Here is a 57,671-nt window from a genome sequence, read left to right as displayed (position 1 = left end):
CAATGGCAATATATCCAGTGTGAAAACGGATATCAGATAGCATGCTGAAAACAGATTACCATAAATTATATTTCTGTATACTCAGGTGAAAAAATTTAACTTGAATGATTATTACTAACCATCAACACAGGCCAGTTCATACGCTTTTTTTGCGGCCGCCTGCTCAGCGCTGCGGCGGCTAAAGCCTTCACCCGCAGTACGAATATTGAATTTGGGTATTACACATTCGACTTTAAATTTTTGCTGATGGGCTTTTCCGATGGTTGTGACAACTATATATTCTGGTAAATCCAGTTTCTGACTTTGCAATAATTCCTGCAACATCGTTTTTGGATCTTTCCCATGGGTGGAATGATCGATGGTGTCAAGTATAGGTGTATATAGCTTGGTAATAACTGCTTCTGCTTGGACAAAATTACTGTCCACGTAAATTGCACCAAAAACAGCTTCAAGCGCATCAGCCAGAATGGATGGTCGGCGATTGCCGCCGCTTTTTAATTCGCCCTCACCCAATCGAATCAATTCATCCATTTTCAGATAAAGCGCCAAATCAGATAAAGCTGTTTGATTAACCATACTTGCACGCAGACGAGATAACCGGCCTTCGGGTACCTCAATGAATTTTCTAAAAATCAATCCGGCAATTGCACAATTCAAAACACTGTCGCCTAAAAATTCAAGGCGCTCGTTATGCTTTAGACTATGGCTGCGGTGGGTTAACGCTTCGCCTAATAATTCAGCCCGAACAAACTGATAGCCAAGCCTGCTGCAGAACGAGTCAAGTATTGCTTCTCTGTTATTTTGCATACTTTTTAAATGATCTTGTTTTACGCAATGTCAGTTACTTTGTGTATTAAAATCGATAAGCAGAGAAATATTTGCGGCTAAGGGTATTTTCGCTGAATAATCCACGCTTAAAACTACCTCATTTCGATTCCGATTTCGAGTAATGTTAATATCTTTTGCAGTGACGGAAGTAATGTTATCGATTTGCGCGCGTTTACTAAAAGCAAGCCGTAATTGACTATGATGTACATTTTGCAGACTTGAATCATTAGCAATCGCAACTAAATTTTGCTTAATGGCAGCGTTCTCAATATAAACAGGGGCAACCTTCATGCCTAGTAATGCAAAAAGTACCAGCACCACCGACCACATCAACAGACCAGAAAGACTCAGTCCCAACTGTTTATAACGATACCCGTACAAGTCCATATGATAACCTCTCAAAAAATAGTGTTCAGTTACTGTATGCGCATGCCAATTCGATCAAAATCGCCAAAATTCCACCAAATCATAAACGCTTTCCCCACAATATTTTCCTCCGGTACAAAGCCCCAGTATCGGCTGTCACTACTGCTATCCCTGTTATCACCCAAAGTAAAATAGTTGTCAGGCGGAACTGTGCAGGTAAATCCGGTACGACTATATTGGCAGTTTTCGCGGAATGGAAACACACGCACACTCGAATATTGTAATCCATTGATTTCCTGATTCATTAAAATGGAATGATTGGTTTCTCCAAGATATTCTGCATATTTTTCCGAATAAATATAACCCAATCCGGGTTCCACGTATTTGTAATCACCCTCATATTCTTGCCTGACTATTTTATCGTTAACAAATAATTGCTTATTATGATAAGTAATAACATCACCCGGCACACCGACCACTCGTTTAATATAGTCTACGGCAGGATCCTCCGGGTAGCGAAACACCAAAACATCACCGGCTTTAGGGTTGTTCATGTCGATTATTTTTTTATTGATCACCGGTAATCGTATGCCATAGGTATATTTGTTGACCAAGATAAAGTCTCCAACAACCAATGTTGGTATCATCGAACCAGAAGGTATTTTGAACGGTTCGATGATAAATGACCGCAAACAAAACACAATCAAAATAATCGGGAAAAAACTTTTAGGGTATTCAATCCACCAAGGTTCTTCCTTATCAGGATCACGTTTATGGCGCAAGATAAAATAATCGAGAACCCAGACGGCGCCGGTAATTACCAGCAGACTAAATAAGATCAAGGGAAAGTTCATGAAATTACCTTTCTGAATTTACTGAATAATTTGTAAGCACCATCACATTTTCTTCGGGGAATAAATAAAGACTTATATTTGATAGGCTGCTGTATTTTTATTTTGTATCAGCTTGTAATATTGCTAAAAAAGCTTCTTGTGGAATTTCAACATTACCGACACGTTTCATTCTTTTTTTACCAGCTTTTTGCTTTTCCAGTAGTTTACGTTTCCGGCTAATATCGCCACCATAACATTTTGCCAAAACATTCTTACGTAGAGCCTTAACGCTTTCTCTAGCGATGATATGTGCGCCTATTGCAGCCTGCACAGCAATGTCAAACATCTGTCGGGGAATCAATTGACGCATTTTTTGCGCCAATTCACGGCCACGATACTGGCTGCTGCTGCGATGCACAATTAATGATAAGGCATCAACCTTGTCGCCATTGATCAATATATCCAGTTTAACCAGATCGGAAGCACGAAATTCCTTAAATTCATAATCGAGCGAGGCATAGCCACGACTTGTCGATTTAAGTCGATCAAAAAAATCCATTACGACTTCATTTAATGGCATTTCGTAAGTAAGCATAACCTGCTTGCCCATATATTGCATATTTTTCTGGATACCACGCTTGTTCACACATAATGTCATCACGGCGCCGACATATTCTTCCGGCACCAGAATGGTCGTGGTAATTATCGGTTCTCGAATTTCAGCAACTTTAGACAAATCGGGAATTCGGGATGGATTATCAATTTCTATAATTGTTTCATCGCGCATGAGTATCTGATAAACAACTGTCGGTGCCGTTGTAATCAAATCCATGTCATACTCTCTTTCAAGACGCTCTTGCACAATATCCATATGCAACAAGCCAAGAAAGCCGCAACGAAACCCGAACCCCAGCGCTTGTGATGTTTCAGGCTCAAACTGCAAGGAAGAATCATTAAGTTTTAGCTTTTCCAGAGCCGAGCGTAGCGCATCGTATTGATTCGATTCTATTGGATATAAACCGGCAAAGACCTGTGGTTTGATTTCTTTAAAACCCTTTAATGGTTTTTCTGCAGGATTATTGGCGAGTGTAACAGTATCACCTACCTTTGCCACATCAAGTTCTTTAATACCTGAAATTACAAAACCCACTTCGCCCGCACTCAAAGAATTCCGGCTCAGTAATTTTGGTATGAATACACCTACCTGTTCGCAAAGTTGAGTTACTTTGCTAGCCATAAGCAGCATTTTATCGCCTGGTTTAAGCGTGCCATCCATAATGCGCACTAAAATCACGACACCCACATAATTATCGAACCAGGAGTCGATAATTAATGCTTTTAATGGTGCCTCTGGATCTCCGACAGGCGCAGGAATCCGGAAAACAAGTGCCTCTAACACATCTGCTATACCAACACCTGTTTTAGCGCTGACCTGAAGTGCATTCTGAGCATCAATCCCGATAACATCTTCAATATTTTCGATCACTCTTTCGGGATCTGCCGCTGGTAAATCTATTTTATTTAATACAGGTACAACTTCAACGCCTTGTTCTATGGCAGTATAGCAGTTTGCAACAGTTTGGGCTTCTACGCCTTGTGACGCATCAACGACCAGTAAGGCACCTTCGCATGCGGCCAGTGATCGAGAAACTTCATATGAAAAATCAACATGCCCTGGCGTATCAATTAAATTGAGCAAGTACGTTTCACCATCTTTTGCCTTATACTGCAACGCTACAGTCTGCGCCTTGATGGTAATACCTCTTTCACGTTCCAGATCCATAGAATCCAGAACCTGGTCTTCCATTTCTCGTTCCGTTAGGCCACCGCAAAATTGAATAATACGATCAGCCAGTGTAGATTTTCCATGATCGATATGCGCGATAATTGAGAAGTTACGAATATGCTGCATTAAGTTTTAATAAATGATGGTCTGAGCTGTTAAATTTAGACTATTAAAATTCTGGAAACCAGCGATGAATACGCTAAGTAACCAGAGTTATCTGAGTCAGAGGCAGCATTCTAACGAATTTTTGCGAGATAATCATCCAGAGCTGCTAAATCAAGATAATAATGGCAAATCTCTTTTTGATCAGAAAGCGACATCAGGACAGGCACTTTATCATTAAACCTAACCCTGAGATCTGGATCTGTATCAATATCAATAACTTGAAAATCAAACGTTATTTGTTCCTGTCGTTTTTGCAAGTCAACGATCATTTGATTACAAAGATGACACTCCTCACGACCAAAGACTACCAGCGCACATACTTCATCGGACTTTGTCATCACTTGTACTCTATCAATCGTTATCTTTTAATTTCATTGTAATAAAAGTTGTCAAATCATCCCGTTTGATCAGCAGAGCAATATTCCGACCTTCTTTTACTTGATCAAGTAATTGATTGAATTGTTTTGCACTTTTAACATCTTTACTGTTAAAGCCAAGTATGATATCACCTTTGCGGATACCGGATTGACCGGCAATCCCTGGTTCCACATGCTCGACCAGCAAACCATTTTCTATATCCATCTGCTTTTTCTGTTGACTCGTTAATTCACCCAACACAAGTCCAAGCCGATTCGACTCGCTGGTTTTTTTATTTTGTTTTTTTTGTGCGTTTTGATCGGATTCGTCCCTTGGAATTTCACCCACTGTTAATTGAATATTCTTCACTGAGCCATCCCGCCAGACCTTAACGGTAATCTTGGAGTCAGGTGCAGTATTACCGACTATACGCGGTAAGTCTGCAGAAGCTTCAACTTCTTGAGCATTAAAACTAAGAATAATATCGCGGGCTTTGATACCGGCCGTGTCAGCCGGCCCATCTTTTTCTACCGATACAACCAGTGCACCACGGGTATCAGACAAGCCGAATGAATCAGCCAATTCTTTAGTAACCTCCTGTATCATCACGCCAATTCTTCCACGACGAACAATGCCTGAGATTTTAAGTTGATTTGCAATATCGGTCGCAACATTGATCGGTATTGCAAACGACAAACCCATAAAGCCACCTGTACGGCTATAAATTTGCGAGTTAATCCCAACCACTTCTCCACTCATATTGAATAATGGTCCACCCGAATTACCTGGATTAATGGCAACGTCCGTTTGAATAAATGGGACATAATTTTCCTGTGCAAGCGATCTTCCTTTTGCGCTCACGATACCAGCCGTCACACTATTTTCAAATCCAAACGGAGAGCCAATCGCCACAACCCATTCACCTACTCGGAGTTCATCAGGATCTCCCTGATTGACTTTTGGCAGATCTTCAGCTTCAATTTTAATCAGCGCAATATCAGTTTTTTTATCAGTACCGATCACTTCACCGACAAATTCACGTTTATCATTCAACTTGACTGTTATTTCATCAGCGGCTTCAACAACATGCGCATTAGTCAAGATGTAACCATCGGAACTGATAATAAAACCAGAACCCATAGACCTGGGCTCAGATCTTCTGGGCGCAGAAAAAGGCTCCATATGTCGCCTGAAAAACTCATAAAATGGTGAGTCTTTAGGAATATTTGGCAATTCCGGGAAAAACTGCGCTACGGCATCTTGCTGTGATTGAATGGTACTGATGTTAACTACGGTAGCCCCATACTTATCCACAAGACCTGTAAAATCTGGAAGTTCTCTGACCTGCGCAGAAACATTTGATGAAAAAACAAATAACAGAACTAACATGAAATGACGCATTATTCTTATCCTCAGCATACCAATCCTAAACATCCTAAACAAACATATTTATATAAAAAAGCTTTGCTATACCCTCGAATCTTCTAGTCACGGTTTATTCTTGTGGGGTATATCCCGTCAATAAAAAAGCGCTTACAAGCGCAATTAAATGTATTTAATATCTCTCGTTCAATTCATCAATTGAGTTATTGGAGGCGTACGGCATCTCCAATCAATTTAATTGTATTTAGAGGTACTTCCCCAACCGTGGTTATTTTATTATTATCCAGTTCACGCACATATATATTGATAGCTCCACGGCTAGAATAAAAACCGGGAACGGGCGATGACGTATCCTTTATTACTGGTTCAATAAATACCGATACAGAGGCCAATTCATCAGATAAAACAATATGGTCGACCATCAAGCTTTTTCCAACCAGATTACGTTTCATTTCAGCAACTTTCTTAAATCCAGAGGGCAATTTATCCAAACGCCATGCCAGTTCACCTTCATCTAACAACACAGTTGACAAATTAATTGTTTTCCAATTCTTTGTGGCTTTGATGGATGAATCAGGATCTAATATACTGGCGTCAATTTCGCCATCAATCTCAATCTGTGCAAAGGCAAACTGTTCGATAATGTTCTCTTTATCCATTACCGCCGCTTTAAGCAGCAAGCCGCTATCAACATGTATCCAGAATTTGTACCCATAACGCAAATTATCTTTTGGTACAAGCATCAATATCTGACCATCATATCCTGCTACACGTTCTTGTTTTTTGATTTGAATATTATAGTTTTCTTTAATTCTTTCAGATGGTTGCGGCAACAAATCTGGGAAAAATTTCCTAAACCAGCGTTTTTCTGTATAAATTTTTTTACTATCCGGTAGATAACACTTCATTTCATCGTTATTACGAAAAACAATACGTGTCGAACCATCAAGAACCTCAATTTTTTCAAATTCCCCTTCATGATCCACTTTATGTGTTACCTGAGAGGATTCCATATAATTATCAGCATAGTATACAAACGTACCTGAATAATTATACTGTCGCGGCGCGGTTGCAACTTTTTGTAACCAATCAAACGCCTTGTCAGAAGATTGCGGCTGGCTCTCAGCAATGACTGTCTGAAACGCAGATACTAGCAATAATAGGAGAATTGGCAATATATGGTTTTTCATTTACCATATTTTTTATGGTTGTCATGAAAATCGGTTACTGGATATATGTAAACTGATTGCTCATGTACTGCTCTACCCGGCGCAAATTCATTATGAAAGAATAGATAGTTATTCATATTTTCAACAGGTATATGTGAATACGAAACAGCTCTTGATGGATGAGAAACCAACACGGGTGTCATTGGTTGATCTGTTTCGGTTTGGATTTTCGAGTGATCAACTACCATTATCGGTTGAGATTCCTGATATACATTATGCATCACAAGCCATGCCGAAACCATTGCGACCACTGATGCGGCAGTTGCAAATGCAAATACTTTAGTCTTATTACTTCCTGATGCTGATTTGATTGGACTAAATACCGTAGGTTCGGAATCGAGTTGAAGTCGAACGCGTTGTGTAAAATTTGTTGACAGCGTTGTTGATGATTGTCTTAAGATATCACCGATCAAGTGATAGGTATCCCAATCGTTTTGTAATTCATTTTTCCTGTTAAGCGTTTGTATTGTTTTTTTTGCATCCTGATTATTAAGTTCACCGTCCATTAATTCGGATACTTTATTTTTCACTTTACCACCTCTTATCTTTGCTGGTACCCAGTAGTGGGCGTAATTTCTCAGATATTGCCTCACGCGCCCGAAAAATGCGTGAACGTACAGTACCTATGGGACAATCCATGATAGTTGAAATCTCCTCATAACTTAGTCCTTCAATCTCTCGTAACATAATTGCAGTTCGTAATTCTTCGGGCAATTCCTCTAAAGTTTGATTTACTGTTTGAGCAATCTGTTTACTCATCAGTTCACTTTCAGGGGTATGCATTTCACGCAAAAAACCACCTTCTTCAAAATTTTCAGCGTCTTCGCTATCAATACCCTGTAATGTTGGTGCTTTCCTTCCTTGTGAAACCAAGTAATTTTTAGCAGTATTAATGCCGATTCGATACAACCAGGTGTAAAATGCACTGTCGCCCCGAAAAGAAGGTAATGCCCTGTAAGCTTTGATAAAAGCTTCTTGAGCCACATCTTCGACTTCAGCCGGATCACGCACAAATTGCGACAACAAACGGGTTAACTTGCGTTGATATTTGATAACCAATAAATCAAACGCATGCTTATCACCATTTTGTACACGTTCCACCAATTGTTGATCGACTTCCCGATCACCCATACTACTTGATCCTTAAGCATTTAAATTGAGAAAAACTACTAATCACTTTTATGGCTATGATTAATGCCTGCCAGATCAAGTATACCTATTCAGAGGGTTCACGGGAACCAATAAGCTACAATTATTAAAGACATCATATAAAACAAATAAGTTCATTTAAGTAAACAAGCAAACAAAGTCATTAATCGAGCACTTTTCATAAGAAACAGATTTACTGCAGCAATACCGAAATGCGGTACTCGAATCATTTTAGATCTATTAACTTAGAATTCTCTTTATTTAACATCCACTGTGCTGTATGAACCATTTGGAAAAATAAATCCTTCAATATCTTTTAATATTTGACTGTTCAGCAAACGAATGCAGTGAAATACACGGTTGCGGTTTCCATCCGGATTTACGATGATCGACAATCACATTGGTAAAAATACCTCCTCTCACAAAAAAACGTGCTGTCAGGCGAATATATCTCGGTTTTAATACGACAACAAGATCTTCCAGCACCTGATTGGTTACGGCTTCATGAAATGCAGCTTCATCACGGTATGACCAAATATACAGTTTCAGACTTTTCAGTTCGACGCATTTTTTATCTGGAATATAATCTAAAATTAAACTGGCAAAGTCTGGCTGCCCTGTTTTTGGACATACGCAGGTAAATTCCGGAATTTCCATATGAATTTGATAATCTCTTTTAACAAACGGATTTGGAAAAGTTTCTAGATGTTTGCTTGGTTTGGTCGACATTCAACAATTCTCTTCTTTTAATTATTTCAGTTACAATAAACAACGATTATATACAACCGATTCACGTTTTTTTCCATTATAACTGTTTACCCACACATCAAATTGCGCCTTGTCAAAATTAAACTTGCTGGTTTTAAATCGTTCGTCGAGCCTACTGTTATCCCAGTCACTCACAATTTAGTCGGCATAGTCGGGCCTAACGGATGTGGCAAGTCCAATATTATAGATGCCGTTCGCTGGGTATTGGGGGAATCCAAAGCTTCGACTCTACGTGGCGAATCTATGCAGGATGTGATATTTGGTGGATCTGAAAATCGCAAGGCAGTTGGACGCGCCAGCGTAGAGCTTTTTTTTGACAATAGCTTCAATAATGTTGCCGGGGCATGGTCCAGTTATACGGAAATAGCCATAAAACGCATCATTCAACGCGATGGCAATTCAAATTATTATATAAACAATATACATGTCAGAAGACGCGATATTACTGATCTTTTTCTGGGGACAGGTGTTGGCGGACGTGGTTATGCCATTATTGAACAAGGCATGATTTCACGTATTATCGAAGCCAAGCCTCAAGAATTAAAAACTTTTCTTGAAGAAGCAGCCGGTATTTCTAAATATCGAGAAAGAAGACACGAAACTGAATTGCGATTAACCGATACACGAAAAAATCTCAATCGTATTGAGGATATTTCTAGCGAATTACAAAATCAGATTGAACGCCTGAAAAGTCAAGCCAGAGTCGCCAGCGAATATGCTGCATTAAATACACAACTTCAAGAAACGCAGCAAGTACTATGGCTTCAGCATAGAGTGGAAGCCGAACAACAGCGTTCCGCTGTAGAAGAAGAAATTGAATCAGCAGAGCAAACGTTAGAAACAGAAGTCACGCAATTGCAACTAAACAAGAATCAACGGGAAAATACCCGTGTGTATGAGCAAAACTGCAGTGAAAATCAGCACGCGCTCCAAGGCAAATTATACGAAGTAAGCGCTGAAAAAGCACGTCTTGAGCAGGAGATCAGACAATTTCATAAAAACAGGGAACAACTTTTTCATCAAATACAGAATATTGAAAAACAGTTAACGCGCAATCAACAACAACTCAATACAGCTGTTGAAAACTTGCAGCACTGGCGCACTGAAAAAAAAAATGCGGAGACTGTGCATGAAGAAGGAGTTCAAAAAAACAAAGCGCACATTGCAAAACTACCTGAGTTAGAAGCAATTTTTAATCAATGTCAGAAAACATTTGATACCGCCCAGCAAAACCTCATATTTACTGAGCAAGCGGGCAACGTGGCCAAAACACATTTACAGCATACAAACAAAGCCATTATACAATTGGAATCACGTAACAATCGTTTGCAACAAGAATTCGATTCACTCGATGAACCAGACCACCAAGCACTTAAGGCAATTGAATCGAAATTAGAACAAACACACAATAAAATAACAGAAAACCAGAGCAAACTTTCACAAACAGAAACCGCGTTCTCAACAGAGAGTCGCCGTAAAGAAAAAGCAGCATCTCATATTCATGAATTGCAGACAAAATTATCTCACTTACAAGCTCGTTTTCATGCGCTTCAAAACCTGCAACAAAAAATTGAAAATAATGAAGCATTAAACAACTGGTTGCAAAAATATGAACTAAGATCTCTGCCACGCTTATGGCATCATATACAAATTGACAAAGACTGGGAGAACGCACTTGAATCTGTTTTACAAGCACGTTTAAACAGTTTTGGATTTCCACAGATTGAAATTATCAATAACTGGGAAAATGATTTGCCACCCGGAAAATTAACTATTTTTGAATATCAGAACCAGGATGACAACGCCGCAACAAATTATCTATTCATACCAGCCAGCCGCCATACACAATGGACAACGTTGACAACTTTCCTGACTTGTGCTGACAAAGGCATTACATCTGTAATCAATGATTGGCTCAAGAACATCTACGTCATGGACACCATTCAGGATGGATTACGACAAAGACATCAACTGAAGCCCGACGAGTTATTTGTGACGCGGGAAGGACACACCCTCAACCGTAACAGTATTAATTTTCACTCTCCTGATTCACAATTGCATGGCGTTTTGTCCCGGCAAAACGAACTCAATCAACTTCAAGGAGAGATAGCAGCAATCACAAATAAATTAAAAGCACAACAATTTGAATTCAAAGAAATTGTTGACAGTCACGAGACATTAAATGAAACAATTCAACTTCGCCGCAGCGAGCAACAACAACTCACGCAACAACAACATCATTTGCAATTAGAAAAAATTAAACTTTCTCAATTTAACGAACAGATTGGGCAACGCAGAGCCCTCATTAAAGATGAACTGGATGAGATTCGTCAGCAGCTTGCCCTGGAAAACCAGCAAAAAGATAATGCAGAAAAAGAAGCTCGAGAACATCTTAGTCAAATTGAACAAATCGAAAAATGTGCACTAGCTGCAAAAAAAGAGTTAGCCGCAGTAGGACAACAGCTTACAGAACAGCGTCACAAGATAGAAAAGTATAATAAAGAGATGCAAGAAGCGTTATTTGACGAGAAAATATGTCAAAATAAAATCAATGATATAGAAAATTCAATCAAATCACTCGAGGAAAACGGGACGCATTTATCTAAAATCAGGGATAACTTGTTATTAGAGAATGGTAGTCTGGATGACGCCACTTTGAATTCCCAGCTTGAGGCGTGTGTTACACGGTGCAAAGATCTGGAACAGAAAGTTGTAGAAAATCGTGGCGAACTAGAAAGAGCAAGACAACAAATTCAAGAAATTGAAAATAAATTGATGGCTTCTGAACACCGCCAAACATCGCTGCGTGAATCAATTAATCAACTTTATTTAAATAAGCAATCATTCAAACTATTGGAAGAACGATACAACGAACAACTGCTCGAGGCAGGCTCAAACGAATCAAGTTTAATGTTCTTAGTGAACAAAAAGAGTATCACTGCTTTACAGACCGAAATCAATCGCACCCAAAAAAAAGTAGCTGCTTTGGGTTCTGTGAATTTGGCTGCGTTAGAAGAACTTGAAGCACTTCAAGAGAGAGAAACAGTTTTAGCAACCCAAACCCAGGATTTAGGAGAAGCGATAATTATTTTGGAAAACGCCATTGAGAAAATTGATAAAGAAACGAAAAAGAGATTGGAGCAAACTTTTAATGCGGTTAATGATAATTTAAAAGAAATTTTTCCGATTATTTTTTCTGGTGGGAAAGCTCAGCTTGTTTTCAGTGATGGTAAGATACTGGAATCTGGTTTAATGCTCACAGCGCAACCACCCGGTAAAAAGAATAATTCAATACATTTATTATCTGGCGGCGAGAAAGCGCTGACTGCATTGGCACTAATTTTTTCATTATTTCGATTGAATCCAGCGCCTTTCTGTTTATTGGATGAAGTGGATGCTCCACTTGATGACAGCAACACTGGACGGTTTTGTGAATTAGTAAAAAAATTATCTCAGCACACACAATTTTTGTTTATTAGCCATAATAAAATTACAATGGAAATTGCTCAACAGCTGATAGGAATTACAATGCAGGATCAAGGTGTCTCCAGGGTGGTAGCGGTGAATATTGCAGGTACCGTTAATCCTGGCAATACAAAAGACACCGCATTTTTATAAAAAATAAACGACAGATAGTCGGCCTATCAGCGACAAATTAAAATTAATTTTTAAAACAATCATTGAGACAAGATAGTAAAGGAATAGTATGGATATATTGAATATGAGTGACTTGCAAGTCAGTTTGATCATTATCGGTATCGTTATTATTATCGGTGTTGCTATCTTTAACTGGATACAGCATTCACGCTACCGGAGTAAAATTGAGTCTGCTTTAGATCAAAAACTAGACGACGCTCTATTTGAAAAAAACAATAACTCCAAACCACATGAACCGCATGAAAGAATTGAGCCACAGCTGAACAAAGATTTTTTTGTAAAGCATGCCCCCAAAAAAGATAGCTTATCTGCAAGACCGCTTGATGTTTTAACAAAAGAAAATGTCGCTGACAACTATTCCGACAATCAAGAATATGTTATAGAACCAGGCATAGCAGAATCACAACCGGTTTTAGATGAATATAATAATCTAACAAATTATATAGTTATCGTTTCCGCTGATGCAGTCATTCCTAGCAATCAATTGAATACGCTGCTACAAAGAAAATTTGACTTTAACAAACCGCTGGTCTGGTTTGGTCAACGAGAAAAAGCGGGATCGTGGGAAGAGATTGCACACACTGAAAACACTGACTATATTAACTTGAAAGGATGCTTATTACTTGCAGATCGCTCCGGACCAATTAGTGAAATTGATTTATCAATATTTCGTGATACGGTACAGGATTTTGCCACACAAATAGGTGCGGAAGCAAAATGCCCGGATATCGTACCTGCACATGAACAGGCCATCCAGCTCGATAAATTTTGTGCTGATGTTGATGTCATGATAGGCATCAACATTATCAGTAAAGATGAAGGCGCTTTTATTGGCACAAAAATCAGAGCCCTTGCAGAAGCATCGGGCTTCAAACTTGAATCGGATGGTTTATTTAAATATAGAGATGAAAATAATCAGGTTTTGTTTACCTTGACCAACTACGAATCGGAAGCGTTCATACCCGAAAGCATGAAAGCACTTACAACGCATGGCGTTACTTTTTTATTAGATGTGCCACAAGTGTCTAATGGAGAAAAAGTTTTTGATCAGATGACACATCTGGCAAAAATTTTCTCAAATACACTCGGCGGTATTATGGTCGATGATAATCGTGTTCCGCTCAGTGAGAATGGACTTTCAAGAAGTAAACAGCAGCTCATCAATATCCAGAACTCAATGAAAGAAAATAATATCATTGCAGGTAGTTCAAATGCATTAAAATTATTTAATTAATTTACGTTTCTTACTAAACACCTGAAGCAGACAATTAAAAAATACAACTCAAATTGTATCTAAAAATATGGAGAAAATTTATGAGTCATGATGCTAAAAAATCCTTTTCCCCAATTGAAGTTCAATTAGAGGTAGGCAGGCAATATTACTGGTGTACCTGTGGCCGCAGTCAGTCACAGCCATTTTGTGATGGCACGCACAAAAATACGGAGTTCTCACCCAAGGCATTTTCGGTTGATGAAAACAGATCTGCCTGGTTATGCACCTGTAAAAAAACGAGTAATTCACCTTATTGTGATGGAACACATAATAAGTTATAAATTTAATTGATAAAAAACTCCGGATAACATTGCCAAAGAAAACTATTGTCAATCTCCAATTGGGCAATTATGGAATCAGAACTAGAATTTCTAGAAGAAGAAGTTCATCAGTTGGTACGTTTGTATCAGAATGCATGTATTGAAAATAAAAAATTGCGCCAACAGATTGCAGAAACAAACGCTAGAAATGAAAAGCTTACCGAAAAGATTCATATTGCCAGCAGTCGTTTAGAAATTCTTTTAAAGCACTTACCTGATGATGAATAGTGAAGAATTATTAAAAATTACTATTATGGGACGTGATTTCAACATAAGCTGCCCCGAACAAGAACGCGCAGAAATTTTACTTGCTGCAGAATTTCTGGAGAAAAGAATTCAGGAAATCAGAGAAGAAGGCAAAATAATGGATTCTGATCGCATCGTCATTGCCGCGGCACTCGGTATAGCACATGAATTACTTGTTTTACGTCAATCAAGTGGCTTTGACATTGAAGATTTTAAGCGTAGAATAGTACTCATACGAGAAAAACTAAATAATGTCCTTATAAAAAAATAAATAGTCAACCAATTGATATTTATTGCTTTATGCAACATTTACAAACCGTATTACTTTTTAAAAAAGTTTTAAAAATAGCTCCCTGCCGTGTACGTGTAAGACTGAAATTCTTTGAACCAATTATCAAATCAGGTTGTTGACTAAGTGATACTGTTGTGCACACCCTCCAAGGGTATGCCTGATGTATCCGGGAAACGACCACCTTGAGCCTTTAGGTTCAAGATGATGGTCCAGGCGGCATATGCGGGGGGCTCCTTTTTATCTACTAACAATAAACACACCTAATTATTCAAAACTGACCATCTTTCTCAAATTAAAATGGTTTTTCTCTTCGACATCGGTCGTGTTCTACTTGATTTTGATTTTGAACAATCACTAAAACAGCTCCTTCCTCCTGAAACACCCGGCGTAAATGAGCGTATCAAATGCATACTGGATAAAAAAGAAATACTTGAGGCAGGCTTGATAACCTCGGATGAATATACCAGTTGGGCTTTGGAAGTGCTGCAAAATAATGTCACCGCTACTCAATTTCATCATGCATGGCGGTCAATATTTACGGTCAACAAACCCATGTGGAAAAACGTTCATGAACTCGCCGAAATTGGTCACCGATTAATTTTGATTTCTAATATTAATTCAATTCATTATCCATGGATCATTACAGAGTTTCCCCAATTTTCTTATTTTGAAGAAGCCATACTATCTTTTAAAATTGGTTATCTAAAACCACAAACCGAGTTTTACCAACATGCAATTTCGCACTTTAATCTAGTGCCTGAAGAGACAATATATATCGATGATTTGCCACAAAACATTACTGCAGGCAGACAGTTTCAATTTCAGTGCTGGTGCTATGATCTTTATAAACATTCAGACTTTGAGCAGTGGTTAAATAAAACGTTAAGAGTAAATCGCTAATTCGCTCAGAAAACAATTTTTAATGGTTAAGATACTCTATTTACACGCTAAAAGTTGCTCTATGGCCGGTTGTTTGTGTTCAACCTGGCCAAACGAAACATCCTGTAACTGTCCTTCTCGATCAAAAAGAATAGCTGATGGCGTTCCTTGGAGTGAGAAACGTTCAAATGTTTCGGCTTTCATAATTTTTTGCTCTAAATAAACCCGTATTTGACTTTGAACAGTCTTTTTTTGATCTTCCTGTAGTGTATCGAATTGCGTTAATAGCTGCCGTGCATATGCCAGGACACGTTCATCTGTTACTGGGTCATTATCAGGCTCAATACGATCCATGCCTATAGCAAAGGGTAGCTTCCATGGGAGTCTGCTATTATCGACGAGTAATCCATGTTGATTCATCGCTTTAAACGTCTCACCCACCACTTCGCCTGTGTTTACTAGAAGCTGCAGGTTTTCTAACGTATTTTTATCGTAGTCTTCAAAAGCAGTTGCCAAACCAATGATCACAAGCCCTTTATCAGAATATTTTTTGTGAAGTTCGATTGCATCCGGTAAGGCATAAAGGAAACAACCAGGGCAATTTACTTGGAAGACTTCGATAAGCACAACTGAGCCCAGTAAATCATTCATTTTAATTGGCCCGGCCTGCACCCAAGAATCTACAGTTACATCAGAAATTAATAAATTATTCATTAATCTAAACGCTTTGATTTTTGTATTGAGAAAAAAATATAACTATATCTGTTATGATAAACGCCGGTAAAATAATGATTATCAATCGCCATCTACAAAGTGTCTAACTGCTACTCAAATGGATGACGCAGTACAATAGTGTCTTCCCGATCTGGGCCGGTTGAAATCATATCAATAGGCGTTTCGCAGACTTCTTCTATTCGTTTTAGATAAAATTGTGCTGCTTTGGGCAACTGTTTGAAATCTTTGATCCCGGCTGTACTAGTTGACCAGCCTGGAATTTCCTCGTAAATGGGTTCACATTGATTTAATTCATCAGCACCCACCGGCAATACATCAGAGCGAATACCTTGATTCGATTTATATCCTACCCCCACATTCAAGGTTTCTACGCCATCCAGCACATCAAGCTTAGTAATACACAATCCCGTTACACCATTAATCTGTATCGAGCGTCTCATCGCAACAGCGTCAAACCAACCACAGCGTCGAGGTCGTCCTGTTGTCGAACCAAATTCGTGTCCACGCTCGGCCAAATGATTTCCAATCTCATCCTCCAATTCTGTAGGAAAAGGACCTGATCCAACACGAGTTGTGTAAGCCTTTGTAATTCCTAAAACATACTGCAACATTTGCGGCCCTACACCACAGCCGGGAGCAGCCGCACCGGCGATACAATTACTGGAAGTTACAAAGGGATAAGTGCCGTGATCTATATCCAGCAGAGCACCCTGCGCACCCTCAAACAGCAAATTCTTACCGGATTTATATGCATTGAATAAAAGCTGCGATACATCAGCAATTAAGGGCTTTATACGTTCAGACTGGAGAATTGCTTCATCAAGCGTCTTCTGAAAATCTATGATAGGTACGTTAAAGTAATTTTTTAAAACAAAATTATGATAATCCAGCATTTCACCAAGTTTTGCAGCTAAGCGGTCTCTATGAAACAAATCCTGCAAACGGATCGCTCTACGCGCGGCTTTATCTTCATAGGCCGGACCGATACCGCGTCCTGTCGTTCCGATTTTACTTACGCCTTTAGCCGCTTCACGTGCGTGATCAAGTGCTGTATGGCACGGCAATATAAGTGGACAAGCTGTACTTATTCGTAACCTGCCATTTACATCGATTCCCATTTTCTCAAGCATTTCTATTTCTTTGATTAATGCTTCAAGTGAAACTACCACGCCATTTCCGATATAACAGGTTACATCATTACGTAGAATGCCTGATGGTATCAAATGTAGTATGGTTTTTTTCTCACCAATTACTAGCGTATGGCCCGCGTTATGGCCACCTTGAAAACGAATAACGCCCTGTGCGTGATCTGTCAGCCAGTCAACTACCTTCCCTTTGCCTTCATCCCCCCATTGTGTACCTATTACCACAACATTTTTAGTCATAGTACAGAATCTCTAAAAATACTATTAATAATCGATGAACTTAATTTTCTCAACAATCCACTCACCTTTACGTTTTATTATTTTCCTGTCACAGTTTAAAGTATTCTCAGGTTGTTCTGGTAATTCAGTAATGACAATTTGACCATCATTACGTAACTGCTCAATCTTTAATTCAAGCTCTCTATCTTTTTTCTTATATGGTGCGCGTATACCCATCGGATAAGGTGATCTTTCAACAAGCCTGGACAACTCCCTCAAGTCCATGCTGAATCCAGTAGCTGGTCTAGCTCTTCCAAATGCTTTACCTATTTCATCATAACGCCCGCCCAGTGCTATGGCATTGGAACAATCGTGTGCATAAGCTGCAAACACCATACCACTATGATAGTGATATCCACGTAAATCTGCTAAATCAAACGCGATTGTACTTACAGCCGGTTTTAGTTCTTTGCTCACCATGTCAAGTTGATTGAGCGCCGACAAAATGTCCATATGCGTGGGCAATCTTTTTCTTGCCTCATCCAGTATTTTTTGGTCACCATAAAGTTCAGGTAACAATAATAGAGATTCTCGTGTACTTTTTTTAAGGCCTGCACAAATTTCTTTCAGCGCAGCAATATCCTTTGCTTGCAAGATGGCAAACAATTCTGTTTCCATTTCGAGCGAAATTCTGGCAGTTTTTATAATCGCCCTAAACACAGCAACATGACCGAGATCCAGATGCACTTGATGCAAACCTGCCATTGCAAGACATTTCAGCATTAAATGCTGAATTTCTAAATCACTTTCTATACCTGAATGCCCATAAAGTTCCGCGCCGATCTGAAACGGTTCGCGAGTCTGTGTAAGGCTTGAAGGGACTGTGTGCAACACATTATTTGCATAGCACAGACGCGTGACGCCTTCACAATTTAATAGATGTGCATCAATACGCGCCACCTGCGGCGTCATATCAGCACGCAATCCCATCATTCGACCACTGAGCTGGTCAATGACCTTGAACATTTGTAAATTCATATCACTGCCGCTACCTGACAGCAATGATTCAACATATTCCAGTAACGGGGGTGAAACCTGCTGATAACCATGAACCATTAAAAGATCGATCATACGGCGTCGCATTGTCTCGATATGAAAGGCCTCAGCAGGCAATACATCTTCTATATATTCAGGCAGCAACCAATTACGCATGGCTATAAATCAAGAAGAAAAATAAAGCAGACAAGCAATCAACTCACAAGAATAAATAACGCCAAGCCAATCAACATAGATGTCAATCCTATAAAACGAAGCTGACTATCTTGAATCTCGGTCATTTTCTTAAAAGTCTCACGCCAAGTACGTGGTGATATGAATGGTAAAACACCTTCCAAAATCAGCATCAATGCAAATGCCATCAGAAAAGTCTCTAGCATGAAACGCTCCTCATCAAACCTTGCCTTGGGTATGTATGGACAAATTCGACATGTAGAAATAAAGGTCTTGCGCTACTTATGTAATCAGAATATTACGTTAGCGAAAGCCATATGCTATACAAGGTAGCCCATATGATATACAACGTTGGAATTACAAAATTTATATATCATCTGATATCACTGAAAGAAAAAAAATACTTCTTGACGGCTTAGAAATTACCCGTATCAATGTTTAAAGTAGTAATTTCAATGATACCAGAATAAATAATGTATTATCAATTAGTTGTATTTGTTGGGTCTTTAAGATACTTGAAAAAATCCGAATTTGGCTCTAAAACCAACATATCATTTTTATGTTTGAAAGAGCTCTTATAGGCATCCATACTGCGCCAAAATGAATAAAACTCCGGATCTTTTTCAAAAGCCTCTGCATAAATAGCAGCCGCTTCTTTATCGCCTTCACCCATCGTTTTCTGTGCATCGCGGTAGGCTTCAGCTAATAGAACTTCGCGTTGCCGGTCAGCATCAGCACGAATCTTTTCTGATTCAGCAGCACCGGTGGAACGCAATTCATTAGCTACCCGTTTACGCTCTGCTTCCATTCTACGATACACTGATTCGCTGACTTCTTGGGGCAAATCAACACGTTTCAAACGCACATCAATGACCTCGACACCAATAGTTCTCGCATCTATATCAGCCTTTTGACGCATTATTTCCATAATCATATCCCGTTCACCCGACACAACATCATGAACTGTACGATTACCAAATTCATCACGCATACTTGCATTAATTGTTTGCGCCAATCTTATTTGCGCCAGACTTTCATCTCCGCGCACACTGATAAAATACTGTTTGACATCTACAATACGCCACTTCACAAACAAATCCACAAGAACGTTCTTTTTCTCAGATGTAATAAAACGCTCAGGTTCTTCAGCATCCATTGTCAGAATGCGATCCTCAAAAAACCGCACATTCTGAGCAATCGGAATTTTAAAATATAGTCCAGGTTCGGTCTTAACATCAACCACCTCACCTAACTGAAACAAAATCGCCTGCTGTCGTTCATCTACAATATAAATTGCCGAAGTAGCCAATAAAAAGCCAATTACAACAATACCCATTAACACCGAAGTAAAATTTTTCATTTATCTCATCTCCCTTTCACGGCCACGGAATGCCTCACGTGAACGTATGCTGCTATCAGGTGTCATTTCCTGATTAGCTGATGACTGTGTATTCGCAACAGGTGGCATTGGTGCTGAACCAGTCGCACCCATTATCTTATCCAACGGCAAATACAAAAGGTTACCTCCGCTTTGTTGATCAACCATGATTTTACTGGTACTCGACAATACCTGTTGCATCATATCCAGATACAAACGTTCACGCGTTACTGTTGGCGCTTTGCTGTATTCTTCTACAAGCTGACTAAAACGACTGGCATCACCGATCGCACTTGCTATTACGCGCTCCTTATAACCCTCGGATTCTTCGATTAACCTTGCCGCATTACCCCTGGCTCTCGGAATCACATCGTTGGCATAAGCTTGACCTTCATTCTTTTGACGTTCTCTATCCTGCCCGGCTTTAACCGCATCGTCAAAGGCTGCCTGCACCTGTTCGGGTGGTTGCGCATTCTGCATGGTTACTCTGCTGATCGCTATACCGATCTTGTAACGATCCAAGATTTCCTGCATTAAAACCGTTGCAGCGGCGGCAACTTGTTCCCGGCCTTCGTAAAGAACAAAATCCATTTTACTTTTACCGATAATCTGCCTGATTGCCGTTTCAGCTGCTTGTAAAACCGAATCATCCGGGTCTCTGTTATTAAACAGAAATTGTTCTGGATTATTTAATATGTACTGTACGGCGAACTGAATATCAATGATATTCTCATCATCCGTCAACATCAGCGATTCTCTTAATACTTTACTTCTGACATTGTTACGATAACCTATTTCAATTGTACGTACCTGACTGACATTTACCAATTCAACTGTTTCGATCGGATAAGGCATGTGCCAGCGCAAGCCCGCTGGGGTTGTATCCACATACGCACCGAAGCGCAGCACAACACCACGATGACCCTCATTAACAATATAAAAACCACTGGCCACCCATACAACTAGCAGCAGACCGATGATTACTAAAATACTGCCGCGACTGTGTGGTTTTGGTTCCTTGCCACTTGAACCACCGCCACCCTTACCATCCTTCGAGCCAAATATATTGTTGATTTTCTTATTGACATTACGCAATACTTCATCCAGATCAGGTGGTCCAGAGTCACCTTTATTTTTTCCCCACTGAGGATCATTTAAACCCATAATTCTTCCTGTTTTATTTGTTCAAAATGTATTTATACCGTAACGCTACTACGCTTCACCTTAACGGGATCCACAGATCCCGTATTTTCCGACTCAGGTTCTTTGTTTACAACAGCCTCGGCCAAAGCCTGCTTTACAAACTCCAAACCCTCACCTGTTTTTGCACTTAAGCGAATTCGGGATATTCTACCATACTCATCCCGTACAAAACCCACACCACTTTCTGACAAATCACTCAGGTCAATTTTGTTTAATACCAAAATCTGAGGGATATTATCCGCCCCTATTTCAGTCAATAGTTTATTCACTGCTTCTATTTGTTCATCTTTGTTCGGACTACAAGCGTCGACTACATGAAGCAATATATCAGCTTCGATAGTTTCTTCGAGCGTAGCACGAAACGCAGCGACTAACGTATGCGGTAAATCACGAATAAATCCAACTGTATCAGAAACAACAACAGGTCCGCATGCAGGGATATATAATTTTCTCGTTGTTGTATCTAATGTCGCAAACAGCTGATCTGCCGCATAAGTCTGTGCACGGGTCAGTCGATTAAACAATGTTGATTTGCCGGCATTAGTATAACCCACAATCGAAACTGACAAAATTTGAGAACGGCGCCTTGCACGGCGTTGGATTTTATGTTGACGTTGTAAACCAGTCAGTTTTTCCTTGAGTAATCTAACCCGCTTTCTTAATAATCGACGGTCAGTTTCCAATTGCGTTTCACCTGGACCTCGCAAACCAATCCCGCCTTTTTGCCGCTCAAGGTGCGTCCATCCTCGAACCAAACGCGTGGCCAAATGCTCTAATTGTGCAAGTTCGACTTGTAACTTTCCTTCATGACTTTTAGCACGTTGCGCAAAAATATCTAGAATAAGACTGGTACGGTCAATTACCGGACAATTAAAATGCAGCATTAAGTTACGTTGTTGCGCAGGTGTAAGGTCATGATTAAAAATTACAACGTCAGCACCAGTATCATCGATTAATCGAACGATTTCTTCCGCTTTCCCACTACCTACAAATGTTCTCGGATCCGGGCGTTTACGCTTTCCTTCAGCAACTGCTACTACTTTAATCTGGTCACTTGCGGCAAGTTGCTGCAATTCTTGTAAGCGTTCAGACTGCATGCCTTCACCAAAGTCATTATTTACCAAAATAGCGGCATGCATGCTACGGACGTTGGATATACCTGACTTTTCAGGCATTAATTATCTCTTGGTTCAGAAACTTCTACTGGAATTGAAACTGCTCTCGCGGGAACGACTGTCGATATAGCATGTTTATATACCATTTGTGTCACCGAATTTTTCAACAGCACAACATACTGATCAAACGAGTCAATATGTCCTTGCAATTTAATACCATTTACTAAATAAATCGATACGGGAATATGCTCCTTTCGCAGTATATTTAGAAATGGATCTTGCAATAACTGCCCCTTGGTACCCATGCGTAGCTCCCTGTTCTAATTATTGGTTATAGGAATAATGACTTTACTCGATTTTCATTTACAAATCCAGTATCCATAGATATTTTCAGTATACATTCCTCTGATGTGTTATGCGTTTTTAAAATTTATCTACTAATATTCAACTAAAAATATTGAAGCAACAGAGATGCCTGAATTGTTACCACGGTTTTCAGTGTCGCCCAGACTGATTTTTGGGCCTGGGCGATACTAATAATCTACTGAAAAGCTCTTGCCTATTCAACTTATTTTCGTCACAGCGAAGTATCTCTTTTTAGAAAGGTTGCGGTCTTGGTGTATCGTTGTTCGAAGGTGGTAGAATCGGCAGTTTAATATCAGGTTGCTCCCCTGTCAGGGTTTTCATGAAGGCCACAATGCTATCAACTTCTTTTTTATTGAAATCACGATCGAGCTGTAATTTTCCCATTATTGTCACAGCTTCCTCCAATGTCCAGACAGCGCCATCATGGAAGTATGGATAGGTTAGTTCAATATTACGCAATGTTGGCACTTTGAATACATTTAAATCCGTATCTTTGCCAGTAACTGATTTACGACCTTCAATTTTGCTATCCGTTTTATAGGGATGATGAACGCCAAACTTTTGATAGAGCGCTCCACCTACTGCAGGGCCATTATGACAACCTGTACAACCACTACTTTTGAAAAGTTTATAGCCTTCCAATTCTTGTTTATTTAACGCGTTTTTATCACCTTCCAGCCATTTGTCAAAGCGTGATCCCGGTGTTACCAGTGTTTCTTCGAATGCTGCGATGGCCGTTGTTACCCGATCTATGTCTACCTTGTCCGAGCCAAACACTTTTTCAAATTTTGCGCGATATTGTGGCATTGAATTTAAAACACTGACAGCCAGTTCATGTGTTGATGCCATTTCTCCCGGATTTGCAATTGGACCACCCGCTTGTTCTTTCAGATCCTTAGCGCGACCATCCCAGAATTGTGCCAGATTCATGCTGGAATTCAATACAGTTGGCGCGTTAATCGGGCCTTGCTGCCAGGCATGTCCAATTGATGAAGGAATATTATCCGTGCCGCCCATACTGAGGTTATGGCATGAATTGCAGGATATCCAACCGGATTTTGACAAACGTGGATCAAAAAACAGCATTTTACCCAATTCAACCAAATCAGGATTTTTTGGTGTAACTGCCTGGATTGGCTGTATTGGTTCGTTGGTAGCTGACGCATTAAACGAGGTGACAAGCGCGCCAATTGATAGCAACGAAATCACCAATGTACGTAACTTCATCGACATTCTCCCTAAAAATACGGCTGATAATGGCGCAGCCGATTACGCCTGATGTAACACTCATAAATGGGAACTCAATAAAAAAAGGAGCAGTTTCGCCCCTATTCCTCTTTTTCTTTACTCAATTTATTTTAGCGTATGAATTTTCACATATTATTTTGTCGAACTAACTATATAGTTAAAGTATTCATCATGCGCATTCAATTATCGTCCTTTACAAATTCAATCTTACCATGAACCGACAACCCGCCTTTATCTATCAGAAGCATTTTCCGTATTAGCCTGCAATAGAGCAGATAGCTCAGTCAGTGCCTGTTTATACACTTTGCGTTTAAACTCAACAACTGAATCTAATTCCACCCAATACTGATTCCACCGCCATGCATCGAATTCAGGGTGCGTGCTTTTACGTAGAGACACATCACTGTCTCTACCAATCAGGCGTAGCAAATACCAGATTTGTTTTTGTCCTTTATAGTTTCCACGCCATTCACGTCTAATCCACTTTTCAGGCACCTCATACCGAAGCCAATCGCGCGTACGCCCGACAATCTTAACATGATCTGGAAGCAGACCGACTTCTTCGGCTAATTCTCGATACATGGCTTCCTCAGGGCTTTCCCCTGATTTAATGCCCCCTTGCGGAAATTGCCAGGAGTTCTGTCTGATGCGTTTGCCCCAGAAAACTTCATTCTTAGAATTTAGCAGGATTATACCGACATTAGGGCGATATCCATTACGGTCAATCATGTTAGCAATCCATTTGACCTATTTAAATAATATAGATTTTTTCATACTTTATCGCAGATTTAAAGTGTCTTAAAAAAAACGTAATTCCATATCGCACCTTAATACTCAGAGTACGTTAATTTTAATTTATATTAATGAGACTAAATCATACTTGTGCAAAGATTTCAAGGTAGAATTGCATCCCTTCTTTAATCATAAAGGAATCAGGCATGCGCGTCTCGCAATTTTTTATTTCGACACTCAAAGAAGCACCTGCCGAAGCGGAACTTATCAGCCACAAACTTATGTTGCGTGCAGGATTAATTAAGCGCCTGGGCAGTGGTTTATATACTTGGATGCCACTCGGTTTAAGGATTTTACGCAAAATAGAAAATATTGTTCGCGAAGAAATGGACAAAAGTGGTGCAATAGAACTGCTTATGCCCGCCATTCAACCTGCCGAATTATGGCAAGAAACAGGAAGATGGGATGTTTTTGGCCCACAAATGCTAAAAATTAAGGATCGACATGAACACGATTTTTGTTTTGGTCCAACGCATGAGGAAATTATTACAGATATTGTGCGCAGAGAATTAAGCAGCTACCGGCAACTGCCATTAAATTTTTATCAAATTCAAACCAAGTTTCGAGATGAGATTCGCCCTCGATTCGGCGTTATGCGCGCGCGTGAATTTCTGATGAAGGATGCTTATTCTTTTCATGCCGACGTAGAAAGTCTGGAAGAAACCTATCAGTTGATGTATCAAGCTTATGATCGAATATTTACGCGCTTGGGATTAATTTTTCGTGCAGTAGCCGCTGATACCGGCGCAATCGGTGGCAGTGGTTCACATGAATTTCACGTCCTTGCCGAATCAGGCGAAGACGCTATCGCATTTTGTCCTGATTCAGATTACGCAGCCAATATAGAACTGGCTACATCACTGCTGCCCGCAAAAACACCGCAAAAACCCGACGCTAAAATACAAAAGATACACACACCAGGTCAGAAGACTTGTGTAGATGTTGCTAATTTTCTTAATTTACCATTACAACAAACAATTAAAACACTCGCGGTAACCGCCAACAGTACGCTGTATTTATTGTTATTACGAGGCGATCATCAATTAAATGAACTTAAGGTTAGAAAAATTCCATTTCTGGCTGATTTTGAAATGGCCAGCGAGGAAACCATTTTAAATGAAACGGGCACTGTACCCGGTTATATCGGTCCGGTGGGATTAGCAACAAAGATTGTCGCCGACAAGGCAGTTATGGAAATGACTAATTTTGCGTGTGGTGCCAATGAAGAAGGTTTTCATTTCACGCAGGTTAATTTTGGGCACGATTTTAAAAAACCGGATCATGTTTTTGATATACGAAATGTACTTGCTGGCGAGCTTTCTCCAGATGGCAAAGGCAATCTGGAAATTCGTCGTGGTATTGAAGTAGGACATATTTTCAAGTTAGGCACCAAATACTCTGAACAGATGAAAGCAACCTACCTAAATAAACTTGGACAAAAACAAAACTGCGAAATGGGCTGTTATGGCATTGGTATTTCTCGTATTGTTGCCGCCGCAATAGAGCAAAATAATGATGATCAGGGTATTATTTTTCCAGAAGCCATAGCACCGTTTCAACTGGTTATCATTCCCATCGGACTGCACAAAAGCGAACAGGTAAAATCAGAAACCGAGAAACTTTATAACATGTTCACAGATGCTAACATTGAGGTGTTGCTGGATGATCGCGATGAACGACCTGGTGTCATGTTTGTCGATATGGAGTTGATTGGCATACCACATCGTATCGTTCTCGGCGAACGGGGATTAAAACAGTCATCGGTTGAATATAAAGGACGTGCCGATAAGAATGTGCAAACGATTGCTTTGGATAAAATCAACACATTTATCATGACAAAATTATGTATCAAGTAATTGCTATTTTATTAATTATATTATTCCCAATCACCGGGCACGCAAGCATTCAGCGCTATGAGCATCTCATTATCAGCACACAGATATTTACACAAACCGAAATCAACGATGAGGCGGTGACGTATCAGGATTATATCAAACTGACAACCGACAATGTCTGGCTTGCCACAATGAGTGAGCGGCTAAAACGTTTTAAGTCAGATCAGAATGAACGTGAATCTTTCTTACGTACAGTTTATTATGAAGCCACACGTGCCGGACTTAATCCACAACTTGTTCTCAGTGTAATTCAAGTTGAAAGTGGTTTTAGAAAATATGCAATTTCACATGCAGGTGCACGTGGCTATATGCAAATCATGCCTTTTTGGACCGATACTATAGGTGACGCAAACCACAATCTTTTCCACCTGCGTGTAAATCTGCGTTATGGCTGTATGATTTTAAGGCATTATCTTAACAAAGAAAATGGTGACTTGTTCCGTGCTTTGGGTCGCTATAATGGCAGTCTTGGGCAATCCACCTATCCGCAGCTGGTATTCAATTTGTGGCATAACACATGGCACTATCCTAGCGATACCCTATAAAGATCGCCCAGTATGGACGGCGTCAGAACTATCTTGCATTAATAAAAGATTCAATGCTTTCACGCGTAACAATTCCTAATTTGCGCGCAGCCGGCTTGCCGTCTGGATCAAAAAAATAGGTGCTGGGTAACATCGAAATCTCATCAAGCTGAGAAGCAATACGTCTGGTTCCCAGTACCGTTGGATACGAAATCGACATTTTTTCAACAAATGCCATAACGACTTCAGGATCAGAGAATTCCATGGCAACACCAATGACCATGATATCCTTGCGGTCCTCATAAAGCGCAATTAATTCTGGAATTTCCTCCAGACATGGGGGGCACCAGGTTGCCCAAAAATTAATAATTACCCAGCGTCCCTTATAATCAGCCAGCGTATGGATTTTGCCATCAGTATCCTGAAACTGAAAAGCTTTAACTTCTATCGCAAGCAACAATAACATCAGGCCCAATACAAGATAGAAGCGTTGTCTGAGTATAAACATTTTATTTCCCAGCAAAGATAAAATGAAAAAGTTACACTTGAGGATGGGCGCGCTCCAGCTTAGTATGCAACTTATTCAAAGCGCTCAAATAAGCTTTTGCAGAAGCTACGACAATATCCGTATCTGCTCCATGACCATTTACGATACGGTCAGATTTCTGTAAACGGACAGTTACTTCGCCTTGTGCATCGGTCCCACTGGTAATATTGTTTACTGAAAATAGCTGAAGTTGTGTACCACTTGTCAATAACTTTTCTATGGCACGAAATGTTGCATCAACCGGGCCACTGCCATCCGATTCGGCCTGCATTTCATTGCCATCATCTGATATCACTAATCGTGCATAGGGAATCTCACCTGTTTCACAATGAATCGTCAATGACAACAAGCGATAGCGTTCCTGTAATACAAGTACTTCGTCAGACACTAAAGCGTGTAGATCTTCATCAAATATTTCATGTTTCTTATCAGCCAGCTCTTTAAATCGCATGAACGTGTTATTGAGCATTTCTTCTGATTCCAATTCGATCCCAAGCTCTTTCAATCGACTTCGAAAAGCATTGCGACCCGAGTGCTTACCCAATAACAGTTTATTAGCCCCCCAGCCTACATCCTCAGCGCGCATAATCTCATAAGTTTCACGATGTTTTAATACACCATCCTGATGAATACCAGATTCGTGAGCAAAAGCATTAGCGCCCACTATCGCTTTATTAGGCTGCACCGGAAACCCCGTAATGCCCGAAACAAGTTTACTGGCGGGTACAATATGTTTAGTATCAATTTTAGTATCACAAGTAAAATAATCCTGGCGCGTACGAACTGCCATCACCACTTCTTCCAGAGATGCGTTACCGGCTCTTTCTCCAAGACCATTAATGGTGCATTCAATCTGTCGTGCACCATTAACGACCGCAGATAAGGAATTCGCTACAGCAAGTCCAAGATCATTATGGCAATGCACTGAAAACACTGCTTTGTCAGAATTCGGAATCCGTTCGCGTAATGTATGGATTAGTTTGCCAAATTGTTCTGGCATGGTGTATCCGACCGTGTCCGGAATATTCAATGTTTTAGCGCCCGCATCAATTACTTTCTCCAGAATTTTGCAAAGAAAATCAATTTCAGATCGCCCTGCATCCTCGGGTGAAAATTCGATATCATCTGTGTATTGACCTGCCCAGTTAATCGCTTTTACAGCTTGATCAATCACCTGCTGCGGTGACATACGCAGTTTATTTTTCATATGAATCGGCGAAGTTGCGATAAACGTATGTATGCGAGCAGGCCCAGTATTTTTAAGCGCTTCACCGGCGCGTCTAATGTCTGATTCTATTGCGCGTGCCAACCCGCAGACAACACTTTCCTTTACCGATTCAGCGACAGCCCTCACAGCTTCAAAATCGCCATTAGAAGCCGCAGGAAACCCCGCTTCAATGACATCCACACCCATACGTTCCAGCTGCCAGGCAATACGAACTTTTTCTTCTTTTGTCATGGACGCACCAGGGCTTTGCTCACCATCACGCAGTGTAGTATCAAAAATAATTAATTGTTCTTGCATTTATATGCTCCGATTCAGAGAGAAAATATGTATCTGATAAAAACTCAAGTGCTGAATTTTTATGAATTAGGAACTGATGAGGAGAGAAAATTTATCTATAGCGCGCAAGGCGCAGCAGTTCCAACAAGACCAGCGGAACTGCAAAATAGTATGAAGAGACAAAAAATATTTTAAACATGATTTTGCAATATAAATAGTTTTTTTATTTTATGCAATAAAATTCTCAGCAACCGGTTGACTCAATTTTTTTTCTATTTTTGACCAAACGCCATAGTTTTATGCAATAGCCTGAAAGCGCGTAACCTGTAAACAAGCAAAATAACACCACTGGTGGATGGCTCGGGATGAGTACAAAAAAGAATAATACTAATAATAAAATAGTTACAAATGGAACCCTTCTCATAAGATTGATTTCTTTTCCGCTATAAAATGGAATATTGCTGACCATTGTCAAGCCGGCAAACAATGTAACGATAAGAGCAAGCCATTTGATATCCGTGCCCGCTACTTGAAAATCTAACATGATCCATACCAGGCCTGCAATAAGTGCAGCTGCTGCCGGACTTGGTAATCCTTGAAAAAACCGCTTATCAATTACATTGATATTGGTATTAAAACGCGCCAGCCTTAAAGCTGCACAAGCACAATAAATAAACGCAGCAATCCACCCCCACTGGCCCAATTCTTTGAGCGCCCATTCATACATGATCAACGCAGGGGCCACACCGAATGAAACCATATCAGACATACTGTCGTATTCAGCACCAAATTCACTTTGCGTATGCGTGATTCGCGCAACACGGCCATCTAAACCATCCAGGACCATGGCAATAAAAATAGCCACAGCAGCATGTTCAAAGTTGCCATTCATAGCCTGCACTATCGCATAAAAACCTGCGAATAAAGCGGCGGTGGTAAACAGGTTAGGTAATAAATAAATACCGCGACGCCGCAGTCGGGACTGTACGACTGTTGATTCTGGTTGTGAGTCGGACATTATAATATTTTAGAAAGGTGGGTTCGAAACTGTATCACTACATATTTTTATATCAAAATCAAAACCGTAACAGTTAAAAAATATTAAAAAATACATTTCCGAATAGTTTCTAGGTTTGTTTTTTTAACTCAGCCAACACTGTTGTTGTTGCATGAACCTTGTCACCAATGCTTACATTAATTTTTGTATCCAGCGGCAGGTAAACATCGACGCGTGACCCAAACCGTATAAATCCGAATCGCTGACCGCGCATCAGATGATCTCCCGGCAATACATTACATATGATACGTTTGGCAATAAGCCCCGCTACCTGAACGCAGGTCACATCTGAGCCATCATTTGCTTTAATCCACAGTGCGTTACGCTCATTCTCTAACGAAGCTTTCGGCAGATCGGCATTAATAAATTTACCCGGAAAATACCATTTGTTTTGCACGTCACCGTCTATCGGGCTGCGATTGGAATGTACGTTGAAAACATTCATAAAAACACTGACTTTAACAGCATCCCTTTTTAAATATGGATCGTACACTTTTTCAACAGACACAATTCTGCCATCTGCCGGCGATAAAACCGCATTAGCAACAGATGGCACTTCACGTGGCGGATCACGAAAAAATTGCAAGACGAAGAAAGCCACTAACCAAAAAAAGATCGCCCACAAAAAACCGGCATAAATATTCACCAGCAAGGCAATTAAAAAAGCAGTCGCAATAAAAGGCCAACCTTCTCTAGCAATTAGAGGATGCGGGTAGTTTGACATAGATAGCGTATTGAAAAAATATGAATAAAAGTCCCAGGCAGTTCGATAATTAACTAGTTTTTTCCTTGATCAACCAGTTGGTTTTTCTTAATCCAAGGCATCATGCTGCGTAGTTGGGCGCCTACCTGTTCTATTGGATGCTCAGATGCTAGCCGGCGGCTTGATTTTAGCATCGATGCGCCGGATTGATTTTCAAGTATGAATTCACGGGCATATTCTCCCGTCTGAATTTGGCGCAGAATTTTACGCATCTCGACACGCGTCTCATCCGTAATAATACGTGGGCCTCTTGAGATATCACCATACTCAGCATTATTCGAAATTGAATAACGCATATTGGCAATGCCACCTTCATAAATCAGGTCTACTATAAGTTTAACTTCATGCAAACATTCAAAATAAGCCATCTCAGGTGCATAACCAGCTTCAACCAATGTTTCAAAACCGGCCTGTATCAAAGCTGTCAATCCACCACACAAAACAACCTGCTCACCAAACAAGTCCGTTTCAGTTTCTTCGCGGAAACTGGTTTCAATTACACCGCCTTTGGTTCCACCGTTTGCAGCTGCGTATGATAAAGCAACGTCACGCGCCTTCCCAGATTGATCTTGATGCACAGCTATGAGTGATGGTACACCGCCCCCTTGCAAATAAGTTGACCGCACCAAATGTCCAGGCCCTTTTGGTGCGATCATGATTACATCCAGATCCGCACGTGGCGCCACCTGTCCATAATGAATATTAAAGCCATGCGCAAAGGCAAGTGTCGCGCTTTGCTTCAATCCAGGTTCAATTTCATCGACATAGACAGATGCAATCTGTTCATCGGGTAGCAGTACCATAACCACATCTGCATCCTTGACAGAATCAGCAACTTCCTTAACGGTAAGCCCTGCTTTTTCAGCTTTGCCCCAGGACGCTCCATTTTTGCGCAGCCCAACAGTCACTTGCACACCTGACTCACTCAGATTATTAGCATGCGCGTGTCCCTGAGAACCATAACCTACAATAGTTACTTTTTTTCCTTTGATTAATGACAAATCTGCATCTTTATCATAATAAACTTTCATTATTTTCCTTTTATACTTAATTTAGATCAGCAATATAATTACTTCTCAAATTTAACATTTCTGATCTTCATACTCTAAGACCTGGATTTCCGGATAAGCGTCCATTATACCTTTAAAACCCAATCTCCGCGCCCAATGCCTGACGCACCCGTTCTGACCGTTTCAAGCACTGCGCTTTTTTCTATCGCATCCAGAAATGCATCCAGTTTTAAACTCGTTCCGGTCAATTCAATCGTATAAGACTTGTCCGTAACATCAATAATACAACCACGAAAAATCTCTACCAATCGTTTAATTTCCTCCCGATCAGGTCCAATTGCCCTTACTTTCACCAGCATAAGCTCGCGCTCTATATGGTTACCATCACTCAGGTCAATCACCTTAACAACTTCGATAAGCTTATTTAGATGCTTGGTTACTTGCTCAATCACGTCATCGGAACCAGTTGTCACCAATGTCATGCGTGACAATGTCGGGTCCTCCGTAGGTGCTACTGAGAGTGATTCAATATTGTATCCGCGCGCAGAAAATAAGCCTGCCACACGAGACAAAGCACCCGCTTCATTTTCCATTAATAGTGAAATAATATGTCGCATTTCTTTTACACCAGAATCATTTCTGAGAGCCCTTTACCACCCGGCACCATTGGAAAAACATTCTCAGTCTGGTCAGTAATAAAATCCAAAAATACCAACTGATCCTTGAGTTTAAATGCTTCTTTCAACGCACCTTCCACATCTTCAGGCCGTTCTATTTTTATCCCTACATGACCATAACTTTCAGCCAGTTTAATGAAATCAGGCAGTGCATCCATATAAGATTCCGCATAACGATTGCCATGAAAAAATTCCTGCCATTGTCTTACCATACCCATATACCGGTTATTCAAATTAATTATTTTTAAAGGCAGCTTATACTGCTTGCAAGTTGACAGTTCCTGAATGCACATCTGAATACTGGCTTCGCCAGTTATGCACGCCACTTTACTTTTTAGGTTGGCAAGCTGAACACCCATCGCCGCAGGCATCCCAAAACCCATCGTGCCTAATCCACCTGAATTAATCCACCGCCGTGGTTTGTCAAATTTATAAAATTGTGCAGCCCACATCTGATGTTGGCCCACATCCGAAGTAATAAAAGCGTCGCCTCTAGTTATTTCATACAGTTTTTCAACCACCATTTGTGGTTTTATTATGCTGCTTTGCCGGTCATATTTAAGACAATCCCGATCTCGCCATAATTCTATTTGCTTCCACCACTCACCCAATGTTGTCTGGTCCGGCGCCTCTTTAGTACTTTTCAATAGCTTAATTAATTCTTTCAAAACATCCGGTACATTCCCGACAATGGGTATATCGACTTTCACCCGCTTGGAAATCGATGATGGATCAATATCAATATGAATAATTTTTCTGCTTTCGTTTGAGAAATGTTTGGGATTACCAATAACACGGTCGTCAAAACGCGCGCCAACAGCAATCAGTACATCGCAATACTGCATCGCCATATTCGCTTCATATGTTCCGTGCATGCCTAGCATACCTATGAATTGTTTGTCCGTAGCAGGATAACCGCCCAGTCCCATGAGGGTATTGGTACAGGGATACTCTAACAATTTGACCAACTCAGTTAACTGTTTTGCGGCATCGCTAAGAATGACGCCACCACCGGTATAAAAAACCGGTCTTTTCGCACTCAAAATCAGCTCAACCGCTTTTTTGATCTGTTTCAAATTACCCTTGACAACTGGATTATATGAACGCATCGAAATTTTTTCGGGATATGCAAATACCATCTTTTGTTGCGTCACATCCTTGGGTATATCTACAAGAACCGGACCGGGCCTGCCTGTAGCAGCAATATAAAATGCTTTTTTAATGGTTGTTGCCAATTCACTGATGTCGCTGACAAGAAAATTATGTTTAACACAAGGCCGGGTAATACCCACTGTATCCACTTCCTGAAAAGCATCCAGTCCAATAGCGCTGGTAGGTACCTGTCCGCTGATCACGACTAAAGGTATGGAGTCCATATACGCCGTTGCAATGCCTGTCACAGCATTGGTTACACCAGGGCCTGATGTAACCAATGCTACACCAACTTTATTACTGGATCGTGCATAGCCATCAGCAGCATGTACTGCTGCCTGCTCATGTCTGACTAAAATATGTCTTACCTTATCCTGCTTGAATAATTCATCGTAAAGAAACAGTACTGCCCCGCCGGGATAGCCGAAAATACAATCAACCCCCTCTTCCTGTAAGCAGCGTATTGTTATTTCAGCTCCGGTTAATTCCACACTCATGCTTTTTGCATCCTAAAATCAAATTCGAATAATAATAAAAATTCTTACTTATATGTTGCGGTTAATTTCCTGTGCCGCCTACGGTGAGTCCGTCAATACGTAATGTAGGCTGCCCTACTCCGACCGGCACACTCTGACCATCCTTTCCGCATGTTCCTACTCCGGGATCGAGCGCCATATCATTACCAATCATGGATACGCGGGTTAAAACATCAGGTCCATTACCAATCAAAGTGGCGCCTTTTACTGGATAGGTAATCTTACCATTTTCAATGCGATAGGCTTCTGCAGCTGAAAAAACAAACTTGCCGCTGGTGATATCCACTTGACCGCCGCCAAAATTGGCTGCATACAACCCGTCTTTAACTGAAGCAATGATTTCTTCAGGCTCTTTGTCGCCATTATGCATATAAGTATTTGTCATGCGTGGCATGGGAATGTGCGCAAACGATTCACGACGCCCGTTACCGGTAACCGGCAAATTCATTAAGCGCGCATTCAGACTATCCTGCATATACGCCTTAAGTACGCCGTCTTCAATAAGTGTCGTACACTGTGTTGGGTTACCTTCATCGTCTATATTCAATGACCCGCGTCTGCATTTAATGGTCCCATCGTCTACAACTGTAACACCCGGTGCGGCTACGCGCTGGCCAACACGGCCAGAGAAGGCAGAGCTACCTTTGCGATTAAAATCACCTTCCAAACCATGCCCAATGGCTTCATGTAACAAAATACCGGGCCATCCATTTCCCAGGACTACCGTCATCGTGCCAGCGGGTGCAGGACGCGCCTCCAGATTAATTACGGCCTGATGTACTGCTTTAGAAGCATAGTCACGCAACATCTCATCAGTAAAATAAGTATAATCGAAGCGCCCTCCGCCACCGGCAACACCTTGTTCACGGCGTCCATTTTCTTCTGTAATTACTTGTAAAGATAATCGCACCAGCGGCCTGACATCGGCAGCGAGCACACCATCGCTTCTTGTCACCAGGATAACTTCATACTCTCCGGCCAACGATGCCATTACCTGAATAACACGCGAATCGAGTTTTCGTGCATATTTTTCCAGCTTTTCCAATAGGGCAACTTTTTCTGAGTCTCTCAAGCTGGCGATAGGGTCTTCCGGCAAATAAAGCAGGGAGTTTTTTTCAATTTCAGTGCTTTTATTGACCTTCACCGATTGCCCGCCACCCTGGCTTGCAATCGCACGAGTTGCTTTCGCAGCAGATTCTAGCGCCGGCATACTGATATCATCAGAATATGCAAAAGCCGTCTTATCGCCACTAATTGCCCGCACACCGACACCCTGGTCAATATTAAAGCTACCAGATTTAACGATACCTTCTTCCAGCATCCACCCTTCAGAGCGATTATATTGAAAATATAAATCCGCATAATCGATTTCATGCGTCAAAATTTGACCAAAGACCTGCTGCAGTCCAGTTGTGTCAATATTATAAGGTGACAATAAACAACTGTCTGCTATGGTATAAAAATCATGTGATGCAGTAGTGGTTTCAGTATTCATATTATTTCTAATTAGTTTAAAAGCGCAGTTGTTTCATTTATTGATATGTAACAGGCAAAAAACGTTATTGATCACAATACAGTTTACGGTGCTTAAGTGCCGGCAAGCTCGTTCGTATCCGGGCTTGATATTCTGGATCCAGCTTTGCCACAACTGCTCCGGAGCCACGCGGCAAACGTTTCACCACAACACCCCAGGGATCTACAATCATACTATCACCATTTGTTTCACGGCCATTGGCATGATATCCACCCTGCGCAGGCGCTATCACATAAGCCAGATTCTCTATGGCGCGGGCGCGTACGAGGACCTCCCAATGCGCTTTACCGGTAACGGCAGTAAATGCTGCGGGCGCAAGAATGATGTCGACATTTGTCATCTTGCGAAATAATTCCGGAAACCGTAAATCATAACAGATTGAAAGTCCGATTCGGCCAAAAGGTGTATTTACTGTCACCACTTCGTCACCAGGTGTTATCGTATTTTCCTCAGCATAATATTCATGACCCATGCTCAAACCAAACAGATGAATTTTGTCATAGCGCGCAACGAGCTTTCCATCGTCAGCATAAACCAGGCAGCTATTGTAAATTTTTTTTGGATCGGGCGACGCCAGCGGCACAGAACCACCAACCAGCCATATTCCCAAACGCCTGGCAGTATCACTGAGAAAAGTCTGAATCGGCCCATTGCCCGCTTGCTCCATCACCGACAATTTATCAGTATCTTTCATTCCCATGATACAAAAATATTCTGGCAACACAACAAGCTTTGCATTTTGTGAAACTGCGTCCTCAATATGGCGCGTTGCTTCTTCCAGATTTGCATCGACACCGGGCCCTGAGGCCATTTGTATGGCTGCGACATAAAAACCGTTTTCAGTCGCATTTTGATTGGGTTTTGTTGAATCAACCGACATCGCTAACAACTAACACAAAATTTTTCTTCATTCATAAAAATATCAACCAAAATCTCCTGCTTCAAAAATGCAAAAACTATTTGCAATATCAATTCAGCCCACCCAGTCACAATGCCAGATCGACACGATATACATTACCAAACTCGGATTCTAACATTTACTCTGAATTGATTCTATTTTCAATTACACTATGTCAATATTTATATTACAAAATCGTTGTATGAAATAGACTCTATGAAGCAGACCGCCAGCCACTGCTGTAATTGCACGCAACTATGACCATATTAAATCAGATTACCAACAACACATTTGAACAGGCAATATCATTCAGCCGGCATGTGCAGCGCATTTTGTTCAGCGATCCATCACAAAAGGAAATATTGTTAAAAAACTGGGGCCGGCCTTATCAAAAACCAGAAATGCTGGATTTTTTAAATGACAACATGCAGTCCGGCAATGATGAAGCCGAATTGAATTGTGTGTTGCGTAAACTGCGCAAACAAGTCATGCTCAGATTAACGGTTCGTGATATCAGTGGCTGCGCTGACCTGACCGAGGTCATGTCAACCATGTCCGATCTTGCAGAGGTCTGCGTTAATTTCTCGCTCGAACATCATGAAAAATGGCTGACTCAACCCGAGCGTTTCGGGATGCCAATAAGCAAAAAAAACGGCAACGCTCAGTACTTATGGGTAGTCGCCATGGGGAAACTGGGCGGGCGCGAATTAAATGTTTCTTCCGACATTGATTTGATCTTTGTTTACCCGGAGGATGGCCAAACCAATGGTAACAAACCCATATCCAACCATGAATTTTTTGCGCGCCTTGGTCGAAAATTAATTGCAAGCCTTAATGATTATACTGTTGACGGGTATGTTTTCCGGGTAGACATGCGTTTACGCCCTCATGGCGAAAACAGCCCGCTCGCAATCAGCTTTGAAATGCTGGATGAATATTTCAAAACACAAGGGCGCGAATGGGAGCGCCATGCCTGGATTAAAGGCCGCGTGATAGCCGGGCGTGCAGACAAAAAAAACAAGCTCAGGCTCATGGAACAAATTGTCAGCCCTTTTGTATTTCGCAAATATCTCGACTTTAATGCCTATGAATCCATGCGACGCTTGCATATGCAGCTGCGCAAGGAAGTGGAACGACGCGAAATGCATGACAATATCAAGCTCGGGCCTGGCGGGATACGTGAAATTGAGTTTATCACCCAAGTATTTCAATTGATCCGTGGCGGGCGCGATGTGGATCTGTGCATCCGCCCTACCCTGGATGTTTTGCAGTGTCTGCAAAAAAAACAACAACTGCCGCACAACACGGTTGCCGAATTAACAGATGCCTACCAGTTTTTACGCAGACTTGAACATCGCCTGCAGTATCTCGACGACCAGCAGACACAAACGCTGCCCAAAAACCCTGAAGATCAGCAACGCATCGCCACTGCCATGGATTTCGAGAATTATGAGGCCTTTATGCAGGAACTGGATGTGCATCGCATGCACGTGACGCATCACTTCGAGTTTATTCTGGCAGCGCCAAAGAAATCACCCGCACATGATATTCTGGCACACCTGCGGCAAACACAGACCGAAGACACCGCCAAAACGCAAGCCGCAACCACGCAACTAAGTACTCTGGGCTTTAATGAGCCGGTAAAAATATCCGAACGACTGCAACAATTCTACCAAAGCCATTTTTACCAACAACTGCCGGAATTCAGACAGCAAAAAATTAATATGCTGGTTCCGATTCTGGTGGAAGCGATTGTTCAATTTCCACCGGTTGAAACAACACTCGAACGGATGTTGAAGCTTCTGGAAATTATCAGTTCACCGAAATTCTCACCGGCATCATATCTGACGCTGCTGTTGGAACATCCGGACACATTGCCACGCGTGGCAAAACTGGTCAGCATCAGCCAGTGGGCCAGCGATTATTTGGGCCGTCACCCTATTCTGCTGGATGAGCTTTTACGGCATCATGAACCCAACCCATTACCAGACTGGGCTATGCTCAAAAACGAATTGGCTTATCAACTCAATCACGTCAACAAACCTAAAAGTGACGTAATTGGTTGGCAAATGGACCTTTTACGTCACTTTCAACATGCGCAGGTCTTTCAATTATTGGTCAACGACCTGGAAGGCGTGCTCAAACTGGAAACGTTAAGCGATCATTTAACCGCGCTGGCTGATCTGGTTTTGGAAACCGTGCTGGGCCTTGCCTGGTCCAGACTCAGAAAGCAGCATCGGGCGACACCGCGCACTGCCATTATCGGTTATGGCAAGCTGGGTGGAAAAGAATTAGGCTATGCCTCTGATCTGGATATTATTTTTTTGTATGACGACAATCATCCGGATGCATCGGAAATCTATGCCAAACTTGCCCAAAGTATCAATTTATGGCTTAACAGCCACACTTCAGCCGGACTGCTTTATGCAACCGATTTACGTCTGCGTCCCAATGGCCACAGTGGGTTGCTGGCGCATTCAATTGAAGCCTTTGCAGAATATCAACGTACCCAGGCCTGGGTGTGGGAACATCAGGCATTGACCCGCGCACGTTTTGTCGCAGGCGATCCAGGTGTTGCAGAAAAATTTGAATCCACAAGAAAAGAAATTCTCTGCCAACAACGAAATTTAAGTGAGCTTAAACAGGATATTATGTCGATGCGGGAAAAAATGCGCGATGCGCACCCCAATCCGACAACGCTGTTTGATATCAAGCAAGACCGCGGCGGTATTATCGATGTGGAGTTTATCGTGCAATACCTGGTTTTAGGCTACGCCCATAAACACCCCGGATTAACCGGTAACATCGGCAATATTGCCTTACTGAAACTGGCCGCAGAACTCGATTTGATCTCCGCACAGAACGCCGAAAAAGCGCGAATCGCCTATCGTGAATTCAGACGCATCCAGCACCGCCAGCGACTCAACAGCGACAGTGAGTTATCCGGCACAACTCCGGGAGATGGCGCGCTGCAAACACTTTCCAGCGCTGAGTCCGAGCGCTTAAGCGATGATCGCTTCGCGGTCATCGCACTATGGAAAGAAGTCTTTGGTGCTTGAAGCAAACCATCGCATATATAATAATATTACAAAAAAAGATATCAAACTCAGAATTGGCACAATTACTGCTTTATATTAAAGCACACACACGCTGTGTGAGATGACTAACTATTAGGAGATTATAAATGCAAAAAGTACAAAAAGGTTTTACGTTGATTGAATTGATGATTGTTGTCGCAATTATCGGTATTTTGGCTGCAGTAGCAATTCCAGCGTATCAAAACTATACGCTGAAGGCTCGCTTCACAGAAGTAGTTAATGCAACCGCCCCATACAAAACAGCAGTTGAGATATGCATTCAAACAGGCAATTGCGTTAATGCTGGTGCAATCCAAGTTGCCGCAACTGGCGCACGCCAAAATATAGAAGTACCGAATGATATGGGTGCCCAAGGAATAGTAACTTCTATCACAGTAGATAACGTAGGTGTAGTAACAGTTACTCCTGTTGCTGGGCAAGGCATACAAGCCGCTGACACCTACGTTATCACCCCAACACTTGTAGCTGCAACTGGAGGCGTCACTTGGGCAGTAACAGGTGGTTGTCTTGCTGCTGCTGGCGGTGCCGGTAGAATCTGCTAGACAAATTTTATTCCTAGCACTTTAAATAAAGCAACACTCCAATTATGGAGTGTTGCTTTATTTTATATAGTAACAATATAAATGGAATCTCAGAATTATGAATTGATCCAAAAGAATTTTAGTATCAATCTACCATTCGGAGAATAACAACCTTGGTCACACCAATATATTAGATTAAAATCCCCGCAATAATTAACTAATCCGGGTTAAAATATACAAATGGCCCATCTAAATAATCCAACCGAAATCATACGCCCGGAGTTACTTGCGCTTCATGCTTACCATGTTCCAGCGGCAACCGGCATGATCAAGCTGGATGCGATGGAAAATCCTTATGCGCTGCCGCAGTCATTACAAAACGAGATTGCACAACTGGCGGCAACAGCACCCATCAATCGCTATCCGGACCCCAACGCAGCTGATTTAAAAGCCTCGTTGCGCGAAGCGCTGGATATTCCGGATTCCATGGCTGTATTACTCGGCAATGGCTCGGATGAGATCATACAACTCATCGCCATGGCCGCGGCAAAGCCTGACGCCGTATTGTTGAGCGTTGAGCCTGCTTTTGTGATGTTCCGTATGATTGCGACATTCGCTGATATGAAATATGTCGGCGTGCCATTAAAAACAAACCTTTCGCTGGATATTGATGCCATGCTGAAAGCGATTGAACAGCATCGGCCGGCTGTTATTTTTCTCGCGTACCCCAATAATCCGACAGGAAATCTGTTTGACGAAGATGCCCTCTTGCAAATTATTGAGGCCACCCCGGGCATTGTTGTTATCGACGAAGCCTACCAGGCTTTTGCAGGCGTCAGCATGATGAACAGACTTGAGCAATATCCCAATCTGTTGCTGATGCGCACACTTTCCAAATCAGGATTGGCCGGTTTAAGATTGGGGCTGCTGATCGGTCGTTCCATGTGGCTGGATGAATTTGAAAAATTACGTCTGCCTTATAATGTAGGGGTTATGACGCAGCTGATAGCACAAGCCGTTTTACGCCACACCGATGTGCTATCAGTTCAGGCCGAGCGAATCAAAATAGAACGTACGAATATGCTCGCACAACTGGCCGCCATGGACAAATTGGCGGTTTATCCATCAGATGCCAACTTTATCCTGTTTCGGGTAAAAAATGCTACTGAAATATTCCAAACACTCAAACAAAAGGGTATTTTGATAAAAAATCTTGATGGCGCGCACACCTTATTGGATAATTGCCTGCGCGTAACCGTTGGCACGCCTGAAGAAAATGCGCAATTTCTGGCAACATTACACACCATTTTGCGTGAAAAAGTTTAAAATTCACCTGATTGATAATTTTATTTCCAGATACGCTTTTATTATCCTACTACAACCACAAATAGAATTTTTAGTTTATGCGCCAGGCACAAGTTACACGTAATACGCTGGAAACCCAGATCACGGTTAGCCTGAATCTCGATGGCACAGGAAAAGCCGTTCAAAAGACAGGTGTGCCATTTCTCGAGCATATGCTGGATCAGATTGCCCGCCATGGCATGCTGGATTTTGAAATAACTGCAAACGGCGATTTACATATTGACGCACACCATACCGTTGAAGATATCGGCATCACACTAGGCCAGGCATTTACAAAAGCGCTGGGCGATAAGAAAGGCATTCGCCGCTATGGCCATGCTTACGTCCCGCTTGATGAAGCATTGTCACGTGTTGTTGTTGACTTGTCCGGCCGCCCGGGTCTGACTTTAAACATTGACTTTGTACGCGCCCGTATCGGTGATTTTGACGTGGATTTGATCAATGAATTTTTCCAGGGTTTTGTCAATCACGCATTGGTTACCCTGCATATTGACAATCTGGCTGGAAAAAATGCACATCACCAGGCAGAAACTGTTTTCAAAGCATTTGGTCGCGCCTTGCGCATGGCACTTGAACATGATCCAGCCGCCGCTGGCACGATTCCCTCCACCAAAGGCACTCTATAACGCTACGTTAAAGTTGCATTTCTCCATAAACAAAAATGACTGATATTGCAATTGTTGATTACGGAATGGGAAATCTGCGTTCCGTTCATAAGGCACTGGAACATATCGCGCCTGATTCGACTGTAGTCGTTACCAGCGACCCGGCAGTCGTCAATAAAGCTTCGCGTGTTGTTGTACCGGGTCAAGGCGCGATGCCAAACTGCATGTCTGAACTGAAAGCATGCGGCCTGCAGGATGCCGTGATACGGGCGGCCCGCAGCAAACCCTTTCTGGGTATTTGCATCGGCCTGCAAATGCTATTTGAAGAAAGCGAGGAAGGTCATGTAAAAGGCTTGGATATCCTGCCTGGCAGAGTTATTCATTTTCCGGTTAAAACCATGACAACACCGGAAGGTCTCAAGCTGAAAGTGCCGCATATGGGATGGAATCAGGTTTGTCAGACTGTCAATCACCCGTTATGGAAAGACATTGCCAAAGACGCACGGTTTTATTTTGTGCATAGTTACTATGTTGACACACCCGATACCGCTTTAATTGCAGCACAGACCCACTACCCTTTTGCATTCACTTGTGCAGTTGCAAAAGATAACATTTTCGCGGTACAGTTCCATCCTGAAAAAAGTCATATAGCTGGATTAACGCTGTTGCGCAATTTTGCGACATGGTCGCCAGGCTCCTAAATTCAGCCCATATGTATATATGAAATCAGGCGTGAATAATAAATTTCATCTCTCTACAACTTAATCAAAATTAGGCTATGTTGATTATTCCTGCAATAGATCTTAAAGACGGACATTGTGTTCGCCTTAAACAAGGCGTTATGGAAGATGCCACGGTTTTTTCGGAAAATCCGGGCGAAATGGCGACGCACTGGCTGAACCAGGGTGCTCGACGGTTACATTTGGTTGATTTAAATGGCGCTTTTGCCGGAAAACCAAAAAACAAAACGGCTATTCGTGAAATTGTGCGCGCCATCGATGATCAGATTCCAATACAGTTAGGCGGCGGCATACGCGATCTGGATACCATCGAAAGCTATCTTGATGAAGGCGTCACCTACATTATCATAGGCACAGCAGCAATCAAAATACCCGGATTCCTGCATGATGCCTGTAATGCCTTCCCCGGTCATATATTAGTCGGACTCGATGCAAAAGAAGGCAAAGTTGCTGTCGACGGCTGGTCCAAGGTAACCGGTCATGATGTTATTGATCTGGCCGTAAAATTTGAAGATTATGGTGTTGAGGCGATTATTTATACGGATATAGGACGTGACGGCATGTTAAATGGCGTCAATATCAAAGCCACCGTTGATTTAGCCAGGGAACTGACAATACCGGTCATAGCCAGCGGCGGCATCACAAACCTGGACGATGTCAAAACACTCTGCGCGATTGAGTCTGAAGGCGTCATGGGCGCGATCACCGGGCGCGCAATTTACCAAGGAACGCTTGACTTTATGGCAGCACAGGCATTAGCGGACAAATTACTTCAAGGCGGCGATAATGCGTGATTCTTCATTGCAGTTCCGATTATTTTCAATCCTTTTTCCCTCATAATTCACTATAGACGTTTAATCGAATGGGCCTTGCCAAACGCATTATTCCCTGTCTGGATGTCACTAACGGGCGTGTAGTCAAAGGCGTCAATTTTGTCGAATTACGCGATGCTGGTGATCCTGTCGAAATTGCGCATCGATATGATGAACAAGGTGCTGACGAATTAACTTTTCTGGATATTACGGCCAGTTCTGATGACCGGGACCTGATACTGCACATTATAGAAGATGTCGCATCGCAGGTGTTCATTCCGCTTACTGTCGGTGGTGGAGTCCGCAAAGTTGATGATGTCCGGCGATTGCTCAATGCCGGTGCAGACAAAGTCAGTATCAACACATCGGCTGTTCTGAATCCTCAGCTGGTTGCCGATGCCTCAGGTCATTATGGCGCGCAGTGCATTGTGGTCGCAATTGACGCCAAACGGGTTGAAACTCGGAATAATACACCACGCTGGGAAGTTTTCACACATGGCGGCCGGACACCAACCGGGCTTGAGGTAATTGACTGGGCAAAAAAAATGCAAAAACTGGGTGCAGGCGAGATTCTGCTGACCAGTATGGACAGAGACGGCACGCGAAACGGTTTTGATATTGAACTGACACGCGCTGTTTCGGACGCTATAGACATTCCTGTCATTGCCAGCGGCGGTGTCGGCAACCTGGACCATATGGTAGATGGCATTTTGAAAGGCCACGCAGATGCCGTACTGGCGGCGAGCATTTTTCATTACGGTGAACATACTATCGAGCAGGCCAAACAACGTATGGCCGAACATGGCATTGAAGTGCGCTTATAATGAAAAAAGTTTCCTACAATTTCACACTTTTACTTTTTTAATGACTTATGGCATCAACTTGGCTGAGTGAAATCAACTGGTCTGATGATGGATTGATTCCCGTTATCGCACAGGAAGTAAAAAGCGGTAAAGTTTTAATGGTCGCCTGGATGAACCGTGAGGCACTGAAATTGACGGTAGAAAAAGGTGAAGCCATTTACTGGTCGCGTTCGCGAAAAAAATTGTGGCATAAAGGTGAAGAATCTGGCCACACACAAAAAGTGATGGACATCCGTCTCGACTGCGATGGTGATGTATTATTATTAAGTGTTGAACAATCAGGTGGGATCGCGTGCCATACTGGCAGGCATCACTGTTTTTTCAGAAAACTGGAGTCCGACCAGTGGGTAATTACATCACCCATTCTTAAAAACCCGGATACAATCTACAAAAAATGACACAATCAGACATTCTGCATCGTTTATCCGAAACCATAGAAGCACGCAAGCAAGCTGATACTGATAACTCATATGTTGCCAAGCTGTTGAAAGAAGGGCAAGACAAAATTCTCAAAAAAATTGCCGAAGAATCAGCAGAAACACTCATGGCGTCAAAAGATGGTGATGCGCAGCATGTCGTACGTGAAACGGCTGACCTCTGGTTTCACTGTCTGATATTGCTTGCGCACCATGGATTAAAGCCTGAAGATGTTTTGCAAGAATTAGAAAAACGCGAAGGCGTATCAGGTATTGTTGAAAAAGCTTCACGGACAACAGAAAAAACAGGATAATCAACTGATGGATAACTGCATTTTTTGCAAGATCTTGCGTGAAGAAATTCCTGCACAGAAAATATATGAAGATGATGATCTTATTGCCTTCAATGACATCAATCCTGCTGCGTCGGTGCATTTTCTGATCATCCCCAGAACGCATATAGCATCGCTCATGGAATGTGAGAAATCAGATCAGCAATTACTCGGAAAAATGCTATTATTAGCACCCACGCTCGCGAAAGAACAAGGTTGTACAGATGGCTTTCGCACTATTATCAATACAGGTCGAGTAGGTGGACAGGAAGTTTTTCATTTACACATACATATTATCGGCAGTAAAGATCGCTTGCCTGCCATGATTCATAAAGGTTAGCACTCCATCAACTTAGTAATGACAGGCGCAGCGTTCACGAGGGGGCTACTTCACAATGAAGGCGCGTGAAGATAATTACCGTGAGACACTTGGCAAGTGCTGCCACGCAGTGATGTCGCAACCTGTGATTACCCGACAGGCCAGTTTTCCAGCGCTACTGATTGATGGAGCACTGGGAGGTTGTCTAAAAGAGTATTTGTAGCGGGATGTAGTAATTTCAGGCAGATTTTTTGATTATTTGAGACGAATAGTTATTTTATTTAGCGAGAACAATTATAAAAATGACCGGAATCGCTTTTTTGCACTAGCGCGGCCTGTAGTCGGACAATCTTCAGGTATTGTTCCATTTCCAATTATATAGGGAGGCAATAATGGGAACATTCAGCATTTGGCATTGGTTAGTGGTATTAGTAATTGTTGTTCTGGTTTTCGGCACCAAAAAACTGCGTAACCTGGGTGGTGATCTGGGCAGTGCCATCAAGGGTTTTAAAGAAGGGATGAAGGATGCCAGTTCTGAAACTGAAAACGCTTCTTCTCAGCCCTCTGATAAAAGCAGTTTAACATTTGACGATGATATCAAGGACACTACCGAAAGTACCCACGCCTTTAAGGAAGCAGTCAAATCAAAAGAAACCACAACCGCGTCCAATGACACAAAAGAAGAAGGCGAAAAAAAATCAGATAGCAACAATCAAGCTACTGACAGTGTACCCAAGGACAATTCACAATCTAAAGCATAGTGATTCCAACTTGCACGATACATAGCATCCAATAAATATCACCGTTTGCTATTTAGCGCAATATGACAACGCTTTCACTGTTAAGACAGTAACATGTTCGATATCAGCTTCTTTGAAATAATGATCATCTCGATGATTGCACTGATAGTCATTGGGCCTGAGCGCCTGCCACAAGTAGCGCGAACGCTAGGCCATCTGATCGGCAGGTGTCGGCAATTTGTGTACAGCGTCAAAACGGATATCCACAATGAAATACGTATGGAAGAATTGAAAAACATGCACAACACCATGCATGAAACAGTTCAATCAATTGAAGATTCCGTGCGAAAAGAAATTGACGAAATCAAATCAGCGACGGACATCGATTCAACGCAAGAAACGACCGAGGCCAAACCTGAGGCGGCCACTAACAAAGCAAAAACTGATTCACTGGCAAAGCCAGTCACTCAGGATTCACGCCAATTACGGCATGACACACCTGATAAAGACAACGCATCATCTTCACATGAATAGCTTCAATTACATGACCGTTCTCCATTCCGGTCGAACCATGCAATCTTATTTATAGCATGAGTATCCTGCTGTCGAATCGCAATGACTATTGAAGGCTCGCTTTTATCGCATCTGATCGAACTGCGCACCCGGCTCATTCGCATGCTGGGCGGTCTGATGCTCGGCTTTATACCCTGCGCTTTCTATGCACGGGAACTCTACACGATTCTGGCACAGCCACTTCTTGAGAAACTGCCGCAAGGCGGACAAATGATTGCTACAGATGTGGCAACACCGTTCTTTGTCCCAATGAAGGTCGCCATGATGCTCGCCTTTGTCATTACATTACCGCATACACTTTATCAAATGTGGGCTTTTATTGCACCCGGTCTTTATTCACATGAAAAACGCCTGGCGCTGCCGCTGGTATTCGCCAGCAGCCTGCTATTCTTTTTCGGTATGCTGTTCGCTTATTTCGCCGCTCTGCCACTGGTATTCGAGTTTATTACTTTTTTTGCACCGGAGGGTGTTGCGGTAATGACCGATATCAACAAATACTTAACCTTTGTGTTATCCATGTTTATGGCTTTCGGCATTACCTTCGAAGTCCCGGTCATAGTAATGGTGCTCGTCAAAACAGGCATCATCACAATTGACAAGCTTAAAGAAATACGCCCTTATGTCATCGTCGGATCGTTTGTCATTGCAGCTATTATCACTCCACCTGATGTGATATCGCAGTTCATGCTGGCCGTACCGCTCTGTTTGCTATACGAAGTGGGTATTCTCATCGCCGCCGTTACCTTTAAGAAAGTCAGGAACGACGGTAAAAGTAACATTCCGCCGCAACCTGAAAACGACAACTCCAAAAAATAGCAATTTTCATCCTAATTATTGCCGTTATCCACCTATACACTGCGTGTAACGATCTCGACCATCTGAAACGAGCCGGGAGAAACTTTGCAACACACGCGGTGTTCAAACAGGAAATTACCGTTAATGCTTGCAAACAACAAGCATACTTAACCAAAGGACACGACAATGTTATCCAGATACGCAACATGGGCGATTCAAAACTTATTTATCTTTATTGCTATTTTTTATACAACCCAGGTAACAATGGCAGAGTCCGGCAGCCTGGGTGCATCAACACAGCACCAACCGATTGTACATTCTGCACAGCCGCCGATACCCACACCCGGGGTCAAACCGAACCCGGGCCTTCCAACCAGGGCCATGCACCGCACTGGCACAGCAATTATTGGCGCCCGGAACAGCGTCAGTATTAAAAGTACAGATGCCGGTATCATTCACTATCCTTCTGCTGCACCTGCAACACATGCGCCCAATGTATCTGGATCACCCTACGCCTCAAATTGCATCAATTGCGGCATTATCGATTTCATCAACAACATCAATCAGAATAACGTACTGAATGCAATGGCTAGTGGCATCGTGGCCGGCACTATCGCCAGAAAAATAGGCGAACATGGTGCACATCCGCATCCCCAGAATAACGCAGGCCGGGGACATTCGAGGCATAGTGGACAACAGCACTATCATGTCGGCATCATCATGCATGACGGCAGTCAGCAAGTCATTACCGTCCCTGACGCGTCCCAACTGCATCGCGGCGATAGAATTCAATTGATTGACGGCATGATAGTCCCAGAACACACTGTCGGCCGATAAAAACACAGCATAATCCACTTGATTTGTTGGCAGCGGCCACCATATGATAAGCACTGCTTTTAAATTCAATATTCACATCGGTTCACTGGTTTCATCTGCCAATAATGAGGGAATATCTTGATGAACACTGCGACGCCTAAACAAATCGAACTACCCATTGAAGGCATGACCTGTGCAGCCTGTGCAACACGCATCGAAAAAAATCTGAATAAGCTGCCTGGTGTCGAAGCTGCGGTTAATTTCGCCAGTGAAAAAGCACGCGTGCATTATGATGACGGACAGATAAAAACAGACAATCTTATCGAAGCTATCGAGAAATCAGGGTTCCACATTGCACCGCAATCGGTGCAGTTGCAACTGCATAAAATGACATGTGCAGCATGTGGCGGACATATTGAAAAAGCTTTAAACAATCTGCCTGGTGTAACCGCTCATGTCAATGTCGCTACCGAAACCGCCAAAGTTACTTTTATACCGGGATTGGCAGCCATCGACCAGTTGATCGCTGCAGTTGAAAATGCGGGCTATGGTGCCAATGAAATCAGCGAATCAAGTCATGCTGAAGAAAAGGCACGCCGTCAGGCCGCTTATCAGGCTGAATTGCGCTTGTTCTGGATATCGGCCATGCTCACTTTGCCACTGGTGCTGCAAATGGGTGCGATGTTCACTGGTCACGGTATGGCGGCAATGGACATAATACCCCGCTGGCTGCAATGGCTGCTGGCCACGCCGGTGCAATTCTGGATTGGCAAACGTTTTTATATCGGTGCCTGGCATGCATTGCGCGGCGGCGGGGCAAATATGGACGTATTGGTCGCATTAGGCACCAGCATGGCTTACATCTTTAGTGCAGTCGTCACGCTGTTTTCACTCGACCAGCATATTTATTTTGAAGCCAGCGCAGCGATTATCACCCTGGTATTACTCGGCAAACTCATGGAAGCACGCGCCAAAGGCAAAACATCCGAAGCCATAGAGGCGTTGATCAAACTGCAACCCAAAACAGCTCGTATTGAACGTGATGGCAAAGTTTGTGAAATACCCACCGATAGTCTGCAAGTCGACGATATTTTTATCGTACGTCCCGGTGAAAGTCTGCCTGTAGATGGCGTAGTGATTGAAGGCACATCAAACGTCAATGAATCGATGCTTACAGGAGAGAGTCTGCCCGTCAGCAAACAACCTGAATCAAAGGTATTTGCGGCAACCATGAATCAACAGGGCCTGCTCAAATGCCGTGCAACCAGTGTCGGTGCACATACGCAACTCGCGGCTATTATCCACCTGGTTGAAGAGGCGCAAGGCTCAAAAGCACCGATTCAACGCATGGCGGACACAATCTCCGGTATTTTTGTGCCGATTGTCGTTGTCATCAGCCTGTTTACGCTGGGCATTACCTGGTGGTGGACAGGTGTTTTCGTAACAGCACTTATCCACGCTGTAGCTGTGTTGGTCATCGCCTGCCCATGCGCACTGGGTCTAGCAACACCAACTGCCATTATGGTCGGAACCGGACGCGGAGCGCAGGTCGGCGTTCTGGTCAAAAATGCGGCTGCACTCGAGCATGCCGAAAAAATTCAAACGGTTATCGTGGATAAAACCGGTACGCTAACCGAAGGCAAACCGGCAGTCACTGACAGTGTACCTGTAGATACAATCAGTGAGCAGGATTTCATACAAATTGCCGCCTCATTGGAGCAAGGCTCCGAGCACCCACTTGCCAAAGCGGTGCTGGAACGCGCTGAAAAAATGAATATTACACTCAAACCGGTAACTGATTTTACGGCTATCACCGGCAGCGGCCTCAAGGCTTGTATTGAAGGCACCCAATATCTGCTTGGTTCACCCAAATTTTTAACCCAACAAAGTGCCATCCTGGACGAAGAAAAAGTTACTGCCCTTCAATCGGCGGGTAAAACAGTCGTCGCCATTGCTGCTATAACAAATGACAAACCGCGCACCCTGGGTTACCTGGCCATCGCCGATCGCTTGCGCGACACATCCAGCAAAGCTGTTAAACGACTGCAAAATATGGGTATTCACGTTGTCATGCTCACCGGTGATAATACCGTGACCGCCGAAGCGATTGCCAAACTTACAGGCATTAGCGAATTCCGCGCCGAGGTGCTGCCGCAAGACAAAGCTGTAGAGGTAAAAAAACTAAAAGAAAGCGGCCGTTTTACCGCCATGATCGGTGACGGTATCAATGACGCCCCTGCACTCGCGGCGGCAGATGTCAGCTTCGCCATTGGCGCCGGTTCCGATGTTGCCATTGAAGCAGCCGACATCACATTGATTCGCAACGATCTGATGAGTGTCGCTGATGCCATTTCGCTATCGCGCGCCACCCTCAGGAAAATCCGTCAAAACCTGTTCTTCGCTTTTGTTTATAATTCACTTGGTATTCCACTGGCGGCGATCGGCATGCTGAATCCGGTCATCGCTGGTGCCGCTATGGCAATGAGTTCGGTATCAGTCGTCAGCAACTCATTACTCCTAAAGCGCTGGCAGGCAAATCAATAAAGGAAGACTCAACATGCAAACAACCACAACTACACTCAAAATACAGGGTATGACATGCGGTGGCTGTGTCAATAGTGTCAAAACCGTCCTTAAAAATCAGACCGGCGTTGAGAAAGTTGAAGTATCTCTTGATGCAGCACAGGCCATCATTGTGCATGATCCAGCCAGTGCCAGCATCGATCATTTAAAAAAAATAATTGATGATGCAGGTTTTGAAGTCACCAATTGACGAGCTATCACGTCATTTTACCAAGCGTCCATCGCACAATTTCTGCTGCATTCATCGCACCCGGATGACGCGCAACTTCATGACCCTGCCGGAATAACACCAACGTTGGAATGCTGCGGATACCAAATTGCGCACCAAGCGTATGCTCGGCATCGGTATTCACCTTTGCCAGCCGGACTTTTGGTTCCAGTTGTGCAGCAGCTTGCGCAAATTGTGGCGCCATGATCTTGCAAGGCCCGCACCACGGCGCCCAAAAATCAACCATTACTGGAATATCACTTTGGTTGATATGCTTTTGAAAACTGGCTGATGTCAGCGCCACGGGTTGACCGTCAAACAGCAATCGATGACATTTGCCGCATTTCGGCCCTTCATTCAACCGCGCAGAAGGAACACGATTAGCAACGTCGCAATATGGACAAACAAGCAAGGCCGATTCAGACATTGTGCTTTGTCATGACAATTTTAGAGAATAATGAATGAAACCCAATAACTAAACCCACGAAATTATAAATTCCGTTTATAAAACCGAAGCGTATCACTATACAAGGCATTAAGTGAATCCTGGTGGAAGTAGAACATATGTCCGCCATGATAAACATTAAGCTCAATATTACGGCTTATTTTTGGATCCAGCGCCATTTGCCTGATTAATATTTCAGAAGCAAAGTAAGGCGTTACCAAATCAAACACACCATGTACAATCTTTACACGCATATCCGGATTCAGACTCATGGCCAGCTTCAAATCAGAAACCGCCTCGGCAAAACCCTGTTGGCCATGAATCCCCGATCGCCAGTTCCAGGCACTGGATACATCTTTATTGAGAAGTAAATAAGGTAATTCAGACTTAAATGTTAAATGTTTGCGCACATAACTGTTAAAGGCCGCCGTAACAGGCGCATTAAGCCTGTCAAGATAGAGATCGCGGCCACTCATAAACTGTTTAGCAGGATCCGGATCAATCAGTGTTATTGATCCGTCATATAAACTCAGCAAGCGGCGCTGGTCGGCAAGAAGTGTCTTAACAAAGCGCGCCGCCGAAATACGTCCTGTAGAACGCTGTAAAGTATCCTTATCCAAGGCGATGATGTTGCTGACCTGATCTAGCCAATCAGGTTCAGGCGTTCCTGCCGCCAGCCCACTCAGATACCCCGTTAAGGCGAAACGCTCCACCTCTATCAGTGTATCTCGCGGCCGTTCGGCTATATAATCGACCTGATCGCTGCGCTGATGAATCGCAGCCACCGCCGCATAGCTTGGCAGCAAAGACACCCATGGCCACAGACTGTACTCGCCGCCCCATATAAAACTGAAATCCAGCGCCGGCGAGATCAGAATCAAGCCGCTTGGTGCGATACCATAATCCGCCTGTAACCGCCTGGAAAGGCGTGCCACCCGGAATCCGCCATAACTCTCTCCAGCCAGATAAACAGGCGACAGCCATCGATTCTCTTCAGTGAGATAGTTACGAATAAAGCGAGACAGCGAATGAACATCTTCCTCAACACCCCAGAATTGTGACCGGCCGTGTACTTGTTTGTCCGATGCTGATTGACTTGTTTTCTTACTCCCGGATTTGCGGCTGTAACCCGTCCCAACCGGGTCAACAAATACCAGGTCAGTAAAAGCCAGCCAGCTTTTCGGATTATCCACGATGCGGGTCGGTGTAGGCACTGTCCCGTTTTTATTAAATACGACACGTTTCGGTCCCAGTGCGCCAAGATGCAAATAAGCGGACGCTGCGCCGGGGCCGCCATTAAACACAAAAGTCAGCGCCCGGCGCTGCTGATCCGGCTGGTTCATTGTATAAGCAACGTAAAAAATTTGACCTGCAGGTTTGAACTGCTTGTCATGGACAGTTACCGATGCGGCAGTCGCCGTATAATCAAGCGTTGCCTGACCTGATTTGAAAATATGTGTAGTTACGGATTGATTCGCTAAATCAGATGCGCGCGCTTCACTCGGAGATTCTTGCTTTACTCCAGTCTCTTCCTCTGCGCTCATAGCTACCGGCATCTGCACCAAACCGATCCAGACAATAATCACTATCAACATCAGCTGTGAAATCAATTAAACCTCCCCATTCTGATTCATTCTTTAACGCCGTCCATGTGCCGTTTGCCCCCGTTACACTTCGTTTTCATATTGCAGGATGTAATGATCACAAAGCACTACCTAAGTAGCATTCATGATCAATGTAAAACTGCATGGCAAAGCATTTCATTCATTACACCTTATCTTTAAGCTTTGCACTCAATGACATCTGGCAAGACAAAAACAGAGACGGCTATCCAAGAAGAGGGGTTCGCCGATCAATCTGACCACGGCCCGAATGCTGACTCGTCCAGTTTGATGTCCTGTTTTCTGGAGATATTTAACGAATGATAAGATGTTTTCGGACATACATTTTGTTTTATATTACACATTAATTCGATGATTATACACTTTGCCGTCAGCTACAAATTATCCCATACTGGTATTCGCATGTATTCGACAACAAGGCCGAATATGATTTGAATATCCCCATACTCAAGGTAAAATATCTGGCCTCTTATCTTTGGGGTCTTAAGACGCCATCATCAACCATGATATTAGATAAGTGTACACATGCTTAAAGCGCTGAAATTCATTCAGAGTTGTACTGGAAAATCATCAACGCTTACTTTGCTGTTGCTGATAACGGCGATACAAGAATACTTATAATAATATGTTTGAAATCATTGCTAATTTTTCACACTGGGCACAACTGTCTGCTAATTTAATTCTGTTTGGCAGTTTTTTTTTCCTCGCTATTGTCTGGCAAAAAAAGGGGGTACTGGAACATCCCGCATCTTGGCTGGTTCATCTGGAAAAAATTTTTCCCTGGCTGGCTGGCGTAGTTGTGTTGGGCCTGATAGGCATTCTGGCCACTACGACCGGTGAAGCCACGGGTCATATAGCCAATACCTGGAATCCAGATGCATGGATAAAATTTGTTCAACGGACACAGGTCGGCTTGATCGCTTTTGTCCGGATATTACTCGCTGCTTCTCTGCTTGCTACAGTTGCACTCGTTCTGCGTAAAAACCGGCAGCGCTGGCATTATGTTGTTTGTGCCTTTGCGGCCTCGCTTCCCTTGATAGCAGGAACATTTGTCAGCCATTCGAGCGCGGATGAAATGTCTTTTGTAGCCATTGCGCCGTTTGCACTGCACATTCTGCTGGCAGGCGTATGGTTTGGCGCACTCCCCGCTTTTTTGCTGATTGTACTTAACAGCCAGCACGAAAGCGATAAAATCACGCGCTTGTTAAATGCATCGTTTCTCAATCAATTTTCCACCATCGCCCTGCCCGTCATGTTTTTGTTGCTGGCAACCGGCCTGATCGTAGCCGATCGCATGGTTGAAGGTTATTACCATACACTTGTTTCCAGTCCTTATGGCTGGCTATTAAATTTTAAGCTGCTCATATTGGCGATTATTCTGATAATTGCCTATCAGGCACGATACAAATGGTTGCCTTTGATTTCCCAAGTGGATATAACTGACCAAATAAAGGACAGTATTACGCATCTTAAAAAATGGGTGCGTATTGAGTTTATTCTTGCATTAGCATTGATGCTGGTTGCCACCGTATTAGCCAATACGCTTCCCGCCAAGCATACGATTATCGAAAACTGGCCTTTTCCATTTCGATTCGCTTTTGAGACAGCATCTGAAGAATCCATTGACGAAGAACTGTTTTGGTTTGGTACCGCATTGTTTTTCGTCGCGCTGAGCATAGCCTGGATCGGAATACAATTGCACTGGAGCTGGAAGAAAACGATTTTTGCGCCGGGTGTACTGACGCTCACTGCAATGGGAATAGCGTTACCCCCTGTTACAATAGAAGCTTACCCTGAGACTTATCTTAAACCGCTGATCCCGTTCGATGCCATTTCAATATCGCATGGCGCACGCTTGTATGCCGAACATTGCGCCGATTGTCACGGTCCCCAGGGAAAGGGCAACGGTGCGCTTGCCGGAACACTATCTTCCGGGCCGACTGACCTGCTGACGGAACCGCACACAAGAAGACATACCGTTGGCAATTTTTATCATTGGATAGCAAATGGCATCCCTGGAACTGACATGTCTGGTTTTTCTGAAACGCTGTCCGAAGATGATATCTGGGATGTGATTAATTTTCTCCATGCTCTTTCACGCGGTTTTGATGCACGCCTGCTTGGCACCATGATTCTCCCGGAAACCCCCGCTATTGCTTCACCTGTATTTTTCTACGCTGCAAATGACGGCTCCAGTGGTGATTTAAAGGATTTTCGCTTGGAAAAAAATGTCATTCTAGTTTTCTTTTCCTGGCCGCAATCGCACCAGCGCTTACTTCAGTTAAAACATTTTTATGAAAAAGTCTCGCGCGATCACAACACTGAAATCCTTGCAATTCCCATGCAAAAACTCACCGATCAAGAAATGGAGGCTATCATCGATGTCGTTCCTTTTCCCATCGTGACTGAAGGCTGGTCTCAGATAAGAGACACTTATTTACTCTATCGCCGGGTCAGGACTGTACCGGATTTAAGCGGGCCCGGCATGACACCGGTCCATATGGAATTTATGATTGATCGCTTTGGTTATCTACGCGCAAGATGGAACGCGCAATTCGAAGGCTTTGGCTGGCAAAACTTTAGCGCGCTATCCCAGCAACTGGATTTACTCAGTTCGGAAGACGAAATTATGCCACCGCCAGGTGATCACGCGCATTAAGATATCATTGAAAAATGTTTTCGGGGCAGGCATACAAGTCAAAATGGCAACGCAGATAGTTTTTCAACGGCACTGTTGAAGTGCAGACGCCGGCGCCGTTCGGTTCTGATTCATCCATATAATTGACGCCTGAGTCCGCAGCGATTCAAAATAGTCGCACTGATTTCCTCAATGGAAATACGTGTCGTATCCAGATGAGGAATATTGTATTGACGAAACAGTGATTCCTGCCACTGAATTTCATGCTGACACTGCGCCAGTGAAGCATATGTACTATTAGGCCGACGTTCCTGCCGAATGAAATGTAGTTGCGCTGCACTGAGCGTCAGACCGAATAATTTCGCTCTGGCATTTTGCAAAACTTTTGGTAACTGCATGACCTGCATATCATCTTGCGTCAACGGATAATTGGCTGCAGCAATACCGTACTGCAATCCTAAATAAAGACAGGTCGGCGTTTTACCGGATCGCGAAACACCGATCAGAACGATATCGGCTTCTTCGAAGCTCTTAGGATTAACACCGTCATCATGCGCGAGCACATAGTTAATTGCGGCAATGCGTTTGAAATACGACAGATGATGCTGTAGACCATGTGATCGTCCGGCCATACGTGCGAACGGCAAACGCAATTCTTCCTCAATAGGACAAATAAATGCTTCAAAAAAATCAAATACACGGCAATTTGCCTGTTTAATGATCTCAAGAAATTCAGGATTTAGCAATGTGCTGAATACTAAAGGTTTATGATCTTCACATTCGGCGATTTCGTTAATTTGCCTGGTGACGTTATGCGCTTTCTCGATATCATCCAGAAAAGGCACATTGATCGTGTTCCATTCAATGCCATCAAATTGCGTCAACAAACTGTGGCCGAGCGTCTCGGCCGTAATGCCGGTACGGTCGGATAAGTAGAAGACAGTGCGCTTTTGATTAACCATCCTGCATGCTGAATTTTGCTAAATCAAGCCATGTCTGCATCACTGAATCGGGATTGAGCGACAGGCTGCTGATTTTCTGTTCGAACAACCAGGCTGCAAAATCCGGGTAATCCGAAGGCCCTTGTCCGCAAATGCCAATGTATTTACCTTGCTTGTGGC

At 42.6% G+C, this 57,671-nt stretch carries 60 protein-coding genes, 1 other RNA gene and 1 pseudogene (2 of these 62 only partly in view); 28 read left to right on the top strand and 34 right to left on the bottom strand.

What is annotated here, in order from left to right; all coding sequences use genetic code 11:
- From era to queF, 11 genes are all read right to left on the bottom strand, one after another.
- On the bottom strand, positions 1-43 hold the beginning of the coding sequence (era, locus tag C8R11_RS04230) for a GTPase Era (protein ID WP_107794613.1). It extends 851 nt beyond the left edge of the window; the window shows 43 of its 894 coding nt (coding positions 1-43); it begins with the start codon at positions 41-43; the stop codon falls past the left edge of the window.
- A 71-nt stretch (positions 44-114) separates the two neighbouring features.
- A complete protein-coding gene (gene rnc / locus C8R11_RS04225) occupies positions 115-807 on the bottom strand; it encodes a ribonuclease III (RefSeq protein WP_107794612.1) in 693 nt (230 codons plus the stop codon).
- A gap of 30 nt (positions 808-837) precedes the next feature.
- Positions 838-1,215 carry a DUF4845 domain-containing protein gene (locus C8R11_RS04220; protein WP_107794611.1) on the bottom strand — a complete coding sequence of 126 codons (378 nt, stop codon included), beginning with the start codon at positions 1,213-1,215 and terminating at the stop codon, positions 838-840.
- A 29-nt stretch (positions 1,216-1,244) separates the two neighbouring features.
- Positions 1,245-2,048: a signal peptidase I gene (lepB, locus tag C8R11_RS04215; RefSeq protein WP_090697274.1), complete on the bottom strand. Its 804-nt coding sequence runs from the start codon at positions 2,046-2,048 to the stop codon at positions 1,245-1,247.
- Between the two features lie 97 nt (positions 2,049-2,145).
- Positions 2,146-3,939 carry a translation elongation factor 4 gene (gene lepA / locus C8R11_RS04210; protein WP_107794610.1) on the bottom strand — a complete coding sequence of 598 codons (1,794 nt, stop codon included), beginning with the start codon at positions 3,937-3,939 and terminating at the stop codon, positions 2,146-2,148.
- 110 nt (positions 3,940-4,049) lie between these two features.
- Positions 4,050-4,316: a glutaredoxin family protein gene (locus C8R11_RS04205; protein ID WP_107794609.1), complete on the bottom strand. Its 267-nt coding sequence runs from the start codon at positions 4,314-4,316 to the stop codon at positions 4,050-4,052.
- A 13-nt stretch (positions 4,317-4,329) separates the two neighbouring features.
- Positions 4,330-5,736 carry a DegQ family serine endoprotease gene (locus C8R11_RS04200; protein ID WP_107794608.1) on the bottom strand — a complete coding sequence of 469 codons (1,407 nt, stop codon included), beginning with the start codon at positions 5,734-5,736 and terminating at the stop codon, positions 4,330-4,332.
- Between the two features lie 185 nt (positions 5,737-5,921).
- Positions 5,922-6,908, bottom strand: coding sequence for a MucB/RseB C-terminal domain-containing protein (locus C8R11_RS04195; protein WP_107794607.1), 987 nt, complete (start codon positions 6,906-6,908; stop codon positions 5,922-5,924).
- Positions 6,905-7,477: a sigma-E factor negative regulatory protein gene (locus C8R11_RS04190; RefSeq protein ID WP_107794606.1), complete on the bottom strand. Its 573-nt coding sequence runs from the start codon at positions 7,475-7,477 to the stop codon at positions 6,905-6,907. The genes C8R11_RS04195 and C8R11_RS04190 overlap by 4 nt, the downstream gene beginning before the upstream one ends.
- A 1-nt stretch (position 7,478) precedes the next feature.
- Entirely contained in the window at positions 7,479-8,078 is a 600-nt protein-coding gene (gene rpoE, locus C8R11_RS04185; protein WP_090697286.1) for an RNA polymerase sigma factor RpoE, read from the bottom strand.
- 324 nt (positions 8,079-8,402) lie between these two features.
- The gene (queF, locus tag C8R11_RS04180) at positions 8,403-8,825 is read right to left on the bottom strand and encodes a preQ(1) synthase (protein ID WP_107794605.1); all 423 of its coding nucleotides are present in this window, start codon (positions 8,823-8,825) and stop codon (positions 8,403-8,405) included.
- A gap of 102 nt (positions 8,826-8,927) precedes the next feature.
- Between queF and smc the strand changes: the two genes are divergently transcribed.
- The 7 genes from smc (at position 8,928) to C8R11_RS04145 (ending at position 15,552) form a co-directional block, all read left to right on the top strand.
- The gene (smc, locus tag C8R11_RS04175) at positions 8,928-12,482 is read left to right on the top strand and encodes a chromosome segregation protein SMC (RefSeq protein WP_107794604.1); all 3,555 of its coding nucleotides are present in this window, start codon (positions 8,928-8,930) and stop codon (positions 12,480-12,482) included.
- Positions 12,483-12,570: 88 nt separating this feature from the next.
- Complete coding sequence (locus tag C8R11_RS04170) at positions 12,571-13,755, top strand: cell division protein ZipA C-terminal FtsZ-binding domain-containing protein (RefSeq protein ID WP_107794603.1); 1,185 nt, start codon at positions 12,571-12,573, stop codon at positions 13,753-13,755.
- 80 nt (positions 13,756-13,835) lie between these two features.
- The gene (locus tag C8R11_RS04165; protein ID WP_090697294.1) at positions 13,836-14,075 is read left to right on the top strand and encodes a CDGSH iron-sulfur domain-containing protein; all 240 of its coding nucleotides are present in this window, start codon (positions 13,836-13,838) and stop codon (positions 14,073-14,075) included.
- 69 nt (positions 14,076-14,144) lie between these two features.
- Entirely contained in the window at positions 14,145-14,342 is a 198-nt protein-coding gene (locus tag C8R11_RS04160) for a hypothetical protein (protein WP_107794602.1), read from the top strand.
- Positions 14,332-14,631: a cell division protein ZapA gene (locus C8R11_RS04155; protein WP_244531779.1), complete on the top strand. Its 300-nt coding sequence runs from the start codon at positions 14,332-14,334 to the stop codon at positions 14,629-14,631. Before C8R11_RS04160 ends, C8R11_RS04155 begins: the two co-directional genes overlap by 11 nt.
- A gap of 76 nt (positions 14,632-14,707) precedes the next feature.
- Positions 14,708-14,885: non-coding RNA, 6S RNA (gene ssrS / locus C8R11_RS04150), on the top strand.
- 64 nt (positions 14,886-14,949) lie between these two features.
- The gene (locus tag C8R11_RS04145) at positions 14,950-15,552 is read left to right on the top strand and encodes an HAD-IA family hydrolase (protein WP_107794601.1); all 603 of its coding nucleotides are present in this window, start codon (positions 14,950-14,952) and stop codon (positions 15,550-15,552) included.
- Positions 15,553-15,588: 36 nt separating this feature from the next.
- Here the strand turns inward: C8R11_RS04145 and C8R11_RS04140 are convergent, their stop codons facing one another.
- The 10 genes from C8R11_RS04140 to C8R11_RS04095 all read right to left on the bottom strand — a co-directional run bounded on the left by C8R11_RS04140 (position 15,589) and on the right by C8R11_RS04095 (position 24,899).
- Entirely contained in the window at positions 15,589-16,245 is a 657-nt protein-coding gene (locus tag C8R11_RS04140) for a thioredoxin domain-containing protein (RefSeq protein ID WP_090697302.1), read from the bottom strand.
- Positions 16,246-16,355: 110 nt separating this feature from the next.
- Entirely contained in the window at positions 16,356-17,651 is a 1,296-nt protein-coding gene (locus tag C8R11_RS04135; protein ID WP_107794600.1) for an adenylosuccinate synthase, read from the bottom strand.
- 24 nt (positions 17,652-17,675) lie between these two features.
- Positions 17,676-18,842, bottom strand: coding sequence for an ATP phosphoribosyltransferase regulatory subunit (locus C8R11_RS04130; protein WP_107794599.1), 1,167 nt, complete (start codon positions 18,840-18,842; stop codon positions 17,676-17,678).
- A gap of 38 nt (positions 18,843-18,880) precedes the next feature.
- Complete coding sequence (locus C8R11_RS04125) at positions 18,881-19,066, bottom strand: DUF2065 domain-containing protein (RefSeq protein WP_107794598.1); 186 nt, start codon at positions 19,064-19,066, stop codon at positions 18,881-18,883.
- Positions 19,067-19,341: 275 nt separating this feature from the next.
- Positions 19,342-20,220 (bottom strand): protease modulator HflC, encoded by an 879-nt coding sequence (gene hflC / locus C8R11_RS04120; protein WP_107794597.1) that lies wholly within the window; start codon positions 20,218-20,220, stop codon positions 19,342-19,344.
- A complete protein-coding gene (hflK, locus tag C8R11_RS04115; RefSeq protein ID WP_107794596.1) occupies positions 20,221-21,402 on the bottom strand; it encodes an FtsH protease activity modulator HflK in 1,182 nt (393 codons plus the stop codon).
- Between the two features lie 32 nt (positions 21,403-21,434).
- Positions 21,435-22,616 (bottom strand): GTPase HflX, encoded by a 1,182-nt coding sequence (gene hflX / locus C8R11_RS04110; protein WP_107794595.1) that lies wholly within the window; start codon positions 22,614-22,616, stop codon positions 21,435-21,437.
- Positions 22,616-22,861, bottom strand: a complete 246-nt coding sequence (gene hfq, locus C8R11_RS04105; RefSeq protein ID WP_090697320.1) for an RNA chaperone Hfq — start codon at positions 22,859-22,861, stop codon at positions 22,616-22,618. Before hfq ends, hflX begins: the two co-directional genes overlap by 1 nt.
- 292 nt (positions 22,862-23,153) lie before the next feature.
- A complete protein-coding gene (locus C8R11_RS04100; protein WP_181258152.1) occupies positions 23,154-24,149 on the bottom strand; it encodes a cytochrome-c peroxidase in 996 nt (331 codons plus the stop codon).
- A 252-nt stretch (positions 24,150-24,401) separates the two neighbouring features.
- Complete coding sequence (locus C8R11_RS04095; protein WP_107794593.1) at positions 24,402-24,899, bottom strand: RNA pyrophosphohydrolase; 498 nt, start codon at positions 24,897-24,899, stop codon at positions 24,402-24,404.
- A gap of 209 nt (positions 24,900-25,108) precedes the next feature.
- On the opposite strand from C8R11_RS04095, the gene C8R11_RS04090 reads away from it, so the two are divergent.
- Together C8R11_RS04090 and C8R11_RS04085 are read left to right on the top strand one after the other, a co-directional pair.
- Complete coding sequence (locus C8R11_RS04090; RefSeq protein WP_107794592.1) at positions 25,109-26,818, top strand: proline--tRNA ligase; 1,710 nt, start codon at positions 25,109-25,111, stop codon at positions 26,816-26,818.
- Complete coding sequence (locus tag C8R11_RS04085; protein ID WP_107794591.1) at positions 26,806-27,402, top strand: lytic transglycosylase domain-containing protein; 597 nt, start codon at positions 26,806-26,808, stop codon at positions 27,400-27,402. Before C8R11_RS04090 ends, C8R11_RS04085 begins: the two co-directional genes overlap by 13 nt.
- Before the next feature lie 28 nt (positions 27,403-27,430).
- Here C8R11_RS04085 and C8R11_RS04080 read toward each other — a convergent pair whose 3' ends face one another.
- Positions 27,431-27,889, bottom strand: coding sequence for a TlpA family protein disulfide reductase (locus tag C8R11_RS04080; RefSeq protein WP_107794590.1), 459 nt, complete (start codon positions 27,887-27,889; stop codon positions 27,431-27,433).
- 31 nt (positions 27,890-27,920) lie between these two features.
- Positions 27,921-29,453: a 2-isopropylmalate synthase gene (locus C8R11_RS04075; protein ID WP_107794589.1), complete on the bottom strand. Its 1,533-nt coding sequence runs from the start codon at positions 29,451-29,453 to the stop codon at positions 27,921-27,923.
- Positions 29,454-29,480: 27 nt separating this feature from the next.
- On the opposite strand from C8R11_RS04075, the gene C8R11_RS16045 reads away from it, so the two are divergent.
- Positions 29,481-29,627, top strand: coding sequence for a hypothetical protein (locus C8R11_RS16045; protein ID WP_181258151.1), 147 nt, complete (start codon positions 29,481-29,483; stop codon positions 29,625-29,627).
- Between the two features lie 49 nt (positions 29,628-29,676).
- Here C8R11_RS16045 and pssA read toward each other — a convergent pair whose 3' ends face one another.
- The 7 genes from pssA to C8R11_RS04040 all read right to left on the bottom strand — a co-directional run bounded on the left by pssA (position 29,677) and on the right by C8R11_RS04040 (position 37,041).
- Entirely contained in the window at positions 29,677-30,450 is a 774-nt protein-coding gene (gene pssA, locus C8R11_RS04070) for a CDP-diacylglycerol--serine O-phosphatidyltransferase (RefSeq protein ID WP_107794588.1), read from the bottom strand.
- Between the two features lie 109 nt (positions 30,451-30,559).
- Positions 30,560-31,213 (bottom strand): phosphatidylserine decarboxylase, encoded by a 654-nt coding sequence (locus C8R11_RS04065; RefSeq protein WP_107794587.1) that lies wholly within the window; start codon positions 31,211-31,213, stop codon positions 30,560-30,562.
- 53 nt (positions 31,214-31,266) lie between these two features.
- Positions 31,267-32,283 carry a ketol-acid reductoisomerase gene (gene ilvC / locus C8R11_RS04060; RefSeq protein WP_090697339.1) on the bottom strand — a complete coding sequence of 339 codons (1,017 nt, stop codon included), beginning with the start codon at positions 32,281-32,283 and terminating at the stop codon, positions 31,267-31,269.
- A 104-nt stretch (positions 32,284-32,387) separates the two neighbouring features.
- Positions 32,388-32,879, bottom strand: a complete 492-nt coding sequence (gene ilvN, locus C8R11_RS04055; RefSeq protein ID WP_107794586.1) for an acetolactate synthase small subunit — start codon at positions 32,877-32,879, stop codon at positions 32,388-32,390.
- A gap of 5 nt (positions 32,880-32,884) precedes the next feature.
- The gene (locus C8R11_RS04050) at positions 32,885-34,588 is read right to left on the bottom strand and encodes an acetolactate synthase 3 catalytic subunit (RefSeq protein ID WP_107794585.1); all 1,704 of its coding nucleotides are present in this window, start codon (positions 34,586-34,588) and stop codon (positions 32,885-32,887) included.
- 61 nt (positions 34,589-34,649) lie between these two features.
- Entirely contained in the window at positions 34,650-36,122 is a 1,473-nt protein-coding gene (gene tldD / locus C8R11_RS04045) for a metalloprotease TldD (RefSeq protein WP_107794584.1), read from the bottom strand.
- A 64-nt stretch (positions 36,123-36,186) separates the two neighbouring features.
- Positions 36,187-37,041: a carbon-nitrogen hydrolase family protein gene (locus tag C8R11_RS04040; RefSeq protein WP_107794583.1), complete on the bottom strand. Its 855-nt coding sequence runs from the start codon at positions 37,039-37,041 to the stop codon at positions 36,187-36,189.
- A 275-nt stretch (positions 37,042-37,316) separates the two neighbouring features.
- On the opposite strand from C8R11_RS04040, the gene glnE reads away from it, so the two are divergent.
- The 17 genes and pseudogenes from glnE to C8R11_RS03960 all read left to right on the top strand — a co-directional run bounded on the left by glnE (position 37,317) and on the right by C8R11_RS03960 (position 51,827).
- Positions 37,317-40,118, top strand: a complete 2,802-nt coding sequence (gene glnE / locus C8R11_RS04035) for a bifunctional [glutamate--ammonia ligase]-adenylyl-L-tyrosine phosphorylase/[glutamate--ammonia-ligase] adenylyltransferase (protein WP_107794582.1) — start codon at positions 37,317-37,319, stop codon at positions 40,116-40,118.
- 125 nt (positions 40,119-40,243) lie between these two features.
- Positions 40,244-40,699 (top strand): pilin, encoded by a 456-nt coding sequence (locus tag C8R11_RS04030; protein WP_107794581.1) that lies wholly within the window; start codon positions 40,244-40,246, stop codon positions 40,697-40,699.
- Between the two features lie 219 nt (positions 40,700-40,918).
- The gene (gene hisC / locus C8R11_RS04025) at positions 40,919-42,004 is read left to right on the top strand and encodes a histidinol-phosphate transaminase (RefSeq protein WP_107794580.1); all 1,086 of its coding nucleotides are present in this window, start codon (positions 40,919-40,921) and stop codon (positions 42,002-42,004) included.
- 77 nt (positions 42,005-42,081) lie between these two features.
- Positions 42,082-42,669: an imidazoleglycerol-phosphate dehydratase HisB gene (hisB, locus tag C8R11_RS04020; RefSeq protein WP_107794579.1), complete on the top strand. Its 588-nt coding sequence runs from the start codon at positions 42,082-42,084 to the stop codon at positions 42,667-42,669.
- Between the two features lie 35 nt (positions 42,670-42,704).
- Entirely contained in the window at positions 42,705-43,349 is a 645-nt protein-coding gene (gene hisH, locus C8R11_RS04015; RefSeq protein WP_107794578.1) for an imidazole glycerol phosphate synthase subunit HisH, read from the top strand.
- A 77-nt stretch (positions 43,350-43,426) separates the two neighbouring features.
- Entirely contained in the window at positions 43,427-44,182 is a 756-nt protein-coding gene (gene hisA / locus C8R11_RS04010) for a 1-(5-phosphoribosyl)-5-[(5-phosphoribosylamino)methylideneamino]imidazole-4-carboxamide isomerase (protein WP_107794577.1), read from the top strand.
- Between the two features lie 68 nt (positions 44,183-44,250).
- The gene (hisF, locus tag C8R11_RS04005; protein WP_107794576.1) at positions 44,251-45,024 is read left to right on the top strand and encodes an imidazole glycerol phosphate synthase subunit HisF; all 774 of its coding nucleotides are present in this window, start codon (positions 44,251-44,253) and stop codon (positions 45,022-45,024) included.
- 47 nt (positions 45,025-45,071) lie between these two features.
- Positions 45,072-45,461: a phosphoribosyl-AMP cyclohydrolase gene (gene hisI / locus C8R11_RS04000; RefSeq protein ID WP_107794575.1), complete on the top strand. Its 390-nt coding sequence runs from the start codon at positions 45,072-45,074 to the stop codon at positions 45,459-45,461.
- Complete coding sequence (locus C8R11_RS03995) at positions 45,458-45,793, top strand: phosphoribosyl-ATP diphosphatase (RefSeq protein WP_090697368.1); 336 nt, start codon at positions 45,458-45,460, stop codon at positions 45,791-45,793. The genes hisI and C8R11_RS03995 overlap by 4 nt, the downstream gene beginning before the upstream one ends.
- 7 nt (positions 45,794-45,800) lie before the next feature.
- Entirely contained in the window at positions 45,801-46,151 is a 351-nt protein-coding gene (locus tag C8R11_RS03990; protein WP_090697370.1) for a histidine triad nucleotide-binding protein, read from the top strand.
- Positions 46,152-46,206: 55 nt separating this feature from the next.
- A complete protein-coding gene (locus C8R11_RS16040; RefSeq protein WP_181258150.1) occupies positions 46,207-46,353 on the top strand; it encodes a hypothetical protein in 147 nt (48 codons plus the stop codon).
- 169 nt (positions 46,354-46,522) lie between these two features.
- Positions 46,523-46,679, top strand: a pseudogene (gene tatA, locus C8R11_RS16635) (Sec-independent protein translocase subunit TatA); the annotation flags it as partial.
- 305 nt (positions 46,680-46,984) lie between these two features.
- Positions 46,985-47,404 (top strand): Sec-independent protein translocase protein TatB, encoded by a 420-nt coding sequence (tatB, locus tag C8R11_RS03980; RefSeq protein ID WP_107794573.1) that lies wholly within the window; start codon positions 46,985-46,987, stop codon positions 47,402-47,404.
- 81 nt (positions 47,405-47,485) lie between these two features.
- Positions 47,486-48,259, top strand: a complete 774-nt coding sequence (tatC, locus tag C8R11_RS03975) for a twin-arginine translocase subunit TatC (protein ID WP_107794572.1) — start codon at positions 47,486-47,488, stop codon at positions 48,257-48,259.
- A gap of 165 nt (positions 48,260-48,424) precedes the next feature.
- Positions 48,425-49,075, top strand: coding sequence for a hypothetical protein (locus tag C8R11_RS03970; RefSeq protein ID WP_107794571.1), 651 nt, complete (start codon positions 48,425-48,427; stop codon positions 49,073-49,075).
- Positions 49,076-49,195: 120 nt separating this feature from the next.
- Positions 49,196-51,598: a heavy metal translocating P-type ATPase gene (locus C8R11_RS03965; protein WP_107794570.1), complete on the top strand. Its 2,403-nt coding sequence runs from the start codon at positions 49,196-49,198 to the stop codon at positions 51,596-51,598.
- A 13-nt stretch (positions 51,599-51,611) separates the two neighbouring features.
- Complete coding sequence (locus tag C8R11_RS03960) at positions 51,612-51,827, top strand: heavy-metal-associated domain-containing protein (protein ID WP_090697383.1); 216 nt, start codon at positions 51,612-51,614, stop codon at positions 51,825-51,827.
- A gap of 7 nt (positions 51,828-51,834) precedes the next feature.
- Here the strand turns inward: C8R11_RS03960 and trxC are convergent, their stop codons facing one another.
- Positions 51,835-52,272: a thioredoxin TrxC gene (trxC, locus tag C8R11_RS03955; protein WP_107794569.1), complete on the bottom strand. Its 438-nt coding sequence runs from the start codon at positions 52,270-52,272 to the stop codon at positions 51,835-51,837.
- A gap of 62 nt (positions 52,273-52,334) precedes the next feature.
- Positions 52,335-53,900 (bottom strand): S10 family peptidase, encoded by a 1,566-nt coding sequence (locus C8R11_RS03950; RefSeq protein ID WP_146159068.1) that lies wholly within the window; start codon positions 53,898-53,900, stop codon positions 52,335-52,337.
- A gap of 637 nt (positions 53,901-54,537) precedes the next feature.
- On the opposite strand from C8R11_RS03950, the gene C8R11_RS03945 reads away from it, so the two are divergent.
- Positions 54,538-56,571 (top strand): CopD family protein, encoded by a 2,034-nt coding sequence (locus C8R11_RS03945; protein WP_107794567.1) that lies wholly within the window; start codon positions 54,538-54,540, stop codon positions 56,569-56,571.
- 110 nt (positions 56,572-56,681) lie between these two features.
- Here the strand turns inward: C8R11_RS03945 and ppsR are convergent, their stop codons facing one another.
- Together ppsR and ppsA are read right to left on the bottom strand one after the other, a co-directional pair.
- Positions 56,682-57,512: a posphoenolpyruvate synthetase regulatory kinase/phosphorylase PpsR gene (gene ppsR, locus C8R11_RS03940; RefSeq protein WP_107794566.1), complete on the bottom strand. Its 831-nt coding sequence runs from the start codon at positions 57,510-57,512 to the stop codon at positions 56,682-56,684.
- Positions 57,505-57,671, bottom strand: partial view of a phosphoenolpyruvate synthase gene (gene ppsA, locus C8R11_RS03935; RefSeq protein WP_107794690.1) — the end only. It continues 2,221 nt past the right edge of the window; the window shows 167 of its 2,388 coding nt (coding positions 2,222-2,388); the start codon falls outside the window, past its right edge; it ends in the stop codon at positions 57,505-57,507. The genes ppsR and ppsA overlap by 8 nt, the downstream gene beginning before the upstream one ends.

Source organism: Nitrosomonas aestuarii (genome assembly GCF_003046585.1).
Taxonomy (GTDB): Bacteria; Pseudomonadota; Gammaproteobacteria; order Burkholderiales; family Nitrosomonadaceae; genus Nitrosomonas; species Nitrosomonas aestuarii.
Note: the sequence above shows the minus strand (reverse complement) of the source record. Positions and strands in the feature narration are given on the sequence as shown.

Excerpts from the sequence above, each read along its gene's own strand:
- C8R11_RS04125 (WP_107794598.1), bottom strand. The coding sequence starts at position 19,066 with ATGCTAGAGACTTTTCTGATGGCATTTGCATTGATGCTGATTTTGGAA.
- C8R11_RS03965 (WP_107794570.1), top strand. The coding sequence starts at position 49,196 with ATGAACACTGCGACGCCTAAACAAATCGAACTACCCATTGAAGGCATG.
- tatC (WP_107794572.1), top strand. The coding sequence starts at position 47,486 with ATGACTATTGAAGGCTCGCTTTTATCGCATCTGATCGAACTGCGCACC.
- C8R11_RS04170 (WP_107794603.1), top strand. The coding sequence starts at position 12,571 with ATGGATATATTGAATATGAGTGACTTGCAAGTCAGTTTGATCATTATC.
- lepA (WP_107794610.1), bottom strand. The coding sequence starts at position 3,939 with ATGCAGCATATTCGTAACTTCTCAATTATCGCGCATATCGATCATGGA.
- hisH (WP_107794578.1), top strand. The coding sequence starts at position 42,705 with ATGACTGATATTGCAATTGTTGATTACGGAATGGGAAATCTGCGTTCC.
- glnE (WP_107794582.1), top strand. The coding sequence starts at position 37,317 with ATGACCATATTAAATCAGATTACCAACAACACATTTGAACAGGCAATA.
- hfq (WP_090697320.1), bottom strand. The coding sequence starts at position 22,861 with ATGGGTACCAAGGGGCAGTTATTGCAAGATCCATTTCTAAATATACTG.
- ilvN (WP_107794586.1), bottom strand. The coding sequence starts at position 32,879 with ATGCGACATATTATTTCACTATTAATGGAAAATGAAGCGGGTGCTTTG.
- C8R11_RS04100 (WP_181258152.1), bottom strand. The coding sequence starts at position 24,149 with ATGAAGTTACGTACATTGGTGATTTCGTTGCTATCAATTGGCGCGCTT.
- ppsR (WP_107794566.1), bottom strand. The coding sequence starts at position 57,512 with ATGGTTAATCAAAAGCGCACTGTCTTCTACTTATCCGACCGTACCGGC.
- C8R11_RS04205 (WP_107794609.1), bottom strand. The coding sequence starts at position 4,316 with ATGACAAAGTCCGATGAAGTATGTGCGCTGGTAGTCTTTGGTCGTGAG.
- ilvC (WP_090697339.1), bottom strand. The coding sequence starts at position 32,283 with ATGAAAGTTTATTATGATAAAGATGCAGATTTGTCATTAATCAAAGGA.
- C8R11_RS04155 (WP_244531779.1), top strand. The coding sequence starts at position 14,332 with ATGATGAATAGTGAAGAATTATTAAAAATTACTATTATGGGACGTGAT.
- C8R11_RS04140 (WP_090697302.1), bottom strand. The coding sequence starts at position 16,245 with ATGAATAATTTATTAATTTCTGATGTAACTGTAGATTCTTGGGTGCAG.
- C8R11_RS04050 (WP_107794585.1), bottom strand. The coding sequence starts at position 34,588 with ATGAGTGTGGAATTAACCGGAGCTGAAATAACAATACGCTGCTTACAG.
- C8R11_RS04165 (WP_090697294.1), top strand. The coding sequence starts at position 13,836 with ATGAGTCATGATGCTAAAAAATCCTTTTCCCCAATTGAAGTTCAATTA.
- C8R11_RS04220 (WP_107794611.1), bottom strand. The coding sequence starts at position 1,215 with ATGGACTTGTACGGGTATCGTTATAAACAGTTGGGACTGAGTCTTTCT.
- C8R11_RS04095 (WP_107794593.1), bottom strand. The coding sequence starts at position 24,899 with ATGATTGACCGTAATGGATATCGCCCTAATGTCGGTATAATCCTGCTA.
- hisC (WP_107794580.1), top strand. The coding sequence starts at position 40,919 with ATGGCCCATCTAAATAATCCAACCGAAATCATACGCCCGGAGTTACTT.
- C8R11_RS04200 (WP_107794608.1), bottom strand. The coding sequence starts at position 5,736 with ATGCGTCATTTCATGTTAGTTCTGTTATTTGTTTTTTCATCAAATGTT.
- C8R11_RS03995 (WP_090697368.1), top strand. The coding sequence starts at position 45,458 with ATGACACAATCAGACATTCTGCATCGTTTATCCGAAACCATAGAAGCA.
- C8R11_RS04075 (WP_107794589.1), bottom strand. The coding sequence starts at position 29,453 with ATGCAAGAACAATTAATTATTTTTGATACTACACTGCGTGATGGTGAG.
- C8R11_RS16040 (WP_181258150.1), top strand. The coding sequence starts at position 46,207 with ATGAAGGCGCGTGAAGATAATTACCGTGAGACACTTGGCAAGTGCTGC.
- C8R11_RS04160 (WP_107794602.1), top strand. The coding sequence starts at position 14,145 with ATGGAATCAGAACTAGAATTTCTAGAAGAAGAAGTTCATCAGTTGGTA.
- C8R11_RS04135 (WP_107794600.1), bottom strand. The coding sequence starts at position 17,651 with ATGACTAAAAATGTTGTGGTAATAGGTACACAATGGGGGGATGAAGGC.
- C8R11_RS03960 (WP_090697383.1), top strand. The coding sequence starts at position 51,612 with ATGCAAACAACCACAACTACACTCAAAATACAGGGTATGACATGCGGT.
- lepB (WP_090697274.1), bottom strand. The coding sequence starts at position 2,048 with ATGAACTTTCCCTTGATCTTATTTAGTCTGCTGGTAATTACCGGCGCC.
- tldD (WP_107794584.1), bottom strand. The coding sequence starts at position 36,122 with ATGAATACTGAAACCACTACTGCATCACATGATTTTTATACCATAGCA.
- C8R11_RS03970 (WP_107794571.1), top strand. The coding sequence starts at position 48,425 with ATGTTATCCAGATACGCAACATGGGCGATTCAAAACTTATTTATCTTT.
- C8R11_RS04195 (WP_107794607.1), bottom strand. The coding sequence starts at position 6,908 with ATGAAAAACCATATATTGCCAATTCTCCTATTATTGCTAGTATCTGCG.
- C8R11_RS04080 (WP_107794590.1), bottom strand. The coding sequence starts at position 27,889 with ATGTTTATACTCAGACAACGCTTCTATCTTGTATTGGGCCTGATGTTA.
- C8R11_RS16045 (WP_181258151.1), top strand. The coding sequence starts at position 29,481 with ATGTATCTGATAAAAACTCAAGTGCTGAATTTTTATGAATTAGGAACT.
- tatB (WP_107794573.1), top strand. The coding sequence starts at position 46,985 with ATGTTCGATATCAGCTTCTTTGAAATAATGATCATCTCGATGATTGCA.
- C8R11_RS04040 (WP_107794583.1), bottom strand. The coding sequence starts at position 37,041 with ATGTCGGTTGATTCAACAAAACCCAATCAAAATGCGACTGAAAACGGT.
- C8R11_RS04130 (WP_107794599.1), bottom strand. The coding sequence starts at position 18,842 with ATGCGTAATTGGTTGCTGCCTGAATATATAGAAGATGTATTGCCTGCT.
- C8R11_RS04090 (WP_107794592.1), top strand. The coding sequence starts at position 25,109 with ATGCGCGTCTCGCAATTTTTTATTTCGACACTCAAAGAAGCACCTGCC.
- hflC (WP_107794597.1), bottom strand. The coding sequence starts at position 20,220 with ATGAAAAATTTTACTTCGGTGTTAATGGGTATTGTTGTAATTGGCTTT.
- rpoE (WP_090697286.1), bottom strand. The coding sequence starts at position 8,078 with ATGGGTGATCGGGAAGTCGATCAACAATTGGTGGAACGTGTACAAAAT.
- C8R11_RS04145 (WP_107794601.1), top strand. The coding sequence starts at position 14,950 with ATGGTTTTTCTCTTCGACATCGGTCGTGTTCTACTTGATTTTGATTTT.
- C8R11_RS04065 (WP_107794587.1), bottom strand. The coding sequence starts at position 31,213 with ATGTCAAACTACCCGCATCCTCTAATTGCTAGAGAAGGTTGGCCTTTT.
- C8R11_RS04030 (WP_107794581.1), top strand. The coding sequence starts at position 40,244 with ATGCAAAAAGTACAAAAAGGTTTTACGTTGATTGAATTGATGATTGTT.
- C8R11_RS03945 (WP_107794567.1), top strand. The coding sequence starts at position 54,538 with ATGTTTGAAATCATTGCTAATTTTTCACACTGGGCACAACTGTCTGCT.
- hisI (WP_107794575.1), top strand. The coding sequence starts at position 45,072 with ATGGCATCAACTTGGCTGAGTGAAATCAACTGGTCTGATGATGGATTG.
- hflX (WP_107794595.1), bottom strand. The coding sequence starts at position 22,616 with ATGCCTGAAAAGTCAGGTATATCCAACGTCCGTAGCATGCATGCCGCT.
- C8R11_RS03990 (WP_090697370.1), top strand. The coding sequence starts at position 45,801 with ATGGATAACTGCATTTTTTGCAAGATCTTGCGTGAAGAAATTCCTGCA.
- rnc (WP_107794612.1), bottom strand. The coding sequence starts at position 807 with ATGCAAAATAACAGAGAAGCAATACTTGACTCGTTCTGCAGCAGGCTT.
- trxC (WP_107794569.1), bottom strand. The coding sequence starts at position 52,272 with ATGTCTGAATCGGCCTTGCTTGTTTGTCCATATTGCGACGTTGCTAAT.
- hisA (WP_107794577.1), top strand. The coding sequence starts at position 43,427 with ATGTTGATTATTCCTGCAATAGATCTTAAAGACGGACATTGTGTTCGC.
- queF (WP_107794605.1), bottom strand. The coding sequence starts at position 8,825 with ATGTCGACCAAACCAAGCAAACATCTAGAAACTTTTCCAAATCCGTTT.
- hflK (WP_107794596.1), bottom strand. The coding sequence starts at position 21,402 with ATGGGTTTAAATGATCCTCAGTGGGGAAAAAATAAAGGTGACTCTGGA.
- hisF (WP_107794576.1), top strand. The coding sequence starts at position 44,251 with ATGGGCCTTGCCAAACGCATTATTCCCTGTCTGGATGTCACTAACGGG.
- pssA (WP_107794588.1), bottom strand. The coding sequence starts at position 30,450 with ATGTCCGACTCACAACCAGAATCAACAGTCGTACAGTCCCGACTGCGG.
- C8R11_RS04085 (WP_107794591.1), top strand. The coding sequence starts at position 26,806 with ATGTATCAAGTAATTGCTATTTTATTAATTATATTATTCCCAATCACC.
- hisB (WP_107794579.1), top strand. The coding sequence starts at position 42,082 with ATGCGCCAGGCACAAGTTACACGTAATACGCTGGAAACCCAGATCACG.